The organism is Gelidimonas denitrificans (assembly GCF_055694065.1).
Genome location: NZ_CM146350.1, coordinates 572,490 through 630,160 on the forward strand (window position 1 = coordinate 572,490; position 57,671 = coordinate 630,160).

At 56.6% G+C, this 57,671-nt stretch carries 49 protein-coding genes and 2 pseudogenes (1 of these 51 only partly in view); 28 read left to right on the plus strand and 23 right to left on the minus strand.

Translation table 11 applies throughout. The features are described 5' to 3' along the window. From eno to FKCLFG_RS02725, 6 genes and pseudogenes are all read left to right on the plus strand, one after another. A pseudogene (gene eno, locus FKCLFG_RS02700) lies at window positions 1–167 on the plus strand (phosphopyruvate hydratase) (its annotated part extends 127 nt beyond the left edge of the window); the annotation flags it as partial. Window positions 168–758: 591 nt separating this feature from the next. Beyond that, on the plus strand, window positions 759–2,114 hold the full coding sequence (gene gudD, locus FKCLFG_RS02705) for a glucarate dehydratase (protein WP_472614697.1): 1,356 nt from the start codon (window positions 759–761) through the stop codon (window positions 2,112–2,114). A gap of 114 nt (window positions 2,115–2,228) precedes the next feature. Next, complete coding sequence (locus FKCLFG_RS02710; RefSeq protein ID WP_472614698.1) at window positions 2,229–3,833, plus strand: methyl-accepting chemotaxis protein; 1,605 nt, start codon at window positions 2,229–2,231, stop codon at window positions 3,831–3,833. Window positions 3,834–3,883: 50 nt separating this feature from the next. After that, window positions 3,884–4,654: a 4-hydroxy-2-oxoheptanedioate aldolase gene (gene hpaI / locus FKCLFG_RS02715; protein ID WP_472614699.1), complete on the plus strand. Its 771-nt coding sequence runs from the start codon at window positions 3,884–3,886 to the stop codon at window positions 4,652–4,654. 46 nt (window positions 4,655–4,700) lie between these two features. Continuing rightward, window positions 4,701–5,597, plus strand: a complete 897-nt coding sequence (locus FKCLFG_RS02720; protein ID WP_472614700.1) for a 2-hydroxy-3-oxopropionate reductase — start codon at window positions 4,701–4,703, stop codon at window positions 5,595–5,597. Between the two features lie 9 nt (window positions 5,598–5,606). Further along, window positions 5,607–6,887, plus strand: a complete 1,281-nt coding sequence (locus FKCLFG_RS02725; protein WP_472614701.1) for a glycerate kinase type-2 family protein — start codon at window positions 5,607–5,609, stop codon at window positions 6,885–6,887. Window positions 6,888–7,111: 224 nt separating this feature from the next. On the opposite strand, the gene FKCLFG_RS02730 is transcribed toward FKCLFG_RS02725, so the two are convergent. From FKCLFG_RS02730 to FKCLFG_RS02740, 3 genes are all read right to left on the minus strand, one after another. Further along, window positions 7,112–8,689 (minus strand): aldehyde dehydrogenase (NADP(+)), encoded by a 1,578-nt coding sequence (locus FKCLFG_RS02730; protein WP_472615774.1) that lies wholly within the window; start codon window positions 8,687–8,689, stop codon window positions 7,112–7,114. A 154-nt stretch (window positions 8,690–8,843) separates the two neighbouring features. Further along, on the minus strand, window positions 8,844–9,758 hold the full coding sequence (gene kdgD / locus FKCLFG_RS02735; RefSeq protein ID WP_472614702.1) for a 5-dehydro-4-deoxyglucarate dehydratase: 915 nt from the start codon (window positions 9,756–9,758) through the stop codon (window positions 8,844–8,846). 188 nt (window positions 9,759–9,946) lie between these two features. Continuing rightward, on the minus strand, window positions 9,947–10,696 hold the full coding sequence (locus FKCLFG_RS02740; RefSeq protein WP_472614703.1) for a FadR/GntR family transcriptional regulator: 750 nt from the start codon (window positions 10,694–10,696) through the stop codon (window positions 9,947–9,949). Window positions 10,697–10,909: 213 nt separating this feature from the next. Between FKCLFG_RS02740 and FKCLFG_RS02745 the strand changes: the two genes are divergently transcribed. Genes FKCLFG_RS02745 through FKCLFG_RS02760 form a run of 4 tightly spaced genes read left to right on the plus strand, consistent with a single transcriptional unit; the run spans window position 10,910 to window position 15,561 of the window. Then, complete coding sequence (locus FKCLFG_RS02745) at window positions 10,910–12,304, plus strand: MFS transporter (RefSeq protein WP_472614704.1); 1,395 nt, start codon at window positions 10,910–10,912, stop codon at window positions 12,302–12,304. A 10-nt stretch (window positions 12,305–12,314) separates the two neighbouring features. Beyond that, entirely contained in the window at window positions 12,315–13,874 is a 1,560-nt protein-coding gene (garD, locus tag FKCLFG_RS02750) for a galactarate dehydratase (protein ID WP_472614705.1), read from the plus strand. Window positions 13,875–13,906: 32 nt separating this feature from the next. Next, a complete protein-coding gene (locus FKCLFG_RS02755; RefSeq protein WP_472614706.1) occupies window positions 13,907–14,044 on the plus strand; it encodes a hypothetical protein in 138 nt (45 codons plus the stop codon). A gap of 11 nt (window positions 14,045–14,055) precedes the next feature. Continuing rightward, entirely contained in the window at window positions 14,056–15,561 is a 1,506-nt protein-coding gene (locus FKCLFG_RS02760) for a hypothetical protein (RefSeq protein ID WP_472614707.1), read from the plus strand. A 103-nt stretch (window positions 15,562–15,664) separates the two neighbouring features. On the opposite strand, the gene gshA is transcribed toward FKCLFG_RS02760, so the two are convergent. Continuing rightward, the gene (gene gshA, locus FKCLFG_RS02765) at window positions 15,665–17,227 is read right to left on the minus strand and encodes a glutamate--cysteine ligase (RefSeq protein ID WP_472614708.1); all 1,563 of its coding nucleotides are present in this window, start codon (window positions 17,225–17,227) and stop codon (window positions 15,665–15,667) included. A 41-nt stretch (window positions 17,228–17,268) separates the two neighbouring features. Between gshA and FKCLFG_RS02770 the strand changes: the two are divergent. Then, window positions 17,269–17,475 (plus strand): annotated as a pseudogene (locus tag FKCLFG_RS02770) (hypothetical protein); the annotation flags it as partial. Window positions 17,476–17,961: 486 nt separating this feature from the next. Then, window positions 17,962–18,606 carry a hypothetical protein gene (locus FKCLFG_RS02775; RefSeq protein ID WP_472614709.1) on the plus strand — a complete coding sequence of 215 codons (645 nt, stop codon included), beginning with the start codon at window positions 17,962–17,964 and terminating at the stop codon, window positions 18,604–18,606. 597 nt (window positions 18,607–19,203) lie between these two features. On the opposite strand, the gene FKCLFG_RS02780 is transcribed toward FKCLFG_RS02775, so the two are convergent. The 9 genes from FKCLFG_RS02780 to FKCLFG_RS02820 form a co-directional block, all read right to left on the minus strand. Beyond that, window positions 19,204–19,974 (minus strand): ParA family protein, encoded by a 771-nt coding sequence (locus FKCLFG_RS02780; protein ID WP_472614710.1) that lies wholly within the window; start codon window positions 19,972–19,974, stop codon window positions 19,204–19,206. Between the two features lie 132 nt (window positions 19,975–20,106). Beyond that, window positions 20,107–21,495: an ATP-dependent RNA helicase DbpA gene (gene dbpA, locus FKCLFG_RS02785; protein WP_472615775.1), complete on the minus strand. Its 1,389-nt coding sequence runs from the start codon at window positions 21,493–21,495 to the stop codon at window positions 20,107–20,109. 117 nt (window positions 21,496–21,612) lie between these two features. After that, a complete protein-coding gene (locus FKCLFG_RS02790; protein ID WP_472614711.1) occupies window positions 21,613–22,320 on the minus strand; it encodes a class I SAM-dependent methyltransferase in 708 nt (235 codons plus the stop codon). Window positions 22,321–22,422: 102 nt separating this feature from the next. After that, window positions 22,423–23,427 carry a TRAP transporter substrate-binding protein gene (locus FKCLFG_RS02795; RefSeq protein WP_472614712.1) on the minus strand — a complete coding sequence of 335 codons (1,005 nt, stop codon included), beginning with the start codon at window positions 23,425–23,427 and terminating at the stop codon, window positions 22,423–22,425. A gap of 98 nt (window positions 23,428–23,525) precedes the next feature. Then, on the minus strand, window positions 23,526–24,341 hold the full coding sequence (locus FKCLFG_RS02800) for an HpcH/HpaI aldolase/citrate lyase family protein (RefSeq protein ID WP_472614713.1): 816 nt from the start codon (window positions 24,339–24,341) through the stop codon (window positions 23,526–23,528). A gap of 2 nt (window positions 24,342–24,343) precedes the next feature. Further along, window positions 24,344–25,702 (minus strand): MmgE/PrpD family protein, encoded by a 1,359-nt coding sequence (locus FKCLFG_RS02805; protein ID WP_472614714.1) that lies wholly within the window; start codon window positions 25,700–25,702, stop codon window positions 24,344–24,346. Between the two features lie 24 nt (window positions 25,703–25,726). After that, window positions 25,727–26,905 (minus strand): CaiB/BaiF CoA transferase family protein, encoded by a 1,179-nt coding sequence (locus FKCLFG_RS02810; protein WP_472614715.1) that lies wholly within the window; start codon window positions 26,903–26,905, stop codon window positions 25,727–25,729. Between the two features lie 27 nt (window positions 26,906–26,932). Further along, complete coding sequence (locus FKCLFG_RS02815; RefSeq protein WP_472614716.1) at window positions 26,933–28,093, minus strand: acyl-CoA dehydrogenase family protein; 1,161 nt, start codon at window positions 28,091–28,093, stop codon at window positions 26,933–26,935. A gap of 27 nt (window positions 28,094–28,120) precedes the next feature. Continuing rightward, a complete protein-coding gene (locus FKCLFG_RS02820; RefSeq protein WP_472614717.1) occupies window positions 28,121–29,011 on the minus strand; it encodes an HTD2 family dehydratase in 891 nt (296 codons plus the stop codon). Between the two features lie 162 nt (window positions 29,012–29,173). Here FKCLFG_RS02820 and FKCLFG_RS02825 point away from each other — a divergent pair, with 162 nt between their 5' ends. Then, window positions 29,174–30,136, plus strand: coding sequence for a LysR family transcriptional regulator (locus FKCLFG_RS02825; RefSeq protein ID WP_472614718.1), 963 nt, complete (start codon window positions 29,174–29,176; stop codon window positions 30,134–30,136). A 218-nt stretch (window positions 30,137–30,354) separates the two neighbouring features. Next, complete coding sequence (locus FKCLFG_RS02830; RefSeq protein WP_472614719.1) at window positions 30,355–30,579, plus strand: hypothetical protein; 225 nt, start codon at window positions 30,355–30,357, stop codon at window positions 30,577–30,579. Between the two features lie 49 nt (window positions 30,580–30,628). Here the strand turns inward: FKCLFG_RS02830 and FKCLFG_RS02835 are convergent, their stop codons facing one another. The 7 genes from FKCLFG_RS02835 to trxB all read right to left on the minus strand — a co-directional run bounded on the left by FKCLFG_RS02835 (window position 30,629) and on the right by trxB (window position 38,257). Then, window positions 30,629–32,182, minus strand: a complete 1,554-nt coding sequence (locus tag FKCLFG_RS02835; RefSeq protein ID WP_472614720.1) for a methyl-accepting chemotaxis protein — start codon at window positions 32,180–32,182, stop codon at window positions 30,629–30,631. Window positions 32,183–32,450: 268 nt separating this feature from the next. After that, on the minus strand, window positions 32,451–33,695 hold the full coding sequence (locus FKCLFG_RS02840) for a nitronate monooxygenase (RefSeq protein WP_472614721.1): 1,245 nt from the start codon (window positions 33,693–33,695) through the stop codon (window positions 32,451–32,453). A 267-nt stretch (window positions 33,696–33,962) separates the two neighbouring features. Then, window positions 33,963–34,247, minus strand: coding sequence for a hypothetical protein (locus FKCLFG_RS02845; RefSeq protein ID WP_472614722.1), 285 nt, complete (start codon window positions 34,245–34,247; stop codon window positions 33,963–33,965). Between the two features lie 173 nt (window positions 34,248–34,420). Further along, a complete protein-coding gene (locus FKCLFG_RS02850) occupies window positions 34,421–34,726 on the minus strand; it encodes a hypothetical protein (RefSeq protein ID WP_472615776.1) in 306 nt (101 codons plus the stop codon). Between the two features lie 226 nt (window positions 34,727–34,952). Then, window positions 34,953–36,482, minus strand: a complete 1,530-nt coding sequence (locus tag FKCLFG_RS02855) for an NAD(P)H-dependent oxidoreductase (protein ID WP_472614723.1) — start codon at window positions 36,480–36,482, stop codon at window positions 34,953–34,955. A gap of 110 nt (window positions 36,483–36,592) precedes the next feature. After that, window positions 36,593–37,231 (minus strand): Smr/MutS family protein, encoded by a 639-nt coding sequence (locus FKCLFG_RS02860; RefSeq protein WP_472614724.1) that lies wholly within the window; start codon window positions 37,229–37,231, stop codon window positions 36,593–36,595. Window positions 37,232–37,309: 78 nt separating this feature from the next. Further along, window positions 37,310–38,257, minus strand: coding sequence for a thioredoxin-disulfide reductase (gene trxB, locus FKCLFG_RS02865; RefSeq protein ID WP_472614726.1), 948 nt, complete (start codon window positions 38,255–38,257; stop codon window positions 37,310–37,312). Window positions 38,258–38,529: 272 nt separating this feature from the next. On the opposite strand from trxB, the gene FKCLFG_RS02870 reads away from it, so the two are divergent. From FKCLFG_RS02870 to FKCLFG_RS02885, 4 genes are all read left to right on the plus strand, one after another. Beyond that, window positions 38,530–40,869 (plus strand): DNA translocase FtsK, encoded by a 2,340-nt coding sequence (locus FKCLFG_RS02870; protein ID WP_472614727.1) that lies wholly within the window; start codon window positions 38,530–38,532, stop codon window positions 40,867–40,869. An 8-nt stretch (window positions 40,870–40,877) separates the two neighbouring features. Further along, the gene (gene lolA, locus FKCLFG_RS02875; protein WP_472614728.1) at window positions 40,878–41,585 is read left to right on the plus strand and encodes an outer membrane lipoprotein chaperone LolA; all 708 of its coding nucleotides are present in this window, start codon (window positions 40,878–40,880) and stop codon (window positions 41,583–41,585) included. A 245-nt stretch (window positions 41,586–41,830) separates the two neighbouring features. Continuing rightward, on the plus strand, window positions 41,831–42,460 hold the full coding sequence (locus FKCLFG_RS02880; RefSeq protein ID WP_472614729.1) for a hypothetical protein: 630 nt from the start codon (window positions 41,831–41,833) through the stop codon (window positions 42,458–42,460). Between the two features lie 346 nt (window positions 42,461–42,806). Next, complete coding sequence (locus FKCLFG_RS02885) at window positions 42,807–43,865, plus strand: acyltransferase family protein (RefSeq protein ID WP_472614730.1); 1,059 nt, start codon at window positions 42,807–42,809, stop codon at window positions 43,863–43,865. Window positions 43,866–43,878: 13 nt separating this feature from the next. Here the strand turns inward: FKCLFG_RS02885 and FKCLFG_RS02890 are convergent, their stop codons facing one another. Beyond that, window positions 43,879–44,784 carry a beta-1,6-N-acetylglucosaminyltransferase gene (locus FKCLFG_RS02890; RefSeq protein ID WP_472614731.1) on the minus strand — a complete coding sequence of 302 codons (906 nt, stop codon included), beginning with the start codon at window positions 44,782–44,784 and terminating at the stop codon, window positions 43,879–43,881. Between the two features lie 200 nt (window positions 44,785–44,984). Here FKCLFG_RS02890 and FKCLFG_RS02895 point away from each other — a divergent pair, with 200 nt between their 5' ends. The 7 genes from FKCLFG_RS02895 to FKCLFG_RS02925 all read left to right on the plus strand — a co-directional run bounded on the left by FKCLFG_RS02895 (window position 44,985) and on the right by FKCLFG_RS02925 (window position 50,149). Then, window positions 44,985–45,287, plus strand: coding sequence for a putative quinol monooxygenase (locus FKCLFG_RS02895; protein WP_472614732.1), 303 nt, complete (start codon window positions 44,985–44,987; stop codon window positions 45,285–45,287). Between the two features lie 157 nt (window positions 45,288–45,444). Continuing rightward, window positions 45,445–45,921, plus strand: a complete 477-nt coding sequence (locus FKCLFG_RS02900; RefSeq protein ID WP_472614733.1) for a YybH family protein — start codon at window positions 45,445–45,447, stop codon at window positions 45,919–45,921. Window positions 45,922–46,030: 109 nt separating this feature from the next. Continuing rightward, window positions 46,031–46,453 carry a VOC family protein gene (locus FKCLFG_RS02905; RefSeq protein ID WP_472614734.1) on the plus strand — a complete coding sequence of 141 codons (423 nt, stop codon included), beginning with the start codon at window positions 46,031–46,033 and terminating at the stop codon, window positions 46,451–46,453. 467 nt (window positions 46,454–46,920) lie between these two features. Then, complete coding sequence (locus FKCLFG_RS02910; protein ID WP_472614735.1) at window positions 46,921–47,580, plus strand: peroxiredoxin; 660 nt, start codon at window positions 46,921–46,923, stop codon at window positions 47,578–47,580. Window positions 47,581–47,660: 80 nt separating this feature from the next. Beyond that, entirely contained in the window at window positions 47,661–48,410 is a 750-nt protein-coding gene (locus tag FKCLFG_RS02915) for an MBL fold metallo-hydrolase (protein WP_472614736.1), read from the plus strand. Window positions 48,411–48,477: 67 nt separating this feature from the next. Continuing rightward, window positions 48,478–48,870 carry a VOC family protein gene (locus FKCLFG_RS02920; protein WP_472614737.1) on the plus strand — a complete coding sequence of 131 codons (393 nt, stop codon included), beginning with the start codon at window positions 48,478–48,480 and terminating at the stop codon, window positions 48,868–48,870. A gap of 214 nt (window positions 48,871–49,084) precedes the next feature. Further along, on the plus strand, window positions 49,085–50,149 hold the full coding sequence (locus tag FKCLFG_RS02925) for an SDR family oxidoreductase (RefSeq protein WP_472614738.1): 1,065 nt from the start codon (window positions 49,085–49,087) through the stop codon (window positions 50,147–50,149). 595 nt (window positions 50,150–50,744) lie between these two features. Here the strand turns inward: FKCLFG_RS02925 and FKCLFG_RS02930 are convergent. Beyond that, on the minus strand, window positions 50,745–51,665 hold the full coding sequence (locus FKCLFG_RS02930) for a nucleotidyl transferase AbiEii/AbiGii toxin family protein (RefSeq protein WP_472614739.1): 921 nt from the start codon (window positions 51,663–51,665) through the stop codon (window positions 50,745–50,747). Then, complete coding sequence (abiEi, locus tag FKCLFG_RS02935; protein ID WP_472614740.1) at window positions 51,665–52,198, minus strand: type IV toxin-antitoxin system AbiEi family antitoxin; 534 nt, start codon at window positions 52,196–52,198, stop codon at window positions 51,665–51,667. Before abiEi ends, FKCLFG_RS02930 begins: the two co-directional genes overlap by 1 nt. Window positions 52,199–52,708: 510 nt before the next feature. On the opposite strand from abiEi, the gene FKCLFG_RS02940 reads away from it, so the two are divergent. The 3 genes from FKCLFG_RS02940 to FKCLFG_RS02950 all read left to right on the plus strand — a co-directional run bounded on the left by FKCLFG_RS02940 (window position 52,709) and on the right by FKCLFG_RS02950 (window position 57,629). Then, entirely contained in the window at window positions 52,709–53,221 is a 513-nt protein-coding gene (locus FKCLFG_RS02940; protein ID WP_472614741.1) for a DUF2726 domain-containing protein, read from the plus strand. Between the two features lie 106 nt (window positions 53,222–53,327). After that, complete coding sequence (locus FKCLFG_RS02945; protein WP_472614742.1) at window positions 53,328–53,543, plus strand: hypothetical protein; 216 nt, start codon at window positions 53,328–53,330, stop codon at window positions 53,541–53,543. Between the two features lie 75 nt (window positions 53,544–53,618). Next, on the plus strand, window positions 53,619–57,629 hold the full coding sequence (locus FKCLFG_RS02950) for an NACHT domain-containing protein (protein WP_472614743.1): 4,011 nt from the start codon (window positions 53,619–53,621) through the stop codon (window positions 57,627–57,629). Window positions 57,630–57,671 lie beyond the last annotated feature (42 nt).

Genomic DNA, 57,671 nt, shown 5'->3' on the forward strand with positions numbered 1-57,671 from the left:
CGACGATTGCCGATCTGAGCGTATGCACCACGGCGACGCAGATCAAGACCGGCTCGCTTTGTCGCACCGATCGGGTCGCCAAATACAACCGCTTGCTGCTGATCGAAGCGGAGCTCGGTGCCGATGCGGTTTATCGGGGGCGTTCGGCGTTTCCGGCTCACACCTAGCCTGCATGTTTCGCCGGCTGGCATTGCGGCCGAAATTTGCCCGCAATGCCGGTTTGCCAGGCGGCCTGAAAAGTGTGGGGCGAAACTCTCCCTGTCCCCGTGAAATGAAGGAGTATGCTTAAAAATACCGTAATTCACGCATATATTAATTGTGCAATATAAAAATACACTTGCTTGTATATATGGCGGCCGTATTCCGAAAACGAAACCAAACTAAACCAACTCAGCCGATTGCAGCTCCTGATGCGGCGCCGGATATTTCAATTTGTACGCGTTAAGAAGCCGTGCTACATCATAGGACGTCGGACAACTAAATTTTACGTCTGGTGATTGATCTTCCGGCAATATCCCCTTCGCCCCTTCGCCCCTTCGCCCCATCGTCCATGCTGCCATATATAAAATATCTCACGAGAGATTGATTGCAAAATTCAAAAGGCCTCACTATACTCTTTCCATGTTGTACGACGACTGATAACTTGAGTCAATAGCAGCGCAGTCACCGTTTCGGTGTGACGACGGATGCGCAAGACACGCCCCGGCCCTTTGAGCCGAGCAGGGCGCCCGAAATTTTATGGATACAGAAAGGCAATCATGACCTATACCAACGCAACACACGCCCAAGCTGGCACACCCATCGTCACGGAAATGCGCGTCATCCCGGTTGCCGGACGCGACAGCATGCTGCTCAATCTGAGCGGTGCGCACGGTCCTTACTTCACCCGCAATATCGTGATCCTGACCGACAGTTCCGGCAACACCGGTCTAGGCGAAGTGCCGGGCGGTGAACCGATCCGCAAGACGCTGGAGGACGCACGCCAACTGGTGGTCGGCCAGTCGATTGGCAACTACCACGGCGTGCTCAACAAGGTGCGCGAGACCTTCCGCGACCGTGACGCAGGCGGCCGCGGTCTGCAAACCTTCGACTTGCGCATCACCATCCATGCCGTCACCGCGCTGGAGGCGGCGCTGCTCGACCTGCTGGGCAAATTCCTCAACGTGCCCGCATGCGCGCTATTGGGCGACGGCCAGCAACGCGACAAGGTCGAGATGCTGGGCTACCTGTTCTACGTCGGCGACCGCAGCGCCACTGATCTGGAATATGCGAGCGATCCTGAGGCGGGCGACGACTGGCTGCGCCTGCGCCACGAACAGGCGATGACGCCGGAAGCGGTGGTGCGCCTTGCCGAAGCGGCCTACGCGCGCTATGGCTTCAACGACTTCAAGCTGAAAGGCGGCGTACTGCGCGGCGAGGAAGAAATCGACGCCGTCACTGCATTGGCGGAACGTTTCCCCGACGCCCGCATCACGCTCGACCCGAACGGCGCCTGGTCGCTGCAGGAAGCGATCCGCCTGTGTCGCGACCAGCACCATGTGCTGGCCTACGCGGAAGATCCGTGCGGCGCCGAGAACGGCTATTCAGGACGCGAAGTGATGGCCGAATTCCGTCGCGCCACCGGCCTGCCGACCGCCACCAACATGATCGCCACCGACTGGCGCGAGATGGGCCACGCGATCCAGCTGCAATCGGTTGACATCCCGCTGGCCGATCCGCACTTCTGGACCATGCAGGGCTCGGTGCGGGTGGCGCAGATGTGCCACGAGTGGGGCCTGACCTGGGGCTCGCATTCGAACAACCACTTCGACATTTCGCTGGCCATGTTCACCCAGGTCGGGGCTGCCGCGCCGGGGCGCATCACGGCGCTCGACACGCACTGGATCTGGCAGGATGGCCAGCGCCTGACGATCGAACCGCTGCAGATCGTCGGCGGCATGATCGAGGTGCCGGCCAAACCAGGCTTGGGCATCGAAGCGGACATGGACGCCATCGAGGCTGCCCACCAGCTATACCTAAGCAAGGGTCTGGGCGTACGCAATGACGCGATCGCGATGCAGTACTTCATTCCTGACTGGAAGTTTGACAACAAACGCCCGAGCTTCGTGCGCTGACCTGGCCAAACGGCGGCTGTCAGGAGCGCTGACCGTGAGCCGACGGTTCCGGTCAGCGCAACCGCACAAGCCCACTGCAAAGCGGGCTGCGGACAAATATGTTTTGGAGATATGGTGAAAAATATTACCGTTCGTTCGTGCCTGATGAGCGCACTCTGCCTGTTTTCATTGATGCTTGTGATTGGCGCCGGATGCGGGATCGTCGCACTCGCGCGTGCCAATCAATCGACGGCACTGGTGCATCAGATATCGGTGCGCGCGATGAGCATCAATGACGCCTACAAGGACACGACGCGCACGCGGTCGGCTTTGGTGCGCGCGCATGGCGCGCTCAAGGAAAAGAACGACCAGGAGACGAAAAACTCGGCGCTAAAAAGCGCGCAAGCCAGCTACGATCGCACGCTCAGGCAATTGGCGGACTTCCGCCAGGCGCCGGCTTTTGAAGGACAGGACGATGCACTGAAAGCTGCGCTGACCGATGCCGGCCTGCGCTTGTCGGCCACCCTGAGCAATGCCATGAACGCACTGCGCGACAACGACGCCGATGCCTATTCGGCCATCAACGGCAAGGACATAACGGCCGACGGCGCCGCCTTTTCCGTCCTGCTCGAGAAATTCCAGAAGCTCACCAGCAGCCTGGCCGAAGACCTGGTGGAGCGGCGTGAGCGCGAGTATCAAATGGTCGTCTGGCTGGTGCTGGCCGGTCTGTGCGTGGCGATAGCCGGCGTTGGGCTCATGCACTGGCTACTCAAGCGCATCGTGACGACGCCGCTGAACCAGGCGGTGGACCTGCTCGATCAGGTGGCGCAAGGCGACCTGACGACGCACATCACGGAATACGGCCGCAATGAAATCGGGCGCCTGTTCGCCGCGATACACAACATGCAGCAAGGTCTGGTGCTGACCGTGTCGCAGGTGCGCAGCGGCGCGGACATCATTACCGATGGCGCGCAGGAAATCGCAACAGGCAATATGGATTTGTCGTCGCGTACCGAATCGCAGGCCAGCGCGCTGGAACAAACTGCGGCATCGATGGAAGAATTGACCAGCACTGTCAAACAGAATGCCGAGAATGCGCTGCTGGCCAATCGGCTGGTCGGTTCGGCATCAGCCACGGCGCTCCAGGGCGGGGCGGTCATGGCGCAGGTGGTCGATACCATGAACGCGATCAGTGTCTCGTCGAAGAAGATCGTCGATATCATCAGCGTGATTGACGCCATCGCGTTCCAGACGAATATCCTGGCATTGAACGCGGCGGTGGAGGCGGCACGCGCCGGCGAACAGGGCCGCGGGTTCGCCGTCGTCGCCAGTGAAGTGCGCAATCTGGCGCAACGCAGTGCTGCGGCGGCGAGGGAAGTCAAGGGGCTGATCGACGATTCAGTCGACAAGGTCAGCTCAGGCAGCAAGCTGGTCGAGCAAGCCGGCGCCACGATGGGCGAGGTGGTGGCCAGCGTCAAACGCGTGACCGACATCGTGCGTGAAATCGCCGATGCCAGCCAGGAACAGAGCGCCGGCATCGGGCAAGTCAATCATGCGATTATCCAGATGGATGCAGTCACCCAACAAAATGCGGCCCTCGTCGAGCAGGCTGCGGCAGCTGCGCAATCGCTGCAGATGCAGGCAACCAGGCTGGCCGACACGGTCAGCATCTTCAAACTCGACGCACCGAACGGACAGCGCAGTGCGGGGTCTGCCGAACCTGTTCTGGCAGCCCGGTAGTTGATGGCCCGCTTTTGTATTCAATCAACCCACATTCAGGAGACAAGAAAATGAACCTACCGATCAACCATTTCAAGCGCGCGATCAAGAGCGGCCAGCTGCAGGTCGGGCTCTGGTCCGGTCTGTCGAACAACATCACTGTGGAGGTGCTGGCCAATTCCGGGTTTGACTGGCTGCTGCTCGACACTGAGCACTCGCCCAACGAACTGCCGATGGTTCACGCGCAGTTGCAGGCGATCGCACAGGGCAACGCACACCCGATCGTGCGCCCGGCCTGGAACGATACCGTCGCCATCAAGCGTTTCCTCGACATTGGCGTGCAGACCCTGCTGATTCCTTTTGTGCAGGACGCGGAAGAGGCGCGCAATGCGGTCGCGGCGACGCGCTACCCGCCGCTCGGCGTGCGCGGCTTTTCAGTCGCGGCGCGGGCATCGGACTACGGCCGCGTCAAGGACTACGCCACTCGCTGCGAGGAAGAGTTGTGTGTGCTGGTGCAGGTGGAGACCCCGCACGCGCTTGCCAACATTGAGCAGATCGCCGCCGTGGAAGGCGTCGATGGCGTCTTCATCGGCCCCGGCGACCTGTCGGCCGCGATGGGCCATATCGGCAACCCGAAACATCCGGAGGTGGTGGCCGCGATCGAAGATGCGATCAAACGCATCCGCGCCTGCGGCAAGGCGGCCGGGATACTGACGGGCGACGAAGCGCTGGCGCGCCGCTACATCGAGATCGGCTGCACCTACATCGCCGTGGGCAGCGACATCGGCATCCTGGCGCGTGGCGCGGAAGCCCTTGCCGCCAAATTCAAGCGCGTCGCATGAGCGTGCGGCCCTAACAATCACATCGTCTGAATCAAGGAGAAATACTATGAGTAAAGTCGGATTTATCGGCCTCGGCATCATGGGCTCGCCCATGGCGGCGCACATCCTCAAGGGCGGCCACGAGCTGTACGTCCATGCTCGCAAGATGCTTCCCGCAGAACTCACGGAGCACGGTGCGATCAGTTGCGCCTCGGGCAAGGAAGTCGCGGAAAAAGCCGACATCATCATCATGATGGTTCCGGATACGCCGGATGTGGCCGCGGTCCTGTTTAATGCGGGTGGTGTCGCCGAAGGCCTTACGGCTGGCAAGATCGTGGTGGACATGAGCTCGATCTCGCCGATCGAAACCAAGCAGTTTGCGGCCCGCATCAACGAACTCGGCTGTGATTATCTGGATGCGCCCGTGTCCGGCGGCGAAGTGGGCGCCAAGGCTGCGAGCCTGACCATCATGGCGGGCGGTCCAGAAGGCGCATTCGCCACGGTCAAGCCGCTCTTTGCGTTGATGGGCAAGAACATCACCCTGGTGGGCGGCAATGGCGATGGGCAGACCACCAAGGTGGCCAATCAGATCATCGTCGCGCTCAATATCGAAGCGGTGGGCGAGGCGCTTCTGTTTGCGTCAAGAATGGGCGCCGACCCGGCCAAGGTGAGGACGGCGCTGATGGGCGGTTTTGCCGCGTCGCGCATCCTCGAGGTGCACGGCGAGCGCATGATCAAGCGCACCTTCGAGCCAGGTTTTCGCATCGAGCTGCACCAGAAAGACTTGAACCTGGCGCTCACCAGTGCCCGGCAAGCGGGCCTGTCCCTGCCCAACACCGCGACGGCCCAGGAACTCTTCAACTCCTGCGCAGCCCACGGCGGCAAAGCGTGGGACCATTCGGCCCTGGTGCGCGCGCTGGAGATCATGGCGAACTTCGAAATCGGCGCGGCAATACCGCAGTAGGAGCCAGGCATGACTACTCCTCTTGCGCTGCTGCGGCGGATGTTCGACGCCGCTGTCGACGCCGCGCAGCCGGCGCATTGCCTGCCGCCGCATCTGCCGGCCGCTCCGCGCGGCCGAACCCTGGTCATCGGCGCCGGCAAGGCGTCGGCGGAGATGGCCCGGGTCGTCGAACAGCACTGGCCGGGGGAGCTTACCGGACTCGTGGTCACGCGCTACGGTTACAAGGTGCCGTGCCAACGCATTGAGATCGTTGAGGCGGCCCACCCGGTGCCGGATGCCGCTGGCCTTGTTGCCGCCCGACGCATCCGGGATCTGGTCCAGGGTCTCAGCGCCGATGATCTGGTGCTTTGCCTGATTTCCGGTGGCGGCTCGTCACTGCTCGTCATGCCCCATGAAGACCTGCAACTTGCGGACAAGCAGGAAATAAACAAAGCACTGTTGAAGAGTGGCGCCACCATCAGTGAAATGAACTGCGTGCGGCGCCACCTGTCGGCAATCAAGGGCGGGCGACTGGCCGCAGCCTGCTATCCGGCCAAGGTGGTAACACTGTTGATTTCGGATGTGCCGGGCGACGATCCGGCCGACATCGCAAGCGGTCCGACCACGGCCGACAAGACCACCTGTGCCGATGCGCTCGCGATCCTGCGTCGCTACGGGATCGAGGTGCGGCCGAACTTGCAAGCGTTGCTCGCAAGCGGGCGTGGAGAAACGGTCAAGCCGGGCGACCCGCGCCTGGCAAATAGCGAGACGCGCATGATTGCCACGCCGCAGATGGCGCTGGAAGCGGCGGCCACGGTAGCACGTGCGGCCGGCGTGACAGCGCACATCCTTGGCGACAGTATCGAAGGCGAAGCGCGCGACGTCGGCATTGTCATGGCCGGCATTGCGCGCCAGGTGGCGCGCCGCGGGCAGCCGTTCACGCCGCCGTGCGTACTGCTGTCCGGCGGCGAAACCACCGTCACCGTGCGCGGCAACGGGCGCGGCGGCCGCAATGTCGAGTTCCTGCTGTCGCTGGGCCTGGCGTTGGGCGGTCATCCCGGCATTCATGCAATTGCCTGCGATACGGATGGCGTGGACGGCCAGGAAGAGATCGCCGGCGGCTACTGTGCGCCCGACTCGCTGGCACGCGCCTGGGCCATGGGAATGAACCCGCGCGAATGTCTGGACAACAACGACGGCCACGGCTTCTTCCAGGCGCTTGGCGATTCGGTTGTCTGTGGGCCGACGCTGACCAACGTGAACGACTTCAGGGCGGTCTTCATTACCGCCGACGCGCTGCCGTCTCACTGAGCGCGAACCAAAACAAAAGCCGCGCCTATGCTGTTCGCACTGGCGCGGCTCAAAAACCGGCTAACCCGCGGGCCCAATTGAAAATGGGCACGCGGGATTTTTTCGTCAGAACGTGTGGCGCACGCCCGGGATGGCTGCCGCTAGGATCGTTTTGTTCATGTCTCTAGCCCTTGCATGAGGGCGGCCTGCCCATTTTTAGAATGAAACTGCGGTATTGCCCCGCGTCAGGATTGAACCAGCTCGCCGTCGCGCACCCGCCACAAGCCGAGCGGGTTGTTGTCTTGCAGGGCGGCCGGCAGCAACCAGGACGGCAGGTCCTGGTAGCTGACCGGCCGCAGGAAGCGGTCAATCGCGCTCGCGCCGACTGAGGTGCTGCGACTATCCGAGGTGGCGGGGAAGGGGCCGCCATGCACCATCGCATGCGACACTTCGACCCCGGTCGGATAGCTGTTGATCAGGATGCGGCCGGCCTTGCGCTCGAGCGTGGGCAACAAGGCCTGTGCTGTGGCACGGTCGTTCTCGGTCAGGAACATGGTGATGGTCAGCTGGCCGTCCAGATATTCCGCGATCTGCTTGAACTGGCTGCTATCGCGGCAGCGGACGATAAGAGAGCTGGCGCCGAAGATTTCTTCTTCCAGCTCAGGGTGAGACAGGAAGTTGGCAGCATCGGTGATGAACAGGGCGGCCTGACCGGCGCACGCACTGGCGCCACTCTGGCCACGTGCCAGCAGCGTGACGCCGGCAGCCTTGGTCAACCGTTCGACGCCGTTGTTGAACGCGGCGTGAATGCCCGGCGTGAGCATGGTGCTGGCGGTCTTGCCCTGCAGGGCGGTGACCGCCGCGTCGCAGAATTTGTTCAGCGCATTGCCCTCGAGCGCAATCACCAGGCCGGGGTTGGTGCAGAACTGGCCCGAGCCCAGGGTGAGCGAGTCGATGAAGGCGCTGCCGATCTGGCTCGCGCGCAGGGCCATCGCATCGGGCAGCAGAAACATCGGGTTGATGCTGCTCATTTCCGCGTACACGGGAATCGGTTCGTCGCGCTGGGCCGCCGCGCGTACCAGCGCCATGCCGCCCTGGCGCGAGCCGGTGAAACCGACCGCCTTGATCGCGGGATGTGTGACCAGTGCCTGGCCGATGGTGCGGCCGTCGCCATGGATCAGCGAAAACACGCCTTCCGGCAGGGCGCTGCTGGCCACCGCCGCCTGGATCGCCTTGCCGACCAGTTCGGAGGTGCCGGGGTGGGCGCCATGCGCCTTCACCACGACCGGGCAACCGGCCGCCAGCGCGGATGCGGTATCGCCGCCGGCCACCGAAAACGCCAGCGGGAAATTGCTGGCGCCGAATACGACCACCGGACCCAGTCCGATCTTGCGCAGGCGCAGGTCGGGACGCGGCGGAGTGCGCTCCGGCAGCGCCGAATCGAGCGCGGCGCCGAGCCAGCGGCCGTCGCGCACTACTTTGGCGAACAGGCGCAACTGGCCGACGGTGCGGCCGCGCTCGCCCTCGAGGCGGGCTTGCGGCAGGCCGGACTCCTGCATTGCGCGCTCGATCAGCGCGGGGCCGAGGTCGAGGATGTTCTGTGCGATCTGCTCGAGGAACTCGGCGCGTTGGTCGAGCGAAGTGTCGCGGTAGGTGTCGAATGCCTGCTGGGCCAGCGCGCAGGCGCGCTCGGCATCGGCAACAGTAGCGGTGCCGAATGCAGGTTCCATCTCCAGTCCGGTGGCGGGATTGATGGCGCGGAAGGTGGCCGCGCTGCCATGCACGGTAGTGGCGCCGATCAGCATGTCGCCGTTGATGTTGATGTTCGTGTTCAAGATAGTCTCCTCAGTGCAGATGCGGGGCGACGCGCCAGAGCGATAAGGCAGTGGCGCGCCGGTATGGTTCGGGGTATGGCGACAGGTTGTCGGCCAGCTTGTGGGCCGCACGCGCTGGTGCCGGGTGCGCGCGGTCGGGTGTTTATTGCGGGCCGAGCGCCTTGATCAGTGCATCCAGTTGCTCGCATTCCTGCGGATTCAGGTCGGTCAGGGGTGTCCGTACAGGGCCAGCGCTGTGGCCGACCAACGTGGCGCCGGCCTTCACGATACTGACCGCGTAGCCGGCTTTCTTGTTGCGGATCGCCAGGTACGGCAGGAAGAAGTTGTCGATCAAACGCCCGGTAGTGGCAAAGTCGTCGTTCTTGATGGCTTCGTAGAATTCGATCGCAGTCTTCGGAATAAAGTTGAACACGGCCGACGAATACACCGGCACGCCGAGCGCCTTGTAGGCTGCGGCATACACTTCAGCCGTCGGCAGGCCACCCAGGTAGGTGAAGCGATCACCCAGCTTGCGGCGGATGGTGACCATGGTTTCGATCTCGCCGACGCCGTCCTTGAAGCCGATCAGGTTAGGGCAGCGGTCGGCCAGTATCAATAGCGATTCGGCGTTCAGTTTGCAGACGTTGCGGTTGTAGATCACCACGCCGAACCTGACCGATTTGCAGACCGCCTCGATGTGCGCCACCAGGCCATCCTGGCTCGCCTCAGTCAAGTAATGCGGCATCAGCAAGATGCCGTGGGCGCCCAGGCGCTCGGCTTCTTGGGCGTAGGCGATTGCGGTACGGGTCGGGCCGCCGGCGCCGGCTACGATTGGCACTTTGCCGCGGCAGGTTTCCACTGCGACTTTCACCACGCGGGTGTAATCCTCCGGCGTGAGCGAGAAAAACTCACCGGTACCGCCAGCCACGAACAGGGCGGTCGCGCCGTATGGGGCCAGCCATTCAAGGCGATCGGCGTAGGTGCTGGCGACAAAATCGCCTTCGGCGTCGAAATCGGTAATCGGGAAAGAAAGCAGGCCGGACGAGAGGATCTGCTTCAGGTCTTTTGGAGTAAACATAATGGGGCACCGATAAAGGGTTGAGCGGAAGCGATGGCGTCGCACATCTAACGCCTTACTTGTTATCAGTCATCGTACAACATGATTTAAGTGAGCGCAAGTATTCATCGAAAAATATGCGTCGCAATGAAAAACAGCGCCGGCTTGCACGCGGCGCTGTGGTCTGCGGGGGGGGTGTTGGGGCTGGCTTACCGGTTGGCGCCTTCAATCAGCTCCTGGGCGCGGCGCAGTCGTTCCCGGCTGTTGCTCAGATGCGTGCGCATGGCAGCGCGCGCTGATTCCGGATCCTGGCGCGCGATCGCGTTGAGGATGTCTTCGTGTTCGCGGTTGACGCGTTCCATGTAGATCGCTGGATCGTCCTGCGCGAGCTTGGCCGAGTTCAGGCGCGAACGGGGAATGATGTTGGTGCCGAGGTGACTCAAAATATCGTGGAAGTAGCGGTTGCCAGAAGCCTGCGCGATCGCCAGGTGAAACTGCATATCGGACGCCACCGTGTCGTCGCCAGTGCGGGCGCACGCCTGGAAGCTGTCGAGCGCCGCGCGCAGTTGCAGCAACTGCGCGTCGTTGCGGCGGCTGGCAGCCAGCCCGGCAGCTTCCGTCTCGAGGCTGATACGCAGTTCGAGAATGGACAGCACGTCGCGCATGGTGATTACTGTGCTCGGGTCAATGCCCAAGTGATGGGTGAGCGCCGGTTCCAGCACGAAGGTGCCGATCCCGTGGCGCGTCTCCACCATGCCGGCCGCCTGCATGTGCGAAATCGCTTCCCGCACCACGGTCCGGCTCACGCCCCGGATGCGCATGATTTCAGACTCGGTCGGCAATTTGCCGCCTGGGATGATCTTGCCGTCGCGAATGCTGTCGGAGATATAGGCGACCACGCCTTGCGCCAGATTGCGATGCTTTTTAGGTGGCGCCGAGGGGGCAGGGGTGGAATTCATGGTCTTGGTTTGGATGTAAAGTTTGAGTGGAACAGTGATTGCAATTTCCGAATGAGCTGATTATACTACGATCGTCAGTTGTCTGATGACTGATGACAAAAGAATCCGTCAGCCAATATTTGAGTCACCTGCAAACAAGAACACGGACGTTGCGGCCAGTTGGCCCTGCGTCGAAGTGCATGCAGTGCCATTCGCAACATTCTAGGAGACAGCATGAAAGCGCAGCAATCTACACAACCCGGCGGCAACGGCGCTAAGGCAACCCGTGTGCGGTGGGGCATTCTGGCAATCCTGTTCATCATTACCACCATCAACTACGCCGACCGCGCCACGATCTCGATCGCCGGTCCCGAGCTTAAGAGGCTGCTGGGCCTGTCGCCGGTCGAAATGGGATTCGTCTTCTCCGCTTTTGCCTGGTCGTATGTGCTGGCGCAATTGCCAGGCGGTTGGCTGCTGGACCGTTTCGGTTCAAAAATCACTTATTTTTTCAGTATTTTCCTGTGGTCGGTATTTACCATGATGATGGGCTCGGTCGGGTTTTTCACCGGCGGTACCGCAGTCGCGGTTCTGTTTGGCTTGCGCCTTTTAATCGGCGCGGCCGAAGCGCCTTCCTTTCCAGGCAACAGCCGCATCACCTCCGCCTGGTTTCCAACCGCCGAGCGCGGCACTGCGGCCGCTATTTTCAATTCGGCGCAGTATTTTGCTACGGTGCTATTTGCGCCGCTGATGGGCTGGCTGGTCCACTCCTACGGCTGGCAGAGCGTTTTCTATGTGATGGGCAGCTTGGGCATCGTGATGGCCTTTGTCTGGCGCAAGACCATTTATGGTCCAAAGGACCATCCGCGCATCAACGCGGAAGAGCTGGCTTATATCGAGGCGGGCGGCGCTCTGGTTGATCTGGAGGGATCAGGCAATGCCACCCAGACCAAGAAAATGAATACTTGGCCTGTCATCAAGGAGCTATTGAGCAACCGTATGCTGCTGGGCGTCTATATCGGCCAATACTGCATCACGACGCTGACCTATTTCTTCCTGACATGGTTCCCTGTCTATCTGGTGCAGGAGCGCCACATGACGATCTTGAAAGCGGGATTCATCGCGGCCTTGCCAGCCGTGGCTGGTTTTCTGGGCGGTATTCTGGGCGGTTTTGTGTCGGACCGTATGATCAAGTCAGGTTACTCCCTCTCGGTGGCGCGTAAAACCCCGATCGTGTGCGGAATGCTGCTGTCGATGACCATGGTCGTTTGCAATTATGTTTCGACTGATTGGCTCGTGATTGCCATGATGTCGCTGGCCTTTTTCGGGAAAGGCGTTGGTGCGCTGGGCTGGGCCGTGGTCTCCGACACCTCGCCTAAAGAGGCGGGCGGTCTGAGCGGTGGGTTGTTTAATACTTTTGGCAATACGGCCGGCATTACCACGCCTATCGTCATCGGCTACATCCTGCAGGCGACCGGTTCCTTTGCCGGCGCCCTGGTCTTCATCGGCGCCAATGCGGCAGCTGCGATCTTTTGTTATCTATTCATCGTCGGCGAAATCAAGCGGGTTGAATTCAAGAAACCGCTGGACCAACTCCCTGTTGCTCCCATAGCGCAAGCTGCCAACAATTAGAGGATTGGTTATGTCAAATGTCATTTATACGCCCGCGCCTTCAAAGCCCCTGTATATCCGCATGCACGCCAACGACAATGTCGCCATTGTCGTCAACGACGGCGGCTTGCCCGCCGGCACCGAGTTTCCCGGCGAGTTCGTGCTGAAGAACCGGGTGCCGCAAGGCCACAAGATTGCGCTGGCAGACCTGGCCGAGGGCGACGCTATCATCCGTTACGATGTCGTGATCGGCTACGCACTGCGCGATATCCAACAAGGCAGCTGGATCGAGGAGTCGCTGGTACGCATGCCGCCGGCGCGTGAGTTGGACGGCTTGCCTATCTCGACCCGCGTGCCGCCACCGGCAGCGCCGCTCGAGGGTTACACCTTCGACGGCTATCGCAACGCCGATGGCACGGTCGCCACCCGCAACATCCTGGCCATCACCACCACTGTGCAGTGCGTAGCCGGCGTGGTCGAACATGCGGTCAAGCGCATCAAGGCAGAGCTGCTGCCCGACTATCCGAATGTGGATGACGTGATCGGCCTGGAACACACTTACGGCTGCGGCGTCGCCATCGACGCGCCGAACGCCGACGTGCCGATCCGCACGCTGCGCAATATCAGCCTGAACCCGAACTTTGGCGGCCAAGCCATGGTCGTCAGCCTCGGCTGCGAAAAACTGCAGCCGGCCCGTCTGTTGCCGGAAGGATCGATCCCGATCCAGAACGGTCCCTACATCGTGGTGCTGCAGGACGAGGCCCATGTCGGCTTCGAATCGATGATCACTTCGATCATGGAGATGGCCCGGCTGCGCCTAGCCGCGCTCAACCTGCGTCGGCGTGAAAGCTGCAGCGCCGCCGACCTGATCGTCGGCGTGCAATGCGGCGGCAGCGACGCGTTTTCCGGCGTGACGGCGAATCCGGCCGTCGGCTATGCGACCGACCTGCTGGTGCGCGCCGGCGCCACCGTGATGTTCTCGGAAACCACCGAAGTGCGTGACGGCATCGACCAACTGACCGCGCGCGCCATCAATGAAAAGGTGGCGAACGAGATGATCCGCGAAATGGCCTGGTACGACGATTACCTGAAAAAAGGCGGAGTCGACCGCAGTGCCAACACCACGCCCGGCAACAAGAAGGGTGGCCTGGCGAACATCGTCGAAAAGGCAATGGGCTCAATCGTCAAGTCCGGCAGCAGCGCCATTTCCGGGGTGCTCTCCCCAGGAGAGAAGGTCAAGCAGAAGGGGCTGATCTACGCCGCCACGCCGGCTAGCGACTTCATCTGCGGCACGCTGCAGCTGGCGGCTGGCATGAACCTGCACATCTTTACGACCGGTCGCGGCACGCCCTACGGTCTGGCAGCGGTGCCGGTGATTAAGGTGGCGACGCGCGACGACCTGGCGCGCCGCTGGCATGACCTGATGGATGTGAATGCTGGCCGTATCGCGACCGGCGAGGCCAGCATCGAAGAGGTCGGCTGGGAGCTGTTCCACCTGATGCTGGATGTGGCGAGTGGCAAGAAGACCTGGGCCGAACACTGGAAGCTGCACAACGCGCTGACACTGTTCAACCCAGCGCCGATCACCTGAGACATTCACCAAGGGGCGGCAAGAGGGCCAAAATGGCGCTCTACGCCGTTGCAGGCGGTGTATTTTCGTCAAATTCTATGGGGCTTTGGTGTCGTTTTCTGAATATGGTGAAACTAAGAAAAGAGCAGGAACATGACATGCGCGCCAGCGAACCGCTGCCGGCAGGCTGATCCGGATAACGATGCCAGGTGTTGGCTCGGGTGCGCAAAAAAGCCGTAGCGACGCCATGCCGTGCGCCGCCGGCGATGGTGCCAGCGGTGTCGCGCAAGCGCCGTCAATGTCTTCGCAATGGCATCATCCCGGCGAGGCTCTGCACCGCATCGGTATTGGGCCCTTGGCCGGCATGGCGGCCGTCCTTGTTCTCATCGCCGTCACTCTGGCAAGAGCATTTGGCGGCCCGGCGTCGCTGTATGTTGCGACCGTGGGGGCGGCGTCGGTACTGATCGTGGCCGGTTATCGGCGCATCAACCGGAACTTGCGCAATACCTCGTTCGTTTTGTTTGTGGCCGGGGCGCTGGTGGTGCCATTCGCCAGAGATCCTTTGGCGGCGATTCAGCGTGGCGTATTGATCGCCGGTTTGCTGCTTTCGCTGACGGCCAGCGTGATGCTCATCGCACAGTGTGCGGTGCAGAGCGATCGCATCCAGTTGCTCGGCGCGGGTTTGCGCGAACGTCAGGCGGGTCGCCGCTACCTCGCGTTCACAATCACGAGTCAATTCTTTTCCGGTCTTCTGGGGCTGGCCGGTGCGAACCTGCTATTCATCATGGCCGCGCCCACGGCTGAAGCGAAGAACGCGACGCGTACCGCAACCGTAGTCGCGGTGTCGCGCGGTTTTGCGGCGGCCAGTTGCTGGAGTCCGGTATTCGGAAACATGGCAATCTTGCTCGCGCTATATCCGAGCCTGCACTGGATTGAGGTGTTTCCGATCGGACTGGCGGTTGGGCAACTGACGGTTATCGTCGGCGCATTGATGAACCGCTCACGCGGCAGCCAGCTCACCCCTGGCGCAGCCAAGGCGACGTCGGCCTTAACACTGGTGCGAACGGCCTTGCCGCTGTTCGCATTGTTGCTGGCTTTTCTGGCGCTGGTCCTGTTTGTAAGCAAATCCCTCCATATCGTCATTTCGGCCTCGATCATATTACTGGCGCCCGCGGCGTCACTGCTGTTTCATGCAGCGACCGGCAAGACCTGCCAAAGGCTTGCCGATGGGGCGCGCGGACTGGGCAGGGGCTTGCTGTTATTCCCGGCGCTTGCAAGCGAAGCGATATTGTTTATCTCGGCCGGATGCGCGGGCAGCATTCTGGCTGACGCCTTTCCTGCTGCATGGGTTACCGCAATTGGCGGGGCGTTGAGCGCGCATCCGTTTTTTGGGCTCAGTTTTCTATTGTTTGGCATCATGGCTGCGGCAGTGGGTGGCATTCATCCGGTGCTGTCTGCCGTGTTTCTGGCTTCGACCATGACGCCGGAGGTGCTCGGACTGCCGCCGGTTGCCCATATTTCGGCGATTTTGGCGGGCTGGGGATTGTCGGCTAGCGTGACGCCGTTTTCGGTGTTGTCACTGACGGCCAGCCGCTACGCCGGGGCCGATCTGTATCAAATCAGTCTTGGAAAGAATTGGGCGTTCGCCTTGTGCAATTCGATTGTCATATGCGCGCTGCTGGCAGCATATGTGTTTATGACGGCCTAAGACGAATCACTAGTGAATTCGTCACGGTCAATGGCAACTTCCGATTGAAATTTGGATACGGCATCCTATCCACGCGCCCGGGTATTTTCCAAGAGCGCGAGTCTCATGCGTAGTAACTCGCCACATAGTCCTCAAACCGCTCCTGCGGCAGCGATTCCAATCGCTGCTGCTCGGCCAAGGAGGCTTGAACGCTTTCCTCGAACTTTGCCAATAGTGCCGGGTCCAGCGGCTGGGCCAGCAAGCTCTCGTGGTGTTGCAGGGATTGCTGCATCGCGTATTTGAAGAAGCCTTTGTGCTCCCTCGCAGCGGCCAGCACCTGGGCCGACGGTGTGGTCTCCGGGTGATCAATGCGCGTGCGCAGGCTGGCCAGCGTCGTGGCGTAGTTATTGCCGCCGTAGGCCACATCCAGCATCTGGGCAAAAGGCTGCATGTCGTCAAACAGGGCGTGTGCAATGGGGCGGAACGGTTGTTCGCGGTTGTGCACTAGCAAATTCAGGTCAGGCTGTCGGCCGTGGTTGACGATACGGGCCTTGTTTTCATCGTTCTCACCCTGCTCGCGGGCCGTAATGGGCGGACTCTGGCGAAAAAGGCACATCAGCAACAGGATGTCGGCAAAGGTACTTTGCTCGGGGAGAATGCCGATGTCCACGAACGGGTTCAGGTCAAACAGGCGTACCTCCAGGTATTCGACACCGTATTTCGCCAAGGCCAGCGCCGGACGCTCGCCCGCCTTGCCAATGCGCTTGGGCCGGATGCCGGCATAAAATTCATTCTCAATTTGCAGCAGGTTCGCGTTGAGTTGCTTCCAGTGGTCGCCTTCGCGCACGCCCAACTCTTGGTAGAACGGGTCAGGGGTGCGAATCGCAGTCTCCAGCGCCTGGGTGTACCCGGCCAATGAATTGAAACTGACGTGCAATTGATCCTGCGCCCGGTTCTGATAGCCCAGATCGCTCATGCGCAGACTGGTCGCGTAGGGGCGGAACAGGGTGCCCGGCACCAGCTCCTGGAGGTCTGAACTACGGCCTTGCAAGAAGGATTGCGCAATCGCGGGCGAGGCGCCAAACAGGTAAGGAATCAACCAGCCAAAGCGCAGAAAGTTGCGAATCAATCCGAAATAGCGCTCACTGACAAAGTCCTGCATGCTGTCTGTTACCGAGCAGCAGCCTTTCAAAATCACCCAGAATTCGTCAGGCAGCGACCAGTTGTAGTGCGCGCCGGCAATAGTTTGCATGTGGCGTCCATAGCGAAGGCTCAGTCCTTCGCGATAGGCAGCCTTCATCATCGCGGAGTTGGAGCTGCCGTAGTTGGCAATGGCGATGTCTTTGTCGTCACCCAGGACGCAAGGCATGGAGCCAGCCCATATGATTTCTTCCCCCATTTGCCGGGCCGCGAAGCGGTGAATGTCGCGCAGGAAGTCCAGCGGGAACGCCGGGTCTTGTGACGGAGGGGTGATGAACTCCAGCAGCGCTTCGGCGTAATCGGTGGTAATCCAGGGGTGGGTGAGTTTGGAGCCCAGCGCCAAGGGGTGAGGGGTCAGGGCCAGATGGCCGCTGGCGTCCACGCGCAAGCATTCGCGCTCGTAACCTCGCGTGATACCGCGCAAAACCTGCGTTTGGCCTGACAAGAAAAACTGACGAACCGCATCGCAACATGTGAACTTCAACATAAGCCGTGTCTTTTTCCGTGAATTGAAACGCAGTATGGCAGTATCAATGGGTTTCAGCCATCGGCTGCAATTCGACAATCTATGGTAGGCACACCATGCGGCGAACCAAAGCGACATTGATCTCCAGGCGGACAAAGAACCTACGTGCCGTCCAGCTTTTGCTTGGTAACACGAAACTGGAAAGCACAGTGCGTTACCTGGGTATTAAAGTAGATGACGTTCTGGAGATTTTAGAACAGACCGAGATCTGGCAAGCGCTGTCTATGCCGGTCATACGGCCGTCGTTTCGCGCGAAGCCGTATGGCCGTTCTGCCATGATGCTGAACGCGTGCAATCGGCCAATAGTGGACGTTGCACAGTAGAATACGTACCAAAGCAGACCGATAGCCAAACTCTGGCTCACGACTATAATTTCCTGACGGTCCTGACACCTACTAAAACAGGCGATCCCGTAGAGTTTGGCGCAAAATTTTTCGGAAGAAGAAGTTCATCAGCACATCTGGGCCATTGTGGGCACAGTTATGAATAATATAAATCATTGGACTTCACTCGCGGAAACTGAGCGTTAACCGTTTATATGAGGTTAGAAGTACGCGAATAGATGAAGAGTATTCGCGTACCAGAATAGAAGTCGTTCTTAAGCATTTTCGTGCAATGGTATTGAGAAAGCTAGGGCGCGCAAACGTTCGGAATGTGTAGGATGCAGATACTGCACACGGTTTTTTGGAGGGAAGATGAATACTGATCAGTGGCTTAAAGTAGTGCCAATCGTCACCACGATCGGCTTTGGAGGCAGCACTTTATGGCTGGCGATAAGACAACATTTAGACGGGAACAAAAACTCGCGTCGTGAAGAGTACAAATTCGCGAAACTTTTCTTTGACGAACTTAGAGCGAAACCAGAGATGCATCCATTCGCTCGTAAGAAAGGATTTCAGGCAATTGGCAGAAATCAAGATTTACCCCCGTCCGTAATAGAACACCTTATGACGCTTCGCGATCCGGTAACGGCGTTAAGCGACTATGAATCGTCTAGAGGTTATTTAAAGAATTTTGAGGTACTTGGACGGCGCCAATTGGATTTCGCAAGCGCTGTGCTATTCGCGACGGAAAAGCGACGCAATATCATAAGCGCCACCTACCTTACGTGCGCAATCATGTTTTATCTACTTGCATTTACTCCTTGGTTCCTCTTGACAATAGGAAAGATTTCGGTGCCGTTAGCTATTAGCGCGTCGATCGTATTTTCCCCTATCGGCATGATAATTGCTGTGGGTGCCGTTCGGGAGTTCTTACAATTGCGCCGCGCGATGCGCCTAGTTAAGGCCCAAAATCACCAAGCTGATGAATATGAAGTTGCTTCGGACGATCAGGACTAAGAGTGCCTACAAAGCACTAGTTGTAGTCGTGGCAATACTCTGAGTGCACTGAGAAAAATAACGCCAAAGCGTTTTCGTTTTAATTCGGCGAGCGGCAGCTGTGTGAAGTGGAGCTGCCGCTCGGAATTACCTCTGAGAAAGGCCAATGCCGTCGGCGTCAATAACCGCGTAATACAAAACCCATGACCGCAACCGCTGCACTGCTGACGGTCATGGCACACGCTGAATAGCGACAACCTCACCGCCATGAACATAGGCGACACTGCAAGCCTGGAAGAAATGCATTGCGGCAGGCCACAAGAAATTGTCTTCGAAACAAAAAATGGCTGCGGATTGCTCCACAGCCATTAGTACTATTACTAATCGTTAGACTTTTTATTCGCCTATGAATTACGCATTTACACTCAAATTAGTAGCGTTTTTATGCCACATAACCGTGGCACGAGAGGTTTTTTTATAGACTGAAACCAGTCTGCCCATAAATTAAAAAATCTGGGGTATGCTTAAAAACGATAACATTCCCGCATATATTCATTGCAGAACAGAAAAATACCCTTCCTTGTATCTGTAGTGGCCGTATTCCGGCAACCAAGCCAACTAAGCCGATTGCAACTCCTGATACAGCGCCAGAAATTCCAGGCTGAGTTTATGGCGCGCATCGAGATGGATCATCGGCAGGCATTGTTCGTGCGATTCGCGGATCCGGATCGAACTGGATAATTTGCTGTCGAGCACCGGCAAGCCCTCGGCCTTCAATTCGTTGACCATTCGTTGCGGCAGGCTGGCGCGGGGCTGGAACTGATTGACGACGATGCCCTCAATCGTCAATTCCGGGTTGTGGTCGGCTTTGATTTCTTGCACATTGTTCATCAGCGTATACAACGCCTGGCGCGAGAAATCGTCGCAATCGAACGGGATCAGGCAACAGTCGGAAGCGATCAGCGCCGACTGCGTGAAAAAATTGTAGGCGGGCGGCGTATCGATGATGATTTCGTCGTATTCCTGCTCCAACTCCTGCAATGCATCGCGCAGTTTGTAAATCTTGTGGCGCGATTCCAGCTTCGACTGCATCTCGCCGATTTCCGGGTGCGATGGAATCAGCGCCAGATTCTCGAAGCGGGTTTGGTGTACGTAGTTGCTGGCCGGCTTGGGGAAGATAATGAAATTCAGCGATTGTTCAAAATATCCGGCCAGCGTGGGGCTGACTTCCCGGGCGGCGTCGCCCAGCAGATAGCGGCTGGAATTGCACTGCGGATCGATGTCGATCAGCAGCGTTCTTTTACCCTGATGCGCGGCAATCGCAGCCAGATTCACTGCGATGGTCGATTTTCCGACCCCACCTTTTTGATTGAAGATGACACGTTTCATGCTGCGCCCCGTTCATGTTATTGATTGTGATTGGTCTGGCAAGGATTTTAGCAGGCGCTGCTGCGTTGCTGCCCTGCCGTGCATCAGCACCGATTATTCCGCAAGTCGCAAGCGGGCAGCTTGCGCCCGCTCTTAAACCGCCGAAATAAACCGCACCTTGAATTGCCGTCCCTTGATGTTGCAGGTGGATAGTTTGGCCGCCGCCCGGTCGGCAATCTGCCGTTCCAGCGCCACATAGGTCATGAATTCGAACACATTGATCTTGCCGACCTGGTCCTTGCTCAGGCCGACGTCGCCGGTCAGCGCGCCCAGCAGATCGCCGGGACGCAGCTTGTCTTTCTTGCCGCCCATGATGCACAGCGTCACCATCGGCGCTTGCAAGACATCACCTGCCGCCGGCTCCAGTTCCGCCAGGTTGAACCAGCTGACCGGCCCATTCTGGTATTGCTCGATCAGCTTGACCCACTTCTTTTCGTTCGGCGCGCACAGGCTCAACGCCAGGCCGGATTCATGGCCGCGGCCGGTGCGGCCGATCCGGTGGATATGGACTTCGGTGTCTTTCGATACATCGACGTTGATCACCGCGCCCAGCGTCTGGATATCCAGGCCGCGCGCGGCGACGTCAGTTGCCACCAGCACCGAGCAACTGCGGTTGGCAAACTGCAGCAAAATTTCATCGCGTTCGCGTTGCTCCAGCTCGCCGTACAAAGCCAGCGCGGAGAAACCCTGTGCGCGCAATTCAGCCGCCAGTTCGCGGCAGTGGATTTTGGTATTGCAGAAGGCCAGCGTCGACACCGGCCGGTAATGATGCAGCAGGCGCGCCACCGCGGCGTTGCGGTCGTCGTAGGCGACCTCAAAAAAGCGTTGCTCGATCTGGCTGTCGGCATGTTGCGCCTCGACCTTGACTTCGGCCGGCTGGCGCAGGAATTCGGCGCTGGCCTTGCGGATATCGTCCGGGTAGGTGGCGGAAAACAGCAGCGTCTGGCGGCGTGCCGGGCAGGCGCTGACGATGCCGGAAATTTCTTCGTAAAAGCCCATGTCGGTCATGCGGTCGGCTTCGTCCAGCACCAGCGTTTGCACGGTATTCAGATTGATGCTGCCGCGCGAGATGTGGTCGCGGATGCGTCCCGGCGTGCCGACCACGATATGTGCGCCATGCTCGAGCGAAGCCATTTGCGGGCGCATCGGCGCGCCGCCGCACAGCGTCAGCACCTTGATGTTGTCGGCAAAGCGCGCCAGGCGGCGCAGCTCATTGGCCACCTGATCGGCCAGTTCGCGCGTCGGGCACAGCACCAGCGCCTGGATCGCGAAATAGCTCGGGTTCAATTTAGCCAAGATGCCGATGCCAAACGCCGCGGTCTTGCCGCTGCCGGTCTTGGCTTGCGCAATCAGGTCGCGCTGTTCCAGAATCAGCGGCAGGCTGTGGGCCTGAATCGTCGTCATCGTGTGATAACCGAGGCTGTCGAGGTTGGAGAGCATTGCCGGCGACAGGGCCAAACTGGAAAAAGAGGTGGGTTCCATCATGAGTGTGCTCGCCGGCGTAGGGATAAAAGGGGAGGGCAGTCTAACAGATGGCGCGTTTTAGGCGCAGAGCGAGGCGCAGATCGGATACAGCGATCGTGCGGCAGCGTTATTGCGTCAAGCGGGTTTTTGCAGCATGTCAACCCGAATCGGCGCGAGAAATCTTGCGCCGTCCGCAGTCATGTTGGCGTTGAATTTGCCGCGGACTTCTGCCTGGAGCGCTGCCGTCAATTGGTGCTGCGTGTGGGTTACCTTGATTACCTTATCTTCAAACTGCGCAAAGTCGCGATAGCGCACCTTGGATAAAAAGAATTTCTGCTCAACCAGCTCGAACTGCCCAGCAGCAACCGCGCGTTCGACGGCGGCGAATGCCGCTTGCCGCACCATGCTTTCATCATGAAACAATCGGAGTATTTCGTTATATTCGCCGGCAAATATCGGCTCTGAAATGTATGCCAGCCCGCCCGGTTTCAGGACCCGGTGGATTTCCGCCAGGGCTAAATCGAGTTTTTCCAGTGGGACATGGTGCAGGGATTTGAACATCATCACGATATCGAAGCTGGCGTTTGCGGCGGGAATGGCTTCTGCGCCGCCTAACGCAAACTGTACTTTGGGCAGATCGGCGCAAGTCAGATTGATCGCATGCTGGATTGCGTCGGTTTCAAGCGCCAGCAGGTAAGCGACCTTGTCCTCTTTGGCGATGGCGCGAGTTTTCTCCGCCTTGCCGCAACCCAGCTCAAGAATGCGCGCCTGCTCCGGCAGCAGGCTCGCATACAGCAGATGCTCTTCGCATACCTGGTTGATGTCGGGAATCGTGATGTGCATGGCGGGTATCCTGATTGAAAATTCCGCATCCGGCACTTGTGCAATCCCAAGCTGCTGGATGCGGTTGGCGGTCCTTGCTGTTACTTTGCTGTTACTTCGCAGTTACTTATATCCCAGTGCCGCAGATTCCTTGTTGACGGCACTGATCAGGTCTTTTCCTATGCGTCCTTCCATATCTTTCTGCACTGGCAACAGCGCTTTGCGCCATTCCGATTTTTCTTTCGCATTCAGCGCATAAATGGTGGTTTTGCCGGATTTTTGGATATTGTCCAGCGCCTTGTCGTTTTCCTGCTGCGCGATGGCGTTGGTGTACTTGGTGGCTTCTTTCATCGCACCTTCGAGGGCGGTACGAATGTCAGCTGGCAGGGTGTCCCAGAACTTCTTGTTGACGATCACCGCATAACCGATATAGCCATGATCCGAGACTGTCAGATGCTTTTGCACTTCATGTGTTTTTTGCGTGTAGATATTGGACGGCGTGTTTTCCGTGCCATCCACCACGCCGGTCTGCAAGGCCTGATAGACCTCGGAAAATGCCATCACTTGCGGGTTGGCGCCGAGTGCGCGCATCTGAGCGTCGAGTACCTTGGACGACTGGATGCGCATTTTCAGCCCTTTCAGATCGCCCGGATTGTGCATCGGTTTATTCGACGTCATCTGCTTGAAACCGTTGTCCCAATAAGCCAGCCCAACGATATTTTTCGATTCAAGTTTCTTGAACAGATTCTTGCCGATCGGACCTTCGGTTACCCGATTCAGAGCATCCTTGCCGGGAAAAATGTAGGGCAGATCGAATAATTCGAATTCCTTGATTCCAAGCGGTGCGAACTTCGACAAGGATGGCGCCAGCATTTGCACTGCGCCGAGTTGCAGCGCCTCCAGTTCTTCCTTGTCCTTGTAGAGCGTGCTGTTCGGATACAGCTCAACCTTGATGCGGCCGCTGGTGGCTTTCTCGGCCAGTTCCTTGAAGCGCTCGGCGCCCTGGCCTTTTGGCGTATCGTTGGCTACCACATGGCTGAACTTGATGACGATCGGCTGTTGCGCCAGTGCGCCGGCGCAGAGCGTGAGTGCGAACAGGCCGGCCAGGATCGGATGGGTTTTATGCATGGTTGTCTCCTTAGTTTTTATGGGTGTCGTGCGACAGATTCTTAGTCTTGCAACATGACGTTTTACTGCAAATTCGGGTTGGTCGGGATTGACTTCTTTTATCCCATTCTGTGTGTTGTCTCGTCGATGATTCCTTGCGCCTTGCGCATCACCGGCAGGTCCACCATCTTGCCGTCGACCGCGACGGCAGCGCCCTGCGCAGCATTTGCCGCCGCCAGAATGCGCTGCGCCCAGACAACTTCTTCCGCGCTGGGGCAAAAGCAGCGATTGACCGGATCGATCTGGCTGGGATGGATGCAAAGCTTGCCGCCGAAGCCGAGGCGACGGGCGTACAAGGTATCGGCACGGAGCTGTTCGGAATCGTTGATTGCGGTGGTGATGCTATCCACCGGGGCCTGAATTCCGGCCAGGCGCGACAACAGCACCAGCTGCGAGCGGAAATACAGCAATGCATCGGTATCGCCGTCAATGCCGAGATCGAGCTGGAAATCGATCGCGCCAAACATCAACCGCTGCACGCAACGATGCCGGGCGATCTGGTCGGCATTCGCAAATCCCCGGGCAGTTTCTATCAGCGGCAAAATCACGGCATCAGGCCGTAGCGCCGCGATGGCTTCGAGCTGATCGAGCTGCTCGGCTTTCGGCAGCACGATGCCGCTGACGCCGGCAAGCGCGCACAGCGCGAGGTCGTCCAGAAACCATGCGCTGTCTGCACTGTTGATGCGCACCAGCACCGATTGCGCGGGCGACAGCCACGCCACCAGCGCGCTGCGTGCCGCAATCTTTTCGGAGGGAGGAACCGCGTCTTCCAGATCGACAATCACGACATCAGCCCCGGCAGCGCAGGCTTTGGCAAAACGCTCCGGGCGGTTGGCTGGGACGAACAGGTAGGAACGGGCAATCGTGGTTTGCATGTCTATCTTCCGAAGAAATTTTCGATCTTATCGATATGCGCCAGATTCCAGATGCGCTGGAACGCGGCGTTCATCTCCGCCACCGTGGCCGCACCGCTGAACTCTGCCAGTCGCAACGCCTTTTGTTCCAGTTCGGCGCGGGTCAGCGTGTTGCCCGGATCGCCTTTCGGTTCATCGATGCGGCTCTGTAGTATCCGGCCATCGTCGGTTTCCAGCGTGATCTTGCCGATCCAGCGCGATGGGTAGGCTTGATCGACTTCGGGATCGAGCACCATGGCGACCTTGTTTCGGAAGCTTACGATGCGCGGATCGTTGAACATGGTTTCGAACTCATTTACGCCGGCGCGCCGGACTAGCGCGATCAGCCCAAGCACCGTGCCCATCGAGAACTTCGCCTGATGGACAGTTTGCGGGTTCTGCACCGGCCCCAATACGTCGATCGCACCCTGATGGACATGCGCGGTAACGCGCGCGATCTGCTCCGGCAGCAAATTGTGTTCGACGATAATTTTTAGCAGCGCATCGGCCGCCGGATGGGTGTGGCGGCAGGACGCGTGAAATTTGAATGAGGTTTCGGCCAGTGCCCAGCGCGTACCCAGACCATCGGTGAGCCTGCTTGGATCGGCGTCCGTCGACATGCCGGCAGCCATGCCTTGCGCGCCTTCGAGAATCCGTTTGGCGCCAGTGAAACCCTGGCTTGCGAGGTAGGCAGCCGTCAAGCCATCCGCTGCGGCCTTGGCCGTATGCAGTTGCTTCGAATCGGCCGCATCGCGTAAAAATTCCCACAGGCCGGCTGCCTGAGTGCCGGCCGAGCCGAAAGCATCCAGCATCCGTTCCGGCGTCAGTTGCAACAGGCGGCCCACCGCTGCTGCGGCAGCGACAGTGCCTGCGGTGCCGGTGGTGTGAAAGATTTTGTAATGCGAGCGGCCGAGGAATTCGCCCACGCGTATCCCGACTTCATAGCCAGCCACTGCCGCAGTGAGCAAATCGCGTCCGGAACTGCCAATCGACTGCGCCACCGCCAGCACTGCCGGGAACACCACGGCGGCCGGATGAAACACTGAGCCGTTGTGGACATCGTCCTGTTCGGCAAAATGCGACGATGCGGCGTTGACCATGGCGGCGAACAGCGGCGTCGTATGGCGGCGCGAGATCAGGATTTCGGAGCTGCCGGTGGCTGGCCCCATTTGCTGGGAAAACCAGTTGATGGTTTCTACCGGACGTGCGCCTTTGCCGGCCAAGGCGGAACCAATCCAGTCGAGGAAAAGGTCTTCGGCGCGCCGCACCACGGGTTCCGGGATATCTTCAAAGCGCAAATTCGCTGCGAAGCTGGCGAGGGTTTTACTTGGGTGATCAGTCATGGGTCTGTTCTTTCTGACGCGTTATCAAATGGCATTGTGCGAGCGCAAGTCGGCTATCGCGGCAGTGTCGTAACCGAGCTGGCCCAGGATCGCATCGGTATGCTGCCCCAGAGCGGGCACCGCATCCATGCGCGAATTGTAGGTATTGGGCACGCCGGGCGGCAGCAAGGCCGGAATTTTCCCCGCGGGGGTATCGATTTCCACCCAGCGCTCCCGCGCTTTCAGTTGCGCGTGTTGCCACAAGTCATGCATGTCGTTCATCCTTGCGTTGGCGATCTGGGCGGCGTCCAGCCGTTCGATCACCTGCTCGGCGCTGAGTGTGGAAAATGCATCAATGATGATCGCGCGCAATTCCTGGCGCGCCGCGGTGCGTTGCGAATTGGATGAAAAACGCGGGTCATCGGTCAGCGTCGGCTGCAGCAATACCTTGTCGCAAAAGAGCCGCCATTCGCGCTCGTTTTGCAGCCCCAGCATGACGATCTTGCCATCACCGGCCGTGAAGGGGCCGTAAGGATAAATCGTCGCGTGCGCGGCACCGGCACGCGGCGGCGGCGTGGCGTCATCGAACGCGTAGTACAGCGGATAGCTCATCCACTCGACCATGCTTTCCAGCATCGATACGTCGATATTGCAACCCTGGCCGGTTTTGCCGCGCTGAATCAGTGCGGCCAGGATGTTGGTGTACGCATACATGCCGGCGGCGATGTCGGCGATCGAGCAGCCGGCCTTGGCCGGTTCGTCCGGTGAGCCGGTAATCGACAGGAAACCCGATTCGCTCTGGATCAATAAGTCGTACGCCTTCTTGTCGCGATAAGGGCCGTTTGCGCCGTAGCCGGAAATGTCACAGACGATCAGCCGCGGGAATTTTTCGCGTAGCGCTTCATATGACAAACCTAGACGGGCAGCAGCGCCGGGCGCGAGGTTTTGCACCAGCACGTCGGCGCTTTCCAGCAACTGCACCAGAATGCTGCCGGCTTCTGCATGCTTGACGTCGAGTGTCAGGCTTTCCTTGGAACGGTTGGTCCAGACGAAGTGCGAAGCCAGTCCGCGTACCCGTTCATCGTAAGCGCGGGCAAAATCGCCGACGCCGGGGCGCTCGACCTTGATCACGCGCGCGCCGAGATCGGCCAGTTGGCGGGTGCAGAACGGCGCCGCAATCGCGTGTTCGAGGGTAACGACGGTAATGCCGTCCAGTGGTCGCATGATGTTGTCTCTCAAGTAGGAGTGCGTTCAGAATGAGCGCGGCAGGCCGAGCACATGCTCGGAGACATACGACAGGATCAGGTTGGTCGAGATCGGTGCGACCTGATACAGCCGGGTTTCGCGGAATTTGCGCTCGACGTCGTATTCATGCGCAAAGCCGAAGCCGCCATGAAATTGCAGGCAGGCGTTGGCGGCTTCCCACGATGCGTCGGCCGCTAACAGTTTCGCCATGTTGGCTTGGGTGCCGCACGGCTGATGCGCATCGAACAATTCGCACGCCTTGTAGCGCATCAGGTTGGCGGCTTCGAGGTTGATGTAGGCTCTCGCGATCGGGAACTGCACGCCTTGGTTCTGGCCGATTGGCCGCCCGAAGACGATCCGTTCGTTGACGTATTTGGTCACCTTGTCGATAAACCAGTAGCCGTCGCCGATGCATTCGGCGGCGATCAGCGTGCGTTCCGCATTCAGGCCGTCGAGGATGTACTTGAATCCCTTGCCTTCTTCGCCGATCAGATTTTCTGCCGGGATTTCCAGATTCTCAAAGAACAGTTCATTGGTCTCGTGGTTCACCATGTTCAGGATCGGTTGCACCGTGAGGCCGTTGCCGATGGCTGCGCGCAGATCGACCAGGAAAATCGACATGCCCTCGGATTTTTTCTTTACCTCTGCCAGCGGCGTGGTGCGCGCCAGCAAAATCATCAGGTCGGAATGCTGCACCCGTGAAATCCAGACCTTTTGACCGTTGATCACATAGCGGTCGCCTTTTTTGACGGCGGTGGTCTTGATTTTCGTGGTATCTGTGCCGGTCGAAGGCTCGGTCACGGCCATGGTCTGCAGCCGCAATTCCCCGCTGGCGATTTTGGGCAGATATTCGTTTTTCTGCCGCTCCGAGCCGTGCCGCAACAACGTACCCATGTTGTACATCTGGCCGTGGCAGGCCCCCGAATTGCCGCCCGAGCGGTTGATTTCTTCCATGATCACCGAGGCTTCGGTCAGGCCCAGGCCGGAGCCGCCGTATTCCGGCGGGATCAGCGCAGCCAGCCAGCCGGCCTTGGTCAGCGCGTCGACGAATTGCTCCGGATAACCGCGCTCCTGGTCGATACGGCGAAAATATTCGGGTGGAAATTCTGCGCACAATGCGCGTACCGCATCGCGTATCTCTTGAAATTTATCCGCTGGCGTCAACATTTTATGTCTCCTGAATTATGGGTTAAATTATTGCTTACTGAGCGGGTCGGCAAGTTTTGCCTCGGCCTGCATCGCAAGTTCGCCGCGCGCATTCTGGGCCCACAGTTGCACGCTGCGGCCGTCTGCGGCGGGTTGTCCGCACAAGGTAAATGGCTCGATGTCGAACAAAGGGCCGACTGCGCGAAAATTGAATTCGGTCAGGCGTGCATCCGGCAGCTGCCGGCGTACCAGATCAGCCAGCAGCGTCGCAATCAGTGGGCCGTGGACGATCAGGCCGGGATAGCCTTCAACCCCGGTCACGTAGCTGCGGTCGTAATGGATGCGATGGCCATTGAAGGTCAGGGCGGAGTAGCGGAACAGCAAAACCGGATCGGGGGTCACAGTGCGCCGCCAGAGTGCTTCGGTTGGGGCCGGTTTTGGCGCCGCTGCAATTGCGCCGGATTGCGGCAGGGGTTGCGGCATATCGCGGTACACGATGTCGTGTTCTTCGGTGATGGCGATGACGCCGTCGGCGGCAATTTCATGCTGTACCGTAACGAACGCCAACTGGCCGCTTTGGCCATTTTTACCGGTGATACTCTTGATTTTCGAGGTGCGGGTGGCAGCGGCCCCAATCGGTAGTGATGCCGGAAAGGTCAGGCGTCCTCCGGCCCACATCCGGCGCGGCAACGGGATCGGCGGCAAGAATCCGCCCCGCTGCGGGTGGCCGTCAGCGCCGAGTTCGGATTCCCGGCAGTGGGTCCAGAAATAAATCCAGTGCCACAATGGCGGCAATGCGGAGCCCGGTTGTGGCGCGGTAGTATGATCCAGCGTCGCAGCAAGCGCGGCCGCAGGCGTGGCGCCGATCAGATCGGCGCGCATTTCCTGGCGTCCGACCCACTGTTGCATCAATTCCAAGTCAAATGACACAGATTCCATCGTATATCAGGCACAGTGCCGGGTTGGTTAATCAATGATGGCTAGTCTGTGCCACGTCAGTTGCGATGACAATCTGCATTTTTGGAAGGGTGCCTTTGGCTGCGGTGAACTCCGCACAGCTGTTTTTGGACGTATATTTAAGCAAACAAGGAGCGCCTGACCATGCTTTTCGATCTGACTGACCTGCGCCTGCTGATTACTGTCGGTGAACTTCACAGCCTGACGCGCAGCGCCGAGCGCATGCATCTGTCGCTGGCGGCCACCAGCAATCGGATCAAGGAGCTGGAAGCGCGTTTTGGCATGAAGCTGCTGTATCGCGAGAGTCGCGGGGTGCAATTAACGGCGGCCGGCATGACCATGTTGCATCATGCTCAATTGTTCATGCAGCAGGTCGAGCGCTGCAAGAGCGATATGCAGCAGTACAACAATGGCATCAAGGGGCATATCCGCATCTTCGCCAATACCACTGCGGTGACGGAATTCATGCCGGAAGTGCTGCGCTCGTTCCTTGCCACCCATCCGCATGTCAACGTCGCGCTTGAGGAACGGCTCAATCAGGAAATCGTGCGCGGGATTCGGGACGGAACCGCCGATATCGGTATCGTGGCCGGCCCGATCCAGGGTGATGGACTGGAGATACTGAATTTTTCCACCGATAAACTGGTGCTGGCGACTGCACTGGAGCACCCGCTGGCGGGCAAGGAGCGCATCGCGTTTGCAGAAACGCTCGAATACGAGCATATCGGCTTGCACGAGGGCAGCACCTTGCACCATTTCTTGAGCCGGATTGTGTCCGAAAGCGGCCAGAGCCTGAAATTGCGGATTCAGGTGCGCAGCTTTGAAGCGATGTGCCGCATGATCGAAACCAATATTGGGATCGGCATCCTGCCGCAGTCAGCCGCATTGCGTCACAGCCGCTTCATGCAGCTGGCGCTGGTTGACCTGACCGAACCTTGGGCGGTTCGGGAGCGTAGCGTCGTGGTGCAAAAACTCGATGCACTACCATTGTATGCACGTGAACTGGTGGATTTTATCTGTAAGCCGGCGGAGCTTGGCCAGCAGCGCATCGAGCAAGACGCCAAAACTATCGGTGAAAATAAAACCAGCCGGGCCGGGCAGCCTTAATCTTCTGCCTGGGCCAAAATGCCCCCGCCTGGTTTGATTTGCTGCTGCCGGGCAAATTTCAGCACTACGTTGCGGATTGTCGTTAGCACCGTCCGGGGATTGAATGGTTTGACAGCCCTGTATCGTAGCCGGATCGCTTTTGCAAGGAGTAAGAATAGGGCAAAATACGCACCGGGCTTTACCCGTAACCGATGGAGTTGAAGAATGGGAGTTGAAGAATGACTTATGAAGAATATCTGGACGAAGTAACCACGCTGATGACGGAAATGTACGATCTGAGCGACGCCGCTGCGATCAAATATGTGATGCGCGCGCAAGCGGGAAATTTCTTTTCACTGCATGACGACGACGAAGCCTTGCGCACGCAGGAACATGCAGTCCAGGATGCGAAAACGGTATACGAGCAGCGCAACAAGCCAAACCCCGAATCGTTTCGCAAATAATCCTGGAAATCACCGGCTGCTTCCCGCAATGCGTCCAGCGCGACTGTGGCTATGCCGAAGCGCTGGAACGGTAGCCGACGCGGAATCCGCCCCAGTGTTTTCCGGCCACATAAATCGGTACCGACAAATCGTGCATGACTTCGCCGGTGTCGCGTTTGTAGGTCTGCAGCAAAAATGGTTTGGTATTGGCGCCGCAACGGCTGCCGGTGCGGTCATTAAAGATGCGCTTGGTGCGGTTGTTGACCAGATCGGTTTCGTAGTCCCCGGTCAGCGGCCGGGAAAACTTCTTGTTATGGGTGGGGAAGTAGCCATTGTTGTCCACCGCGCCGGCGTAGGCAAGTTGCGGCATGTTGGCCAGTATCTTTTCCTGCAGTTCGGGCAGGACGCGGTCGGTAAATGCGTCGAATTTGGTCGAGTGCTTGGGCGGATTGGTATTCCGGATCGGCGTGTAGCTGCGGTCAAACAAGGCCCCTTCGCTGATGCGCCCACTGGCGATCGCTTCGGTAAATAACTGGCTGACTGCTTTAGCGCCAGCTGCGGCCACTGCATGGTTGGCGTCGTGGGAGGTGGTCGCGTTGAATCCGGTGATGGCGCTGAACATGGCTTCGGCCCGTTCCATGAGCGCCATCGCAGCGCTGGCGGCTAGTGGCAACTCTGCTTCGGTGGCCAGCAGGCCGTCGCGTATGATCACAATGGCATCTGCAATCGACTGGGAAGTCTGGACATGGTCGCGGGAGGCGGCGGCAATCTGCTGGATTTCGGTCTGGGATTCTCCGGAGGCGCGTTCAATCTCGCTCAGAAATGTATGCACCCGCTCCACATTGTGCGCAGCCTCGGTCACCTTGGCGGTCAGCGCCTGCATGCCGGTGGCGGCATGTTCAGCTTGATCATTGATCTCGCGCACCATCACCCCGATGTCGTCGGTGGCTTCTTTGGTGCGTTGCGCCAATTGCCGGACTTCGCCTGCCACCACGGCAAAGCCGCGGCCGTGTTCGCCGGCGCGGGCCGCTTCAATCGCCGCATTGAGCGCCAGCAGGTTGGTGCGGGCCGCGATTTCGTTGATGACTTCGGTAATGCCGTGAATCCGGCGTGACTTGTCCTGTAATGCCGTCATGGTGCTCAGTGCAGTTTGCGCATCTAGTCGGGCATTGTTAATCTGAACCAAGCCCTGATCTACTTCGGTTCGCCCCGCCATGCTCTGGCTGCGCACATCGGTGGCAACTTTCGACGCCTGTTCTGCATTGGCGGCGATTTGCTTGGTCATGCTGGCATTGTGTGCGGAACTGACGGCAATATCTTCGGTGGTGCGCACATCCAGATCGATTTTTTTCTTTACCGAATCGACAAAGTAGGAAGTCTCGGCCGAACCGATCATGATGAAATCGAGTTCATGGCTGATCAGGTCGGCGAGTTGGGGTTCGTTGGCATTGTTGGGCTTACCCAGCAGCAAAACCAGCAAGCCGCCGGCTGTTGCCAGTGCACTCAATAGTACTGGGCTAATCGCAGCGCCAATCAGCCCGTTGCCCAAAGCCGCCAGCGCGGCGCTTACTGCTACTACGAGAATGCCCAGAAATAGGGGGCGAAGTAACTTGTTTTGCAACACCTTGTCTCCTTGTCCAAATATTTTGATCGCTTTGCGTATTAATATTGCCGGCAAAAGCACCGTGTCGATGCAATATTTGTGCCTGATGGCAACATTTTTTGATCAATGGATCGTGCACCGATTAGATTACATCAAGCTTACATAGTCAAAGAGTAGACACTGGCCTGGCCGGATTCAGCATTGCACTGAATCCTGTTCGCATGCGCGCACAATTGCCAATCCAGTGCATAGCGCACCACGCGGCTGCGCGTGGTGCGGCCGGATAGATTTACTCCGGCAACGCGATTTTGTTGTCAACGCTGTACTGGTAGTCGAGGAAAATGTGTTCCGCGCTGAGTCCCAGGTAACTACCATCTTCCAGACGGCGCGTGGTGTCTTTCAGGCGATAGGTATATTGCCCGCAAGTCCAGCAGTTGTAATTGCGCATGTGGGTGCATAGGCAAGTCTTGTCCATTACCGAAATGGCCTTGTCGTTCGGATGCGCTTCCACTTCGCGGTTGTAGGCGGTGATGTAGGCGCAGTTGCCGTTACCGTCTAGCAGGTAGCCATAGGATTCGCAATTCGGGCGGATGCCGGAGCCAATCGCCGGTGTGTTCTTGAGCATGCGCATCGGGTAACCGGTCGGCGAGATCGTGTTGACGATAATGTCTTCCTCGCTGGCCTTGAAATATTCCTGCTTGTCTTTGGCTGGCAGGCCGCATTCATTGGCTACCGTAAAGCGGGTTGCTACTTGCACTCCAACTGCGCCATTTTCGAGGAAGGAAACGGCGTCGCTGCCGGTAAAAATACCGCCGGCGGCGATCAGCGGGATATCCAGTTGTTCCGTTTTGAGAAATTGCACAATCTCGGCCATGATCGTGGCCAGATCGTACTGCGCCCAATCCATGCCAAAGCCGAGATGTCCACCCGCCAGTGGGCCTTCGACCACCACATAATCCGGCAAGCGATTCAGCTTGGCGTTCTTGCGCAGGAAAATCTGCAGCGCGCGCACCGATGACACGATGATGCCCAGTCTGGCATCGCGAAAGCGCGGATGATCTGCGATCAGCCCGAACGAGCCCAGGTGCAGACCGGCGCTCAGGGTGATGCCGTCGATTCCTGCATCCAGTGCCGACGCCAGGCGCACCCGCAGCGTTTCGCGCGGCGCGTTCATGGTCAGCTTTTCCATGCAGTTGACCCAGATTTCGCCGCCGCCACGCTTGGCTTGCATGGTATTGCCGACATGCAGCTTGGTGGCTTCCGCCAGATGGCCGAGGTCGAAATGGATGTTGGTCTTGTCCGAATTGTTGATGTTGTACTTGTACAGCCGGGTTTTATCCTTGACGAAGCTGGTGTCAAAGCGCCGATCTGAAACCTCGTTGACCATCGCGTCCGAAATGTGGCCGACACCGCCCAGACGCGCTGCTTCCAGCGCTAGCGCTGCAGTCGAAATATCCACGCCCATGCCGCCGATAATGAGTGGCACCAGCTCTTTTTTGCCGAATTTCAGTCGGAAATCATCAACACGTTTCATCATAATCCTTGGGCTACTTGATTGTTCACAGGCTTTTTTTGCATTCTTCTGTACTGCGCTTCGCGATTTTTGCCTAAAAATGCGGCAGCCGATAGTCTATCAGCGTCGGCCCATGATGACCAATGACGGTCAAATTAGGACGCGCCGTATCGCTTATGGCGATTCCATCGGCGTGTAGTGCCGCCGTCCATTTACTGAACAGCAATTCTTTCGGAGCAGTCTGATGACATGTGGCGTCGGGTTTGATGCCGGATTTGGCGCGGAGGGCTATTTCAGGCCCAGTTTGGCGCGCGTGGCATCGATTAGCGCGGTATCGTACGGATACAGGTTCTCGATAAAAAACAGTTCGGTGCCGGCCGGGTCTTCCAGGCACATCGTCAGCATCAGCGGGCCATCGTCTTCCACGCCCAGGAAATCCTTGCCCCAGCGATTTTGCCGATGCGTGCGCAATACTTCCCACCCCAGTTTTGCCAGAGGCGCAGCTACACCGGCCGCCAGGGCTTCGTGCTGCCATTCATCCCAAAAGAATTTTTTTGCTGCTTGATCGTCCATCAGTAAGTGTTCCTCAGTGAATAGTTATTTCATTTCTAAATCAAACGTGCACTTTGTCGGCTTCGCCAGTCGTACCTGCTGTACTTGCGTACTGTTTGCGCTTCGCCTTCGCGTTCACGATTGATTTAGAAACGGAATTAGGCCGCCATTTTACTCTTGAAACCGTTCCGCAATTACTTCCCGTCGCGCAGACGCTGCAGCAGGGTTTCAACGCTGTCGTTCATCGGCGCGCCTTGCTGGCGCAGCAGTTGGATGTGCAGCACCAGATTTTCCAGCACCAGTTTGGCGGCCACCGCCAGCAGGGCCAGATGACGGTCTTCGTGGCTAAAATCATTCATCGCCGCCGTCATCTCGCACAAATGGTTGGCGACCAGCGCGCGCAGCGCCGCTTCTTCAAACGGCAGGTCGGCGAAGTCGATCGGATCTTCCAACTCGACTTCCTGGATCAGCGCTTCCAGTTGCTGCGGAGTAATCGGCATTGCTGGCATGGTTTGGCTCCTCTTGAGAAGATAACCATATTTTAGATCAGGACCGACTTACAGCCTTGCAGCCGCAGTAAGCGGGTAGTCCCGCGCTCCAGCTTGCGCATTAAAAAACATGGGGTATATGCTTAAACAGGCATATTTGCGCATATTACAATTGCGCATATTAAAAATACATAATGATGTATGTGCTGAATTGATGCGCTGCGCCGTTAGCCACGACTCATCTCGCCAGCCTGAACAGAGGAATGAGCCCGAACCACAGCACATAGATGAGGGACGCCACCATGAGCCCGTCGATGCGGCCCGGCGGTTTTTTCGATTCAATGCGCTGGTGCAGCAACCACGCCAGCAAAACCGCGTGCGGAATAACCACGTAAGCGATGCCGGAGTAGGCGCCATGCGCCAGATTCAGCATTTGCCATAGCAGCGAGAGGCCGGCTGCCAGAAGTGTGAGGATGCTCGCCAGTATCAGCGTCCCGCGTTGTCCCAGACGTACCGCCAAGGTGCGTTTGCCGGCGGCTGCGTCCGCTTCCATGTCCGGAATGCCGGAAAGTGTGATGGATGGCAGGATCGCCAGAAAAAGAGGCGCGCTCAGAAGCCACGGCAGCGTGTCGTTCCAGGCTCCGCCCAGCAGCACGTAACCACCCAGGATCGCACCGAAACTGTGGGTGATGCCCACGTCCAGTTCGCCCAACCCGCGATAGCAGAGTTTGAACGGAGGCGCGGTATAACCGAGTGCCAGAATTGTCATCACGCCCAGCACCGATATCACGGCGAACGTGTTTGCAGGCGTCATGGACAAGAGATACAGCAGGTATGTCGCGCTGGCCAGAAGCGCTATCAGCGCCACGGCGATGCCGATTCTGACCTCGCGCGGACTCAGCAATCCTTCCACCAGCACCCGGGAGCCGCCGGTGAATGTGCTGAAGAAGCGATTGTTTCGGTCGCTTTGGAAATCCACCACTTCGTTGATCAATACGGTGGCTACTTCCAGTAGAAATAGACAGAGGTAGCCGAGCCAGAACAGAGGATTTGCGAATACGCCGTCGGCGGGGAATGCCGCCAGCGCGCCGGTCGTGTAGGCAATCCAGGTCATCGGATAGAACTGCAAGCGCAAGCTTTTGAGCCAGGCGCCGGTTTTGTGCCGAAGCTGCTCCGCCGGGGTTATCCGGCCTCGCTCCAGTCGTCGTCCCTGATCGCGGGCGCGTTCCAGCCATTTCTGGCGTTGCTGAAGGTCGGCGTCTTTTACCGAGCCGCAAACCAGAGAACGCACTGGGCGCACGCCGCAAAAACCCAGAGTCGCCCGTTCCATGGCATTTCTGCCAGGTTGCCGGTAAATAAGACTATGAATCAGCGGCGGCGTGTCCATGGTGGTGATCAACTGCGCCGATCTGCCGTTGAGCAATCCCTGATATCCGGTGCCGCCCTCGCAGGTTTTGAACGAGAAATCCGGCGTCAGCACCCGGTCCAGAAATCCCTTGAGCAGCGCCGGCATGGTTCCCCACCAAGTCGGATAGACGAACACCAGGTGCTCGGCCCACAAGATCAGCTCCCGGGCTTTTCGGATGTCGTCTTCAAAGTCCTGTTGGTTGGGAGAAACGGTATGCACGTCGGGGTCGAAATCCAGCGCTGCCAGATCCAGCCGGCGCACCTCGGCGCCGGCTTCCCGGGCGCCTGTGCCATAGGCGTCGGCCAGCGCCCCGCAAAGGCTGTCGGTGCGCGGGTGTCCGAGAATGATGAGTACATTCATGGTTTATTCAGGCTGAATTATGTTTCGATATGAGGCTGCAGAATATTGTGCGCCACTGGCGAAAACAAACCTCATGCAATTATCAAGGATGCTTAATTCAGACGTTCGACTCAGGCGTTCAACAATACTACCAGCGCTCCCGAGCCGCCGTCCGATGCCTTGGTCTGGCAAAAGGCGATGACTTCTTGCTTTTGCACCAGCCAGTTGCGTACTTTTTGTTTCAGCACCGGTTCCTTGTTGATGGAGCCGAGTCCCTTGCCATGAATGATGCGCACGCAGCGCAGGCCGCTGCGGCTGGCGTGGCGCAAGAATGCGCCCAGCGCGTCGCGCGCTGCGTCGCGGCGCAAGCCGTGCAGATCGAGTTGATCCTGGATGGTCCAATGGCCCTTGCGTAATTTGCGCACCACGTCGGCGCTGACGCCGCTACGGGTATAGCTGAGGCTATCGTCGGTATCGAGCAGTGTTTCGGCGTCGAAATCATCCGATAGCGACTCTTGCAACGCGGCTTTCTCGTCCGCCAGGTGATGGCGGGCAACCGGTTGCGGCCGTACCGGCGTGACAGCTACCCGCTCAGGCACCGCCAGCGGCGCGACTTTGCCGATGCTGCGGCGAAACAGGTCGGCCTCCAGCTGCGCCGCTTGTTCGCGTCGTAGCCGCTGCGCATCCGTCGCTGCGCGCGCCTCTTGCTGCGCTTTCAGATTGGCGCGCAACTTACCGAGGTCGGCGAAGTTCTTGAGTGAGGCTGGCATGGCGCTGTGGGTAAATAAATGGGACGGGAAATGTTGATTGCGCAGAGTACAAATTGCGCACCCTGCGCATGCACGGAGTTAGTTTTCCAAATAACGCTGCGCATCGAGTGCGGCCATGCAGCCGGTGCCGGCGCTGGTAATTGCCTGACGGTAAATGCTGTCCTGGACGTCGCCGGCGGCGAATACGCCCGGCACGCTGGTTGCCGTAGCCATCCCCTGCAGTCCGGTTCTGGTCTGGATATAACCGCTTTTCATCTCAAGCTGACCTTCGAAGATGGCGGTATTCGGTTTGTGGCCGATCGCAATGAAAACGCCGTGCAGCGTGATGGGCGTAATGCTGCCATCGATCATCGATTTGAGGTTCATGCCGGTGACGCCCGAGGCATCGCCGGTCACTTCATCGAGCGTATGGTTGTACTTGAGCTCGATTTTGCCTTCGGCCACTTTTGCCATCAGGTGATCGATCAGGATCGCTTCGGCGCGGAACTTGTCGCGGCGGTGCACCAGGGTGACCTTGCTGGCGATGTTGGACAGGTAGATCGCTTCTTCGACTGCGGTATTGCCGCCGCCGATGACGGCGACTTCCTTGCCGCGGTAAAAGAAGCCGTCGCAGGTGGCGCAGGCGGATACGCCTTTGCCCATGAACGTTTCTTCCGATGCCAAGCCGAGATATTGCGCCGAGGCGCCGGTGGCAATGATCAGCGCGTCGCAGGTGTATTCGCCCTGGTCGCCGATCAAACGAATCGGCTTTTCGCTCAACTTTGTGGTGTGAATATGGTCAAAAATAATCTCGGTGTTAAAACGTTCGGCATGTTGCTGGAAGCGCTGCATCAGTTCCGGCCCCTGCACGCCCAACGGGTCTGCTGGCCAGTTATCGACGTCGGTGGTGGTCATCAATTGGCCGCCTTGCTCGATGCCGGTGATCAGCACTGGGTTCAGATTGGCGCGGGCGGCATACACCGCAGCCGAATAACCGGCTGGGCCGGAGCCGAGAATCAGTACATGTGCGTGTTTGGGTGTGGACATGAGATCTTTACCTAAAAAGAGAGGGGGCAGGGAGGCGTGGTGCGTAGGATGTTTACAATTATATTATGCTGCCATGCAGCATAATATCAAGGGCGGGGCGAGTAGAAACGAGTAGGAAACGCGTAGGAAGTTAGTGCTGCGCCCGAAAACTGGTTAAGATTATAGACCAAGCACCAAACCGCCCTGTTTCGCGGATGCGCATCCATCCTGCCACTTATTTGCCACTTATTTGCTATTTACTTGCTTTTTAGAACGATGCTGATACCTGCACTATGACCAGAACAAGCCAAACCTATACCCGTACTCCCAAGCCACCGGTAGCGCCTTTGCCGAGCCGTCTGGCGCGCCTGTTGTTCGAAGCGCGCTGGATTGCGTTTTGCGTATTAACCGCTTACATGATCCTGATACTGGCCAGCTACGCTCAGGTTGATCCCGGCTGGTCGCATGCCAATGCGGTGCCGGCCTTGCATAATCTGGGCGGCAGCACCGGCGCCTGGATCGCCGATCTGCTGCTGTTTATCTTTGGATTTTCGGCCTGGTGGTGGTGTGTCTTGATGTTGTGCGAAGTCTGGCGCGGCTATCGGCGCTTGACGCACAAGTTTTTGCTGCCGGTCGCGAGCCAGCCCGAACCGGCGCACCGCTACGAGGGATGGATACGCGCCACCGGCTTTGCGCTGATGCTTGCGGGTAGCGTCGGGCTTGAACACGCGCGTTTGTATACTCTGCCGGTGCAACTGCCGCGCACGCCTGGCGGGGTGCTGGGTGATCTGATCGGCAGTACCGCGCACAGCGCATTGGGATTTACCGGCGCCACCTTGCTGCTATTGCTGTTGTTCGGACTCGGTTTCAGCCTGTTTTTCCGGGTCTCCTGGCTGGCTGTTGCGGAGCGGGTCGGGGCGACGCTTGAAAGCGCCTTCAAATGGACGAAATACGCCTATTGGGCCCGGCAAGACCGCAAGCTGGGACAGGTGGCTGCAGTCAAGCGCGAAGAAATCGTAGTCCATGAGCGCGCCAAAATCGTCGAAGCGCCACCGGTCAGAATCGAGCCGCAAATAATTGCAGTGCCCAAATCGGAGCGGGCCGAAAAGGAGCGGCAAGTGGCGCTGTTCAGCGATCTGCAGAGTGGCAGCTTGCCGCCGCTGTCGCTGCTGGACGAAGCGCCGCCGGCGAAGGAAACCGTCAGCGTCGAGACGCTCGAGTTCACCAGCCGCCTGATTGAGAAAAAACTGTCGGATTTCGGCGTGATCGCCAAGGTGGTGGCCGCCTATCCGGGCCCGGTCGTGACCCGTTACGAGATCGAACCCGCCACCGGCGTCAAGGGCAGTCAGGTGGTCGGGCTGGCGCGCGATATCGCCCGCTCGCTGTCGCTGACTTCGATCCGGGTGGTCGAAACCATCCCCGGCAAGACTTACATGGCGCTGGAGCTGCCGAACCCGAAGCGCCAGATCGTGCGCCTGACCGAGATCCTGAGTTCGAAGGTCTACAGCGACAGCGTTTCCAGCCTGACCATTGCGCTGGGCAAGGATATCGCCGGCCTGCCGGTGGTTGCCGATCTGGCCAAAATGCCGCATCTGCTGGTGGCCGGCACCACCGGTTCCGGCAAATCGGTCGGGATCAACGCCACCATCCTGTCGCTGCTGTACAAATCCGATCCGAACGACGTGCGGATGATCCTGATCGACCCGAAAATGCTCGAACTGTCGATCTACGAAGGCATCCCGCATCTGCTGGCTCCGGTGGTGACAGACATGCGCCAGGCCGCGCACGCGTTGAACTGGGCGGTGGCCGAAATGGAGCGCCGCTACAAGCTGATGTCCAAGCTCGGCGTGCGCAATCTGGCCGGCTATAACACCAAGATTGCCGAAGCCGCCAAGCGCGAAGAGCACATTCCGAATCCGTTCAGCCTGACGCCCGACGCTCCCGAACCGCTGGAAAAGCTGCCGACCATCGTCATCATCATCGACGAGCTGGCCGATTTGCTGATGGTGGTCGGCAAGAAGGTCGAGGAATTGATCGCCCGCATCGCCCAGAAAGCGCGTGCCGCCGGCCTGCATCTGATCCTGGCCACGCAGCGGCCGTCGGTGGACGTGATTACCGGCCTGATCAAGGCCAACATCCCGACCCGCATCGCGTTTCAGGTCAGCAGCAAGATCGACTCGCGCACGATTCTGGACCAGATGGGCGCGGAAGCGCTGCTCGGCATGGGCGATATGCTGTACATGCCGCCCGGCACCGGGTTGCCGGTGCGGGTGCATGGCGCTTTCGTCTCCGACGAGGAAGTGCATCGCGTGGTCGAGCACCTGAAAGCGCTGGGGGAACCTAATTACATCGAGGGCATCCTGGAAGGCGGCGTGCTGGAGGAGGGCGCTGATGGCGCGTTCGGCGAAGCGGGTGCCGGCGGCACTGAATCCGATGTGTTGTACGACCAAGCGGTCGCCATCGTGCTGAAAAACCGCCGTGCCTCGATCTCGCTGGTGCAACGACATTTACGCATTGGTTACAATCGCGCCGCCCGTTTACTGGAACAAATGGAGCAAACTGGCATCGTATCTACCATGCAATCCAACGGTAACCGTGAAATTCTGGTGCCGGCAGGAAACAATGCAGAATAAGGAAAAAAATGACAACGCAAACCATCCATCAATATAGCAATCCCACTCCATATACGCATCAGCAAGCCACCCAAAAGGAATGCCGGTCACGTACATTCGCCAGGCTGTTGGCCATCACCATGCTGGCGTTTGCGCCAATCATTGCCGACGCCGCCGCGCTGGACCAGTTCAGATCCTTTGTCGCCAGCACCAAAGCCGCCAAAGGCGAGTTCACCCAGCGCCAGGTCAAGATGACGGACGGCACCGCCAAGGTATCGAACGTTTCCAGCGGCAGCTTCAGCTTCGCCCGCCCCGGCAAATTCATCTGGACCTACCAGAAACCTTACGAGCAATTGCTGCAAGCCGATGGCGACAAGCTCTACATTTTCGACAAAGACCTGAACCAGGTCACCGTCAAAAAACTCGGCGACGCGCTCGCCTCCAGTCCCGCCGCCATCCTGTTCGGCAGCAATGACCTGGAAAAGAATTTCAAGCTCAAAGATGCCGGCACCAAAGACGGCATGGAATGGCTGGACGCCACGCCCAAATCCAAGGACAGCACTTTCGAGCACATCGGCATCGGCCTGCGCAACGGCGTGCCGCAAGCAATGGAACTGCGCGACGCCTTCGGCCAGGTGTCGTTGCTGACATTCAAGAATTTCGAGAAAAATCCGGTGCTTCCCGCCAACGGCTTCAAGTTCGTGGTGCCCAAGGGTGCGGACGTGTTCAATAACTAACGCTGTGTTTTAAAATTATTGAAGCCATTTCGTAACTGTTCAGCCTGTTACCGATAGCCACTCTCTTCCTCCCGGACTCTCTCCCATAAGTGGGAGAAAGAATTCAAACGGTCGTACTCTGGCCGGTTGAGCAGTGACGCCCTTTTAATTACCGATGCAGTATTCGCTTTTTTTCGGCGCGAGTATGCATCCGGTCGCGCCAGTTTTTCTGAGCGATGAACAGAAATCGAAATTGAATAAGCGATATGAATCTTAATACCTTGCGCAAACATCCCTACTCGCCGGGGCGCAACCTGACGGTGCTGTTAGGCATCCTGCTGGCAGTGAACGTTCTTTCTGTCCTTCTGTGGAGAAACGATCCGCTGGTAGCGGAAGAGAATCACGCCATTGAATTGGCGGAGTCCGTCTTTCTATTGCTTGCGTGTTTCATGCATGGCGAACGGGCATTCCATTTGAAAATGTCTGCGCTGAATTTCCATATCCATGCAGGGCTTGCCTTGCTGACGTATTCCTTTGCATTACGGGAACTCGATATTGATCAATTCGGCAGTGCAGAAATATGGCCGCTGATCGAGCGTGTTCTCAGACTTGCCGGCGTGGCGTTGTGGGTGGTATTTTTTATTATTCTGATGCCGCGCATCAAGCAAATTTTTTCTCGCCGGTCAGCGATTCTTGTGCTGCCTGTCATGCTTCTGACACTATGGGGCGGCTTGTTCTACATCGCGTCCTGGCCTTTCGATAAAGAACTATTTTCTGCGCTGCCGCACGATTATTCGAGATTTATTGAAGAAGTGCTGGAGCTCAATGCCGGCATCATCCTTTTCGCAGCATCGCTCGCCGATTCCTCGCTGCAAAGCCCGGCGAGCAATGTCTGAACCGCAAGCCCAGCCAGATTCTTCAGAAAGTCATGCCCGCAAACCGACTCTTGTGATCCAGAGAAAATGGCGTGCCATGCTGCCGCTTACCGCAATAAATTGTTGGGAGTATGCCGATAAATTGCGCATATTCCGCAGTATCTAATTGCGTATTAAAAAAATACAGCACACAGTACATTGCCCTGTAACGCTCCGGCTATGGTGCGGCGAGAGAACGCGAAAGATCCACTTATCTATCCACTTAGCTGCTGCTTGATACCGCTCTGTGTGAACTATTTGCCGTTATGCGCCACCAACTCCGGGTGAACGTCAGCAATCAATAAGCAATCAGGGAGAGAAAAGAAAAATGGAAGTGGCAATTCAAAAAGGTGCCGACAGACACGACCAATTAACAACAACGCGCGATCCGAAGGGCGCAGCCGCGAGGGAAATCTTGTGGGACTATGCGCGCGGCATCGGAATCCTGCTGGTTGTGTATGGTCACGTTTTAAGAGGGCTGAATTCCGCCGAAATGGTGCCCGATGATCACTGGATAATGGCGTCCGACTATGTCATTTATACCTTTCATATGCCGCTATTCTTCCTACTGGCCGGGATGAACGCTGGCAAAGGGTTGGCTCGGGGCGGCTTCTTGCACAGCAAGCTGATGACGATCCTCTATCCCTATTTCTTATGGTCCCTGATACAAGGATTGGTTCAGGTAATCATGTCGGGCAGCACCAATATTCCGTTCCACCTTTCAGACTTGGCGGCAGCCATTGTTTGGAAACCGCTCGGGCAGTTCTGGTTTCTGTACGCGTTATTCTTGTGCCATATCTTCGTTTTCTGCACTACCGCCAACCGGCTGCGGCTCACCCTGTTTGCGCTGGCGGCCTATGTTGTGGGCATCAACTTCCAGTGGGGTATCCTGTCGCAGTCGCTGCAGTTCTTCCTCTTCTACGCAGTCGGGCTGTTGGCGGCGCAACATCTGAAGACAATCGTTGATCGGCTGGCGAATCCTGCCGGCATCGCCGCCACTTTCATAGGCATGGGGGTCTGTATCTATGCGGCCAGGCAGGTCGGCGCTTACTCCGATCCTTGGGCATTGCCTGCCGCCTTCCTCGGCATGCTTTTGGTGCTCCAGGTATCTGCAGTATTGGCGCGTTCGAACCGGATGCGGATGATCGAACTGTTAGGTCTCGCGTCGATGCCGATATATCTGATGCATATCCTGGCTGCCAGTGGCGCGCGTATCGTTTTGTCGAAGTTCGGGATTACCGACATGTATCTGCATCTCGGGATCGGCTTTTCACTGGGGGTCTTGTTCCCGCTGGCGGTCTACTACTGCATTTATCTGCTCAAAAAGGAGAAATTCGCCGGCTTTACCCGAGGGGCCGCCGCCTTCAATAAATTCCGGCAAGCCTAAATGCAATGCGTTGCTAACCGGTCTTTTTTTCCGCTATTTGCTGGTCCAGCCTCGCTACTAAATCCCCGGATGCATCTGCGAATTTTCTGGCAAATAGCATTTCGCCCGCGCCATAGGCATCGTCCGGCGCGAACGATGATGTGGCCTGAAACATAGCCAGATGCTGCTCCGTGATAGTTGCGGGACTTGCCCCGCCGGCGCGCCAGTCGGTATAGGTCAGGTTGCGGACCATGCTGGGTTTGAAATGGGAATTGCCGAGGATGGTTTGAAACAACGTCTCATCAGGGCAGATTGTGTTCTTAAAGAAGCCTGCTGTTTGCGCCTGCCGCGTGACAAAGTCCAGAATATAGTCGCAGGCATCGCGCGAAAGCGCCCACCAGGTGGAACCTGCGTAGGGAGCAAGATCGCCAAGATAGGCCTTGTAGTCGCGCGTATGCGGCGCAACGCCCGCCATCATCAGCACTTTTCGTATCGCCCTGCTTATCAGCGGGTCTCCGGGGCGCAGCTTATAGGTGGTCAGCCGGGACAGTGATTTCCCCGCTGCTTCCGAGGGCATGGCAACCAGATTCATGAATTCCTGGTGCGGATGACTCTCAAAGAATCGCTCTATGGACGCAGCCGGGCGCAGCGGATAATCGGCGCCGCTGAGAAGCACGAAACGGTCAAAGCGGCATCGGTCCGCGACAGCGCTTCGCAGCAGAATGAGCATGGCCTCGACTTGTGAGAAATCGCCCCAGAAGACAGGAACACGCTCTTGCGTTAAGTGGATGTTCTGCCCCTTTATGCGCAGAAAAGGTTCGACATTGGATTTCTGGTCGATGTGTATGAAGAAACTGGACGAGTCAGAGGACAACGCGGTTATCAGTCGCTGCAGATGCTCTGGATTGTTGTGAGCGAGTACTAGGTATGCGATCTTCATGGAGTTATACGGTTGCCGGATAACGTGGGAAGTCACTGGCAATTCTGGTTGTGACAATTGTACAAACCTTAACATGGTTTTTTTCGGAGCTCCGGGTGCTTCAAGCCATGCCAGCCGACAGTGCTCCCCGTCAAGATAGATTTTTTCGGTGCTCAAGCTATACTAAAAGCAGAACATTCGCTCTCGATAGGAGACAAATCATGGTCAAAGTCGCGTTATTCGTGCGTCTGGAAGCAAAACCCGGCAAGGAGCAGGAAGTGGAGAATTTACTCCTGAGCGGGCTTCCTCTGGTACAGGCAGAACCGGCCACCACTGCCTGGTTTGGCATCCGCCTGGGGCCTTCCACGTTTGGAATCTTTGATGCTTTCCCGGACGAAGCGGGGCGGCAGGCGCATCTTTCGGGCCAACTCGCAGCGGCCCTGATGGCAAAGGCGTCCGAGCTTTTCGCCAGCCCTCCGTCGATCGAAAAGGTTGACGTCCTTGCAGTAAAGCTACCCGCTTAACAGGTTATTAAGCAGGTTATAAGTATAAGCAGCAAGCCCATAAGCGAGCCTTGGGTTCGACTCGACCTCTGTGCCTTCACAACCGGGCAGAGTTGCGCTTAGGCGTTCGGCGTTTTCAATCCGCATCCTGAAAATCTATCGAAAAGGCGTTCCAAATATGGCGACCAAAACCACCAAAACCACCAAACTACACGCCCAAACACGCGACCAAACCGACGACGAAGCCCAGATTCAGCAACTCATCGCAGACCAGGCAAGCGCCATCTGCGCCAAAGACCTCGACCGCATCATGGCCCACTACGCCACAGAAACCATCGTCTTCGATGTGAAACCGCCGTTCCAAACCAGAGGTGCAGATGCCTGGCGCCGGATTTGGGAGGCGTGCCTGCCTTACTTCCCGGCCTCCTTCGGCACCGAAACGCGGGACCTCAGCATCATCGTCAGCGGCGACCTGGCGTTAGCCCACTGGCTCTGGCGCTTCAAAGGGAAAAAGGACCATCCGGCGCTGCAGACCTGGATGCGCAACACCGCTGGCTACCAGCGGATTGAGGGCAGATGGCAGATCGTGCATGAGCATTGCTCGGTCCCTTTCAATCCGGAAACCTCGAAAGCCGTATTCGCTCTCGAACCATAGCAAGCGCTGAAACGTCCAATCGGTGCCGCAACACTGTTTAGTGAAAAAATATGTGCAGCGGAAACGGCAGGCAAAATCGGGCGTTATGCGCGTGCAAAGGAGTCCAAAAATGAAACCACGAATCACCGTTATTACAATCGGCGTTGATGACTTGGAACAGTCGCTGCGGTTTTACCGCGATGGCCTCGGGTTCCCGACCCAGGGCATTATCGGCACAGAGTTTGCGCACGGCGCGGTGGCATTCTTCGATTTGCAAGCGGGTTTGAAACTGGCGCTTTGGCCCCGAAAAAGCATTGCGCACGACGCCGGCGTTCCTTTAAGTCTGCCAAGTCAGACCGAATTCACCGTTGGGCACAATGTGTCCTCGAAAGAAGAAGTCGATGCAGTGATGGAACAAGCCAGGAAAGCCGGGGCAACCATCGTGAAACAAGCGCACGCTACTTTTTGGGGCGGTTACGCCGGCTATTTCGAAGACCCCGCCCGTCATTTGTGGGAAATCGTGTGGAACCCGCAGTTCGAGATTCCCGATTGACGCACAACAAATCATTACAGCGGACTAGAAAAAAGCAGTATTTTTTGCCGTCCGCTTATCTCCAGCGTGCGTGCCCAGCATGGCGTGTAACTATGCCGGTGCAAGTCCGGCAACCACATGGCGGACTGAGAAGAACTTTGTGATATTAAATGCGGTGGGTATGCCAATAAACATGGCATTTAACGCACACTTCTATTGCATATTAAAAAAATACAGTTTGCAGTATATATTTTGGCGGCGCGCATCGCGGCGTCCAGAGTTGCCGCCAACTGCAGACCGGCACCTTGCCGACACGCTGGCGTTGCGTGTTCTTTGCGTTTTCACAAACTGACTGCTGCTGCATGGCTTAAGGTTATTTTTGCATGATGTATTGCTAACAAAAATGACTTTGATGCAGGGGGAGCAAAAAACTGTCACATATTCAACACAAGCCGGACACGCTGATCTAAACATCCAGGAGAATGAAAATGTCACTACGAATCAATGATGAAGCGCCAAATTTCACGGCCACCACAACGCACGGCGTACTTAATTTTCATGAATGGATTGGCGATGGCTGGGCGATATTGTTTTCCCACCCGAAGGACTTTACGCCGGTATGCACCACCGAATTGGGCTATATGGCAAAACTGGAGCCTGAGTTCAAGAAACGCAACTGCAAAATTATCGGCTTAAGCGTAGACCCGGTGGAGGATCATGTCCGATGGGCAAAAGATATTGAAGAAACACAAGGTTGCGCTGTCAACTACCCGATGATTGGCGACAGCGACCTGGCGGTAGCAAAGCTTTACAACATGTTGCCTGCCGATGAAGCCGGCACCTCACAGGGCCGAACCGCGGCCACCAACGCCACCGTGCGTTCTGTATTCATCATCGGCCCGGACAAAAAAATCAAGCTGATGCTGACTTATCCAATGACGACCGGGCGTAACTTCGACGAAATTCTGCGTGTGCTGGATTCAATGCAGTTGACTGCCAAACATAAGGTCGCTACGCCGGTCAATTGGAAAAGCGGCGAGGACGTCATCATCGTGCCGTCGGTATCCGACGCCGAGGCAAAGGGCATGTTCTCGGAAGGTTGGAAAACAGTGAAGCCGTATCTGCGCCTAGTTAAGCAACCGCGCTAAAAAGAAATTTCCCACCTTGCAGCCGAGCGGGGCGCGCCATAAGCGGTGCGTCCTGTACCTTGAACGTTAAAGGCGCCGCCGTGATCTTCCGACAGTTGTTCGAGCCCTTATCGAGTACCTATACCTATTTGCTGGGCTGCGAGGAAACCGGGCAAGCGGTCCTGATCGATCCGGTCATCGTGTCGGTCGAGCGCGATCTGGCCGAACTCAGCCGGCTTGGATTGACGCTGGCCTACAGCCTGGACACCCATATCCATGCGGACCACATTACCGCCGCGCTTGAATTGAAGCAAAAAACGGGCAGCAAGATTGCCATGCCGGTGTTCGACCGGCTTCCTTGCGCCGACCTCGGCATCGAGGAAGGAAAACCCTTTCAACTGGGCAGCATCCGGTTGCAACCGCTGCATACGCCGGGCCACACCGACGGACATTTCGCGTATTTGTTGGGCGATCGCGTATTCAGCGGCGATGCACTGTTGATAGACGGCTGTGGCCGCACCGATTTTCAAAACGGCGATGCGGATGCCTTGTACCAGAGCGTGCACCAGAAGCTGTTCGTGTTGCCGGGCGACTGTCTGGTGTATCCGGCGCACGACTACCAGCACCGACGCGTTTCTTCGATTGCGCAGGAAAAGAAGCGCAATCTTCGCCTCGGCGAAGGGCGCACGCTGGCGCAGTTCAAGGACATCATGGCGAATCTGAATTTGCCCTATCCGACTTTCATTGATTTTGCCGTGCCGGGAAATAAGCTGTGCGGCGTTTGCCCGGATCATCTCCCCGGCGATCTTGAGAAATATTGCCGGCATATGACCGACAGTCCGCAGGGATAACGGGCGTCGAATTGCAAGGACATACGGTGAACCATCCATCAGCCATACGAGCATCAGGAGACCGGCGATGACCATCCATCTCGATCACACTATAGTGCCGTCACACAACAAGGTCGCTTCGGCAAAGCTGCTGGCGGAGCTTCTTGGGGTTCCCTGGGCGGAGGAAGCAGGGTTAGGGCTGGGGCCATTTTCTCCTGTCTACGTCAATGATGGGTTGACCCTCGACTTCATCGAAACGGAGGAAACCTTTCCCATCGAACACTACTGCTTCCGCGTCGAACAGGAAGAGTTCAATTCCATTCTTGCGCGCATCAAGGCGGCTGGAATCAAGTATCGCAGCACGGTGCGCGGACCCGTGGACATGCAGATCAACACGCAATTTGGCAACATCTACTGGAACGAGCCCGACGGGCACCAGTGGGAGATTCTGACAGTCAGCTATGCGCGGCCGGCGCGCTAACTCTTAGCGTGAGAGGGGACAGAACACGATTTACTGATATCGAAAACCGTGGCCTGTCCTCTATTAATTCTGGTTCCCGGCACAGGTTGTGACTGGGAAAAATGGCCGCATGTGTAATCTTTCATGATGATGCATACCTTGTTTTTGCTTGCGCACAATGCATCTTATTTTCGACATAGCAATGTGTCCTGTATTTATTTTAGAAAGTTTTATTATGCAAAAAGGAACTGCTTTAATCGTTGGCGTAACCGGTATTTCCGGACACAATCTGGCCCGCGTATTAGTGGCCGAGGGCTGGACCGTGTACGGGTTGGCGCGCCAGCCGGGCAACCAGGATGGCGTGATACCAGTGGCAGCAGATTTGCTTGATTCTGGTTCAGTGCAGAAAGCCTTGGCCGGCTTGCCGATCAGCCACGTATTTTTTTGTACCTGGACCCGCCGCGCCACTGAAAAAGAAAATGTCGAGGCCAACGGCGCCATGATGCGCAACCTGTACGACGGCCTCTCCGGCGCACCGTTGCAGCACGTTGCCTTGGTCACTGGCACCAAACAATATCTGGGTTCATTTGAGAATTACGGCAGCGGAAAAGCGGAGTCTCCGTTCCGCGAAAGCGAACCGCGCCAGCCCGGCGCCAATTTCTATTACACGCTGGAAGACATTCTTTTTGACGCCGCCGAGAAATACCATTTCACATGGAGCGTGCATCGTTCGCACACCATGATCGGTCAGGCCAAAGGCAGCAACGCGATGAACATGGGCGTTACCTTGGCGGTGTATGCCACGCTGTGCAAAGAAACTGGGCAGCCATTTGTATTTCCGGGTTCGCGGGTGCAGTGGGATGGGCTCACCGATCTCACCGATGCCGGGTTGTTAGGCCGCCAAATGGCATGGGCCGCACAGGCGCCGGCAGCGTGCAATCAAGCGTTCAATACAGCCAACGGCGACGTATTTCGCTGGCGCTGGATGTGGGGCCAGATCGCTGCATTCTTCGACCTGGAAGCCGCACCGTATCCGGACCAACCGGCACCTTTAGACGCACGCCTGAAAGACGTGTCGTCTGCGCAATGGACAAAAATTGCCGAGAAATATAACTTGGTGGAAGCTGATGTAAGCAAGCTGGCATCCTGGTGGCATTCCGACGCCGACCTGGGCCGCGAAATAGAATGCCTGAACGACATGACCAAAAGCCGCGATCTGGGTTTCCTTGGCTACCATGACAGTCGCGCCTCCTTTTTCGAATTGTTTACTAGCCTGCGCGCCCAGCGAATCATTCCTTAAGCAGGAGCGTTTTTGTAAGGCCGTAAGCCGCACACCGTAGGGCGTCAATAAGCGCAGCGCATTGCAGGGCGCATATTCGCTTGCAAGCGGATGCCGTTTCACAGGCGTGGGGCAATGCCCCACGCAACCCCTGCTACACCATTGCGCCGCATGGCTACGTCGAATACGGCCAATCAATCGCCCTGCGCACCAAACCAAGCTTGAGTGGATTGCCAAGCGGAATGCAGTTCGCGTCGTTGTCTCGCCTGGCTAGCAACATGCGGCGCAATGCGCTGCGCTTATTGACGCCCTACGGTATGCTAAGTTTTATGATAAATCATGGGGTATGGCAATAAACATGGAATCCGCCGCATTATTTTATTGCTTGTATTAAAAATACAATTGCCAGTATATTTTTCGGCAATGCGCATTGCATTACGCAGTCAGGGCTACGGTAGTGCGATTGATTCCATCTCCGCACATTGACATAATATTTTGTCGCTTTTCCTACTCCGCGTGAAATCAACCCGCCTTTTTGCAACAAATCGGTCAAATCCCGGGTGGATGAGCCGTATTTTGACTATATACGGCTCAGTGCAGTCTAAGCCCTATCGGGCTACATTTTGAATGTGGGTTCTTCATCTTCAGTGGGCTCGTCTGTCAAATGACCCGCCATGGCAGAAAAGAGTCCATTCACGGTCTTGACCAGATAGCTGAGAAATTGCGGATTGTCGAGTGTCTTGCCGATCGTATCGGAATCGATAAAGCGCAGCATTTGGTCCTTGAAGGGTTTGCTGGCCACGATCTCGGGTAGACGGGCAATCGCGCTTTGAAGCAGAGCTGGATAATTCTCAATTTTGTAATCTGCAATTTTCAGTTCGACCAGGGCGGGATTTAACGAGGCACCTTGTTGAACGAGCCAGGCCAGATCCCAGATATCTCGAAATCGGATGGTTTTGGTCGATGCGGGAAACGCAATCATCTTGTCCGCCATGACTTCATCCAAGGACTCCGTATTCACCAGCACAGAGTCATACCCCAGCAGAAAATCGTAATTTGATCGAAGTGGCACCAGCTCGCGTGTGTAGGCCGGGATATTAGCGATTTCAATTTTGATTTTTTGTCGTGGCAAATCGCGCTGCTGTGGCGCCGTCTCGACGCTGATCTGCCATTTATCCACCTTGACGCCTTGGTACTCTGGCGCGAGCGCCATTTCTTTGGGTTCCTTGACCTCCACATTCAAGCCGTACCGTGCGCCGATGTGCTGCTCGATGCAGGATTTGATCTGCTGCATTTTTGCGGACGTAAAGTCCTTGCCGCCGGCGAAATCCAGATCTTCACTCAAGCGGCTGGAACCGCGGCACAGCCGTAGCGAAGTGCCGCCCTGAAAGACGAGGTTTTTGAGCAGGCCTGTTTTGTCCAGTGCATGAAAAATATCGTAATGGAGAATCTCTTTTTCCACTACCGGTTTCATTGCGACGCGGCCCGGTTGTTCCATGGCAAGGGTGACTAGCTCGTTAAAATCCTGCTTGTCCATTACGTGACCTCCTCTTTGATCATCATGTCAGTGTTGCGTCCTGCGCGGACCAAATCCTGTATCGCAGCTTCCCTGGAAGCGATCCGTAGCGGGCGATTTTTCAGGTAGATTGTCCGCCTGATGATTTCTGCCGGCCGGCGTTTAGTGTGTGTGAATTCGATGGTGCCGTAAGGGGTGTCATAGACACCCTTGGCGCCCGTGGTCATGATGGTGATGCGCCGGATCGGAACCTGAGAAATAACACCATATTCAGACAAGATGGATTCCATGCTGATGTAGGAAAAACAAGCGCGGCGCAGCACTACTGCAATATCTTCCACGACATTGCTTTTTTTCGACTTGGCCATCGGATTGAGATAGACACCTTTGGCGACCCGTTCCAAAATGCCATCGGCAACCAGCCGCTGCAGAGATTTTTCGAACGCCTTTTCTTTCTCTTCGGGGAAGAGCTTTTCAAGGTCACCTTTGCTCAGCACAGAAATTCCGCGTCGATCCAAGTCTTGCAATGCTCTGAGAGCTTCAATTTTTTTCATGTTGCCGCCATTACTTGTTTCCTAGCGGTTAGGGTCAATTGCTAATAATTATGTGACCTACGGCTTCAATCTGTCAATAAGTGGTTAAAAACCCTACTTTTTGTTAGGGTTTGTTATCACTAAAATGCACCAATGGCTATTTGATCTCATTCCGTTTTCATGCACATCTATTTCATATGGGTAATAAATGAAAACTGAGCAACATGAATTATTTCGGATCGCAGGCAGGCTTGTTGGATATAAATAGTAGGGGTATGCCGATAAACATGGCATCTCCAGCATGATTTCATTGCTGGTATTGAAAATACAGTCAGCCGTATATTTTCGGCGGTCACGCGTCGCATCCCGCAACGGGCGCGCCAATGCGTACATTTGAGCTGGAATCGGGCGCACCGCAAGCGGCGCATTCGTTAGTGCCGCATTGCAATATCCATATTGTCTGCATCAAAATATTGCTACTATGCAAAATAATAGGCATGACGTCTATCCATCAAAGGTTGAATAAAAACAATGAAATCAATTTCTCTGTTGCTGCTGGTCGTGGTGATTGCGGCAGTCGTTCTGGCTTTCCTTAAAGCAAAGTCGCAAGGCGATTCCGGCAATGAAACGTGGCCTTTTTACGCAAAAAAACCGCTGTCGCAGCCGGAACAGGTCCTCTATTTCCGCCTGATCGACGCGCTGCCGGGACACATCGTCCTGGCGCAGGTGCAGCTGTCGCGCTTGCTGGGCGTCAAAAAAGGCAACAACCACCAATCCTGGCTGAACCGCATCAACCGCATGAGCGCCGATTTTGTCGTCTGCAACAAAGATTCCTCCATCGTCGCCGTAATCGAACTCGATGACGCCTCGCATCAAAAACCGGAGCGCCAGGCAGCCGACGCAAAAAAAGATAAAGCTTTGGCCGCAGCCGGAATCAGGATGATCCGCTGGCAGGTCAAGGCGATTCCCGACCAGTCGGCGATTCAGGCTGCATTGCTGCCCAGCCTGTCCATCAAGCAGGACGCGCTGAAGCGTGCGTCTTAATTCAGACGCCAGGTCTCTTTCGCATGCGTTTCGCAATGCGCATAGTACAGCTCCAACTGTGTGCCCGGCAAACTACGCCGGCGCCCAGTGGAATATCTCGGGAGAGATGAATCAATTCACCAATGGGGTAGTGATCAGAATCAACGGCCAAACCGTCATCGACAAATCCTTATCCTTGCTATCCGGTGACGGAGAGTTTTTCGGACACTATGACGGCAAAGCCGTCACCGCGACGTGCATGACCAGCATGGGCATGTTGGCGACCAAGACGAATTGTTTCGTTTTCGTCAATAGTGAAAAAGCGGCAACGCTTACGTTCTGACGTTGTGTATGTTGGACTTTGCAGCCAACTAAACGAGATGGACTCCACTCTCTCAGCTATTTACATAAGAAAATAATGGAAAATTTCGATCTTTCTCGCCTTAGTGCAACCTCCTTTGAACGTCTGATTCGAGCTCTTTGTTTTGAACTTATGGGTCCAAGCGGTACTGTTTACTCTTCTGGACCAGATGGAGCTCGGGATTACACGTTTGAGGGTCACATTAAAGGTTACGAAGCAAAAGGATGGAGCGGCTACCTTGTTTTGCAGGCAAAATTTCGAGAAAAACTCCAAGGTGGGGCTTCGGATGCAAAGTGGCTAGAAACGCAACTTTCTGGTGAGTTGAAAAAATATATAGATCTGAAGGCTAACCTTAAGCGCCCTGAATATTATATTGTCGCGTCAAACATATCCTTATCCGGAGCTGATGGAAAAGGATCTAAGGGTTCGACGCGAACTGGTGGGCATACAAAATTAACTAATCATCTCAAGACTTGGAAGAAAACACTTGGAGTTAAGGATTTCGACCTCTGGCCCGCCGATAAAATTATTGATTTACTTGCGGGCACGACTCACGTTAGACAGACCTATGCAGCATGGATAACCGTTGGGGATGTATTGTCGGCTGTTCTTAAAAGCTTAGAAGTAAAGAGCCCTGATTTTGCCGTCGTTATTGGTCGAGGGCTCAAGGAATCGCTACGTCGCGATCAGCACGCCAGGTTGAGAGACGCTGGTAGCGTCGTTGATTCGCCAATTAGAGTAAGTCAAGTTTTTATTGATCTTCCGGTTGAGCAACGTATAAGAGAGATGCCCTGGGATTTAGACGATATTCCCATGGGAGTGGTCGGTAGATTAGCTGCAAGATCGAAGGAAAAGCTTGATCCGGAGTCGGTAGCCTCGGCTCGTCTGTCTCCCAATGGTGAACGCCTTCCCTCGCGAAACAAAATCGTCATTCTGGGTGGGCCAGGTCAGGGTAAATCGACAGCGAGTATGTTCCTTGCTCAGCTCTTTCGTGCTGCATTGTTAGAATCTGACCCAAAATTGCATCAAGACGATAACGTCAGAGAACTTGTTCCGGAGATCCTACAGCGCGCAAAAAAGGAGGGTGTGCCCAGCACGCTATCCCGTCGTTATCCAGTTTTCGTCTCACTCCCGCGTTTTGCGGACGCAATCAGCACAGCAAAATCTGCCCACCAACGTCTTCCTTCACTTCTGAATCAAATTGCGCTTGATCTCTCTATAGATTGCGATAAAGAATTTGATCGGGAGGACTTACGGACTTGGCTCCAGCTTTATCCATGGATTGCTATCTTTGATGGCCTTGACGAAGTACCTCCGTCAGGAGAGCGGCATTTAGTCATTGAGGCGATTGCATCCTTCCATACCGAAGTAATTGAATTGCAAGCCGATGTCTTGACAGTCGTAACGACACGGCCTCAAGGATATAACCATGATCTTGATGAAACTCAGTGGGAACATTGGAATCTTAAAGATTTGCCGCCTGAGCGCGCAATAGCATATGCCGAAGCATTAGGTTGTACTCGCTATCCTTCGGACCCCTATAGACGGGGAGATATTCTGATATCAATAACAGAAGCAACTAGCAAACCGGCCACCTCCCGTCTTATGATCAGCCCTCTTCAAGTAACGATCATGTATTTGATTGTGGATACGGGCGGGAGCGTGCCGGCTGCGCGGTGGAGCCTCTTTAATGAATATTTTGAAATCTTACGCAAAAGGGAAAAAGCGAAAGGAGGCGTGAACCAGAAAATACTCGAACGTAACTGGAATCAGCTTGGTCCTATTCATCAGCGGGCGGGCTTAGTACTTCAAACGGATAGTGAACACGTAGGAAGTGCTTTGGCCTCATTAGACAAAGCGAGATTCAAGCAGATGTTGTGCGAATTTCTAAGTGCAAATGAGTATAAGAAAGACGAAATAACCGAACGTGCCGACGAATTAATGAGTCTCGCACTTGATAGGCTTGTCCTCCTCTCGGCACGAGAAGAAGGAAAGATAGCGTTTGATGTGCGATCTCTTCAAGAGTTTATGGCCGCGGCTGCCATCACTTCCGGAAATGAAAGCAATGTCGAAGATCGCCTCAATCACATAGCGAGTTTGTCCCATTGGCGGCACGTATTCCTTATTGGAGCCAGCCGCTGCTTTTCGGAAGATAGCCTCCATCATTTGCGCTCGATGATTATCGCGATCCCTCGCGGCTTGGATTCCTCTTTACCCGACTTCTATGTTCGCGGAGGAGCCTATCTTTCTCTTGAAATGTTCGTTGATGGGATTGGATCCGATCATCCAAAATCAAGAAAACTGTTAGCTCAACATGCCTTAGAAATCTTGGCACTTGGTCCCGACGCAATGGATGAACGCCTGCCCTTGCTTATTGATGAACATACGGCTGAGTTTGTGATTAAAATACTTCGCGAGAAAGTGGTAGAGCATTCAACGCCTTCTGCTTTGGCCGCTTGGAGGCTTCTCATAATCTTAGCAAACAATAAGCCAATGCAGTTTCTACCTCTCGTGGAAGAATGCTGGCCAGTGGAACCATCGTCAGTAATAAATATACTCAGTGCATTGAGTGAACCGTTACCAACTGCTAATTTGATCGAGAAAACGCGACGCGCCATATTGGCTAGTAAGCCTACTGAGACGATGCGAAAGTGTTTGAAATTTTTTAAAAGGCTTCGACAAGTAAAGCAGGGGGATTTGTACCCAGACCATTCTCCAATAATAGAGTTAGATTTTATGAAGGATGGTCAAGACCAAAATCGGTATTTCGGTATTTTGGTTGCCGGGTCCGAGGCTCCCCTGAGGTTCTGTGTGAATGCGTATGACGACCAAGAAGCGTTAAAATATTTTCTTTGTCTAGAAGGGGCAAGTGCCGACTGGATGCCATTAATAGCTTCAGCTCAATTCGCAAATAACCCGAATCCTGAAAAATTGTCAGAAACACTGCTGTCCATTGCGAGGACGCAGTCATTGGTTGAAGCTAAATTTTTAAAGGGGTATTTGCCTTGGCCGATCGCTTCCTTAGTGGGAGCCACTACGGACGAGAAGCGGTTATTGGAATTGGCTGACCGCGCGCTAAAGGGGGAATTCGGCGATCAAGACGCGTGGAGGGCAGCTCAATCTAGGTGGAAGAAATCAGGGGTTACACGAGATGATTTCTTGCTCTCTCCAATTGACATACCATTCTCCAAAGATGTGGCAAATATTGGATTACCTAGCTTTACCAGTTATCAGATTTCGCACGGTAATAACGATACGGCCAGAGTAATAGGAGAGCTTCATCAATTAGCGAAAGAAATGGGCTCTTGTCGCGCTAGTGCACAGCTGTTAATCGTGGCTCAGTTTGCCACATTGGGACTTGAACAAGATGAACCTTTCTTGGCAGGACAGAATGCGCTAGATTTCCTTAGATTAGTTAGTGATAATCAAACGATATTGTCTCTTAATGCACTTGCATTATTTGATCATGGTATTTGGGGAGATGATGCGATTGTCAAGATTATTTCCGAAATTGCACCCAGATATTCAAGGTATCCAGATCGGAAAATAAATTCACCTTTGCCGATGATTGTGGATGCATATAACCGAAATCCGCGCTGCCGCGGAATCCTATATTTAATTGCAATACATATTGGCTGTTGCAGAGAACCGAATTTTGAATCACTGTCTAGGTTGAAACAATCAGCATTCATCGTGGACCCAACGGATATTCGGGATGTGCAATCTTCAGTAATTTTACTTAATATCGCTTGCGGGAACCGTCCTGACCCGGAACAGACGGCAAAAATTTTGTGTGCTGATGATGGTGATAACCACGAGACCATAGACTTAACTCTAGTATTCGACTTTCTTGAAAATGACGAGTTTTTGATTGGCGACCGAGAACGATATCTCACTTCTTTGCTTCAACAGTTAGAAGGTAAGAACTCTCCTCATATACTTAAAGTAAGAGAGGCTATTAGGAAAGATATGAATGCTCGAAGATCTACACTCACGCGTCGTGAAACTTGGATTGATAAACTTCATCTCCCTAGTGATGCATACACAATACTAAGGCCACAAGCATAAGAATGATGAAGGCCGTAAGTCGTAACCAAATGGAGGTTTAAA

Bases quoted from the DNA above. Each gene is read 5' to 3' on its own strand.
- gudD (WP_472614697.1), top strand. From the start codon at position 759: ATGACCTATACCAACGCAACACACGCCCAAGCTGGCACACCCATCGTC.
- hpaI (WP_472614699.1), top strand. From the start codon at position 3,884: ATGAACCTACCGATCAACCATTTCAAGCGCGCGATCAAGAGCGGCCAG.
- FKCLFG_RS02720 (WP_472614700.1), top strand. From the start codon at position 4,701: ATGAGTAAAGTCGGATTTATCGGCCTCGGCATCATGGGCTCGCCCATG.
- FKCLFG_RS02725 (WP_472614701.1), top strand. From the start codon at position 5,607: ATGACTACTCCTCTTGCGCTGCTGCGGCGGATGTTCGACGCCGCTGTC.
- kdgD (WP_472614702.1), bottom strand. From the start codon at position 9,758: ATGTTTACTCCAAAAGACCTGAAGCAGATCCTCTCGTCCGGCCTGCTT.
- FKCLFG_RS02740 (WP_472614703.1), bottom strand. From the start codon at position 10,696: ATGAATTCCACCCCTGCCCCCTCGGCGCCACCTAAAAAGCATCGCAAT.
- FKCLFG_RS02745 (WP_472614704.1), top strand. From the start codon at position 10,910: ATGAAAGCGCAGCAATCTACACAACCCGGCGGCAACGGCGCTAAGGCA.
- garD (WP_472614705.1), top strand. From the start codon at position 12,315: ATGTCAAATGTCATTTATACGCCCGCGCCTTCAAAGCCCCTGTATATC.
- FKCLFG_RS02755 (WP_472614706.1), top strand. From the start codon at position 13,907: ATGGCGCTCTACGCCGTTGCAGGCGGTGTATTTTCGTCAAATTCTATG.
- FKCLFG_RS02760 (WP_472614707.1), top strand. From the start codon at position 14,056: ATGCCAGGTGTTGGCTCGGGTGCGCAAAAAAGCCGTAGCGACGCCATG.
- gshA (WP_472614708.1), bottom strand. From the start codon at position 17,227: ATGTTGAAGTTCACATGTTGCGATGCGGTTCGTCAGTTTTTCTTGTCA.
- FKCLFG_RS02775 (WP_472614709.1), top strand. From the start codon at position 17,962: ATGAATACTGATCAGTGGCTTAAAGTAGTGCCAATCGTCACCACGATC.
- FKCLFG_RS02780 (WP_472614710.1), bottom strand. From the start codon at position 19,974: ATGAAACGTGTCATCTTCAATCAAAAAGGTGGGGTCGGAAAATCGACC.
- dbpA (WP_472615775.1), bottom strand. From the start codon at position 21,495: ATGGAACCCACCTCTTTTTCCAGTTTGGCCCTGTCGCCGGCAATGCTC.
- FKCLFG_RS02790 (WP_472614711.1), bottom strand. From the start codon at position 22,320: ATGCACATCACGATTCCCGACATCAACCAGGTATGCGAAGAGCATCTG.
- FKCLFG_RS02795 (WP_472614712.1), bottom strand. From the start codon at position 23,427: ATGCATAAAACCCATCCGATCCTGGCCGGCCTGTTCGCACTCACGCTC.
- FKCLFG_RS02800 (WP_472614713.1), bottom strand. From the start codon at position 24,341: ATGCAAACCACGATTGCCCGTTCCTACCTGTTCGTCCCAGCCAACCGC.
- FKCLFG_RS02805 (WP_472614714.1), bottom strand. From the start codon at position 25,702: ATGACTGATCACCCAAGTAAAACCCTCGCCAGCTTCGCAGCGAATTTG.
- FKCLFG_RS02810 (WP_472614715.1), bottom strand. From the start codon at position 26,905: ATGCGACCACTGGACGGCATTACCGTCGTTACCCTCGAACACGCGATT.
- FKCLFG_RS02815 (WP_472614716.1), bottom strand. From the start codon at position 28,093: ATGTTGACGCCAGCGGATAAATTTCAAGAGATACGCGATGCGGTACGC.
- FKCLFG_RS02820 (WP_472614717.1), bottom strand. From the start codon at position 29,011: ATGGAATCTGTGTCATTTGACTTGGAATTGATGCAACAGTGGGTCGGA.
- FKCLFG_RS02825 (WP_472614718.1), top strand. From the start codon at position 29,174: ATGCTTTTCGATCTGACTGACCTGCGCCTGCTGATTACTGTCGGTGAA.
- FKCLFG_RS02830 (WP_472614719.1), top strand. From the start codon at position 30,355: ATGACTTATGAAGAATATCTGGACGAAGTAACCACGCTGATGACGGAA.
- FKCLFG_RS02840 (WP_472614721.1), bottom strand. From the start codon at position 33,695: ATGAAACGTGTTGATGATTTCCGACTGAAATTCGGCAAAAAAGAGCTG.
- FKCLFG_RS02845 (WP_472614722.1), bottom strand. From the start codon at position 34,247: ATGGACGATCAAGCAGCAAAAAAATTCTTTTGGGATGAATGGCAGCAC.
- FKCLFG_RS02850 (WP_472615776.1), bottom strand. From the start codon at position 34,726: ATGCCGATTACTCCGCAGCAACTGGAAGCGCTGATCCAGGAAGTCGAG.
- FKCLFG_RS02855 (WP_472614723.1), bottom strand. From the start codon at position 36,482: ATGAATGTACTCATCATTCTCGGACACCCGCGCACCGACAGCCTTTGC.
- FKCLFG_RS02860 (WP_472614724.1), bottom strand. From the start codon at position 37,231: ATGCCAGCCTCACTCAAGAACTTCGCCGACCTCGGTAAGTTGCGCGCC.
- trxB (WP_472614726.1), bottom strand. From the start codon at position 38,257: ATGTCCACACCCAAACACGCACATGTACTGATTCTCGGCTCCGGCCCA.
- FKCLFG_RS02870 (WP_472614727.1), top strand. From the start codon at position 38,530: ATGACCAGAACAAGCCAAACCTATACCCGTACTCCCAAGCCACCGGTA.
- lolA (WP_472614728.1), top strand. From the start codon at position 40,878: ATGACAACGCAAACCATCCATCAATATAGCAATCCCACTCCATATACG.
- FKCLFG_RS02880 (WP_472614729.1), top strand. From the start codon at position 41,831: ATGAATCTTAATACCTTGCGCAAACATCCCTACTCGCCGGGGCGCAAC.
- FKCLFG_RS02885 (WP_472614730.1), top strand. From the start codon at position 42,807: ATGGAAGTGGCAATTCAAAAAGGTGCCGACAGACACGACCAATTAACA.
- FKCLFG_RS02890 (WP_472614731.1), bottom strand. From the start codon at position 44,784: ATGAAGATCGCATACCTAGTACTCGCTCACAACAATCCAGAGCATCTG.
- FKCLFG_RS02895 (WP_472614732.1), top strand. From the start codon at position 44,985: ATGGTCAAAGTCGCGTTATTCGTGCGTCTGGAAGCAAAACCCGGCAAG.
- FKCLFG_RS02900 (WP_472614733.1), top strand. From the start codon at position 45,445: ATGGCGACCAAAACCACCAAAACCACCAAACTACACGCCCAAACACGC.
- FKCLFG_RS02905 (WP_472614734.1), top strand. From the start codon at position 46,031: ATGAAACCACGAATCACCGTTATTACAATCGGCGTTGATGACTTGGAA.
- FKCLFG_RS02910 (WP_472614735.1), top strand. From the start codon at position 46,921: ATGTCACTACGAATCAATGATGAAGCGCCAAATTTCACGGCCACCACA.
- FKCLFG_RS02920 (WP_472614737.1), top strand. From the start codon at position 48,478: ATGACCATCCATCTCGATCACACTATAGTGCCGTCACACAACAAGGTC.
- FKCLFG_RS02925 (WP_472614738.1), top strand. From the start codon at position 49,085: ATGCAAAAAGGAACTGCTTTAATCGTTGGCGTAACCGGTATTTCCGGA.
- FKCLFG_RS02930 (WP_472614739.1), bottom strand. From the start codon at position 51,665: ATGGACAAGCAGGATTTTAACGAGCTAGTCACCCTTGCCATGGAACAA.
- abiEi (WP_472614740.1), bottom strand. From the start codon at position 52,198: ATGAAAAAAATTGAAGCTCTCAGAGCATTGCAAGACTTGGATCGACGC.
- FKCLFG_RS02940 (WP_472614741.1), top strand. From the start codon at position 52,709: ATGAAATCAATTTCTCTGTTGCTGCTGGTCGTGGTGATTGCGGCAGTC.
- FKCLFG_RS02945 (WP_472614742.1), top strand. From the start codon at position 53,328: ATGAATCAATTCACCAATGGGGTAGTGATCAGAATCAACGGCCAAACC.
- FKCLFG_RS02950 (WP_472614743.1), top strand. From the start codon at position 53,619: ATGGAAAATTTCGATCTTTCTCGCCTTAGTGCAACCTCCTTTGAACGT.